This is a genomic window from Streptococcus parasanguinis, assembly GCF_000963275.1.
GTDB lineage: Bacteria > Bacillota > Bacilli > Lactobacillales > Streptococcaceae > Streptococcus > Streptococcus parasanguinis_B.
Genome location: NZ_JYOW01000001.1, coordinates 921,911 through 979,581, shown reverse-complemented (window position 1 = coordinate 979,581; position 57,671 = coordinate 921,911). Strand labels below are relative to the sequence as shown.

Here is a 57,671-nt window from a genome sequence, read left to right as displayed (position 1 = left end):
GAACTAGCTTTAGAAAGAAAACAATGTTTTTTCTTAGAAAATAACATAAGAAGTTTTTTTATAAAATATCTAGTCCTTATAGTTTTTCAAATCAAAACTGAGACTTTCCGCTGTGAGAAAAGTGCTTGAAATAGAATCATTTCAAGCACTCGGGAGTTTTGAAACTTTAGGTTCAAAACTAAGTCATGGAACTTCGTAGAAGTTCGCTGACGTCCGTACTCACCTAAGGAAAGTCTCAAATAAGTCTTAAAGTTAAATTGATAACTACTCTCCGGAGTAGTTTTTTTATAAACTAAAATTTTCTGAAAATTCCTTTTCTTCTGAAAATCTTTGTGGTATAATCTTAAAATAAACTTAAAATTTCTTAAGGAGTTTTACATGAAAAAAAGAAATGTCATTGCACTTGCGGGAGTTGCCCTCCTTTCAGCAGGTATCCTAGCAGCTTGTTCGGGTGGTTCTAAATCATCTAGCTCAAGCAACGGTCAAAAATTCTCATATGTCTATGAGACTGAGCCAGAAAACCTAAACTATATCACATCTGGTAAAGCAGCAACCCACGATATCACTGGAAACTTGATTGATGGTTTGTTTGAAAATGATAAATACGGGAACTTGATTCCATCTCTTGCAAAAGATTGGACAGTTTCGCAAGATGGCTTGACTTATACTTATAAACTTCGTGACGATGCTAAATGGTATGATTCAGAAGGCGAAGAGTATGCGGATGTAACAGCTAAAGATTTCGTCACAGGAATTAAATATGCGGCTGATAACAAATCAGAAATGCTCTACATCATCCAAGATTCTATCAAAGGCTTGAATGACTACGTCAGTGGTAAAAATAAAGATTTCTCAGCTGTAGGAGTAAAAGCAGTTGATGATCATACCCTTCAAATCACTTTGAACCAACCAGAATCTTACTGGAACTCTAAATTGACTCTTGGGATCACTTTCCCTGTCAACGAAAAATTCGTGAAATCAAAAGGGGATAAATTCGCTCAAGCAAGTGACACAAGCTCCCTTCTTTACAATGGTCCTTACATCTTGAAGAGCTTTACTTCAAAATCTTCTATCGAAATGACCAAGAATGAAAACTACTGGGATAAAGACAAGGTCTACATCTCAGATGTGAAATTGGAATTCTACGATGGACAAGACCAAAGTAAATTGGCCAAATCATTCGGAGAAAATGCTCTTAGCTTGGCAAAACTCTTCCCAACTGGATCTGGTTACTCAGAGCAAGCCAAAGAATTTAAAGACGAAATCACCTACACTCCTCAAGATGCTGCTTCTTATGTCATTGGTACCAACATCGACCGTCAATCTTACAAACACACAGCTAAGAAGACCGACGAAGAAAAACAATCTACTAAGAAAGCCCTCTTGAACAAGGACTTCCGTCAAGCGATCAGCTTTGCATTCAACCGTGAAGCTTATGCTGCTCAATTGAACGGAAAAGACGGAGCAAGCAAGATCATCCGTAACCTCTACATTCCACCAACATTTGTCCAAGCTGATGGCAAGACCTTCGGTGAAATGGTGAAAACACAATTGGATACCTACGGAGATGAGTGGAAATCTACTAAACTAGATGATGGTCAAAACGGTCTCTTCGATGCTAAGAAAGCGAAGGAAGAGTTTGCAAAAGCGAAAACTGCTTTGGAAGCAGAAGGTGTGAAATTCCCAATTCACATCGATATGCCTGTGGACCAAACCACTCCATCAAGAGTTCAACGGGTGCAATCTTTCAAACAATCAGTTGAAGAAGCGCTTGGTAAAGAAAATGTCGTTATCGATATCCAAATGCTTTCGAAAGAAGACCTTCAAAATGTGACCCTCTTTGCGCCAAATGCGGCTGGAGAAGACTGGGATCTCTCTGATAATGTTGGATGGAGCCCTGACTACCAAGACCCATCAACTTACATGGATATCTTGAAAGCTTCATCTGGTGAAAATACTAAAACTTTCCTTGGATTTGACCCAAGTGAAAACAATGAAGCAGCTAAAAAAGTTGGTCTGTACGACTTTGAAAAGATGATCAAAGATGCTGGTGCAGAAACACAAGACGTCAACAAACGATATGAAAAATATGCGGCTGCGCAAGCTTGGTTGACTGATAGCGCCCTTGTTATGCCAACTTCTTCATCAACTGGACGTCCATTCTTGACACGTATCGAACCATTCTCAGCTCCATTTGCATGGACTGGTGGTAAAGGAAAAGACCACGTGATCTACAAAGGAATGAAACTCCAAGACAAAGCTGTGACAAGTGCTGACTACAACAAAGCCCTTGAAAAATGGCAAAAAGAACAAGCAGAGTCAAACAAAAAAGCACAAGAAGATCTTAAGAAACACGTTAAATAAGAATCGATAACCGAGGCTGATGCCTCGGTTTTTTTTGGATCAGATGAACATCTGTTTGATATAAAAACGCTTACATAGTATAATAGTAGTGTTGATTACAAAAAGTGAGGAGATTGACATGAAAAAGAAAACAATGGTTTCCATTGTCGCATCGAGCTTACTGATCGCGCCGATGGTCTTGCATCAAGTAGTAGCAGCAGACGAGCAAACGGAAGAGTTAGCCCCATCGACAGAAGTGGTCCATGCTCCATCTACTGAAGCAAGACCGACAACAAGTGACGCAAGTACTGTCACTAGTGAAGAAGCAGCAAACTTGAATGAGGCATCGCTGGATCGGACAGCAGTTGCCAATCAAGCAAACCCTGCTACAGAAGAACACACAAGACAAAGTGAGCCTACAGTCCCAGTAGCAAGTCCAGCAGCAACAAACAGGGAAGTTGCGCCTCAAGCTGCTTCTACTTCAGAAGCTTCGGTAACAGCCCAGGATTTGGCAAAGGTCACAGGTAGCACCCTTGCAGAGGATCAGACCTCTAAAGAGTTGACGGTCCAAGATGCTGTTAATGGCTTGCTTCAATGGGCAGCAACAGATCCTAGCCAATTGGGCCAAAGCCAAGCAGATCGCGAACGCTTTGCCAAGAGTTTAGGCTTGATTGAAAAATCAGAAGATTTGACTCGTAAGGTTAGTCAGCCAGAATTGGCCAAGATGTATGAAACAGCTAAGAAACTCTACGATGCCTACCGGGCTGAAAAGAAAAGCCCGCTCTTTTTAAATGGTCGTGCCCAGCCGATTTTCCCTTATACGACGGGAGAAAAAGCAGACCAAGACTACAAATATGAAGACAGCCAAATTGTACGCTTCCCTGTCTATGTCGAAACGGACTACGACACCGACGCAGATGGCAAGCCTGACTTAGTCAAAGCCATTGTTCAACTACCAAAAGCAGTAGCGCAAGGTGATTTTAAGGCAGCCACTATTCTGGAAGCGCGCCCTTACGTAGCGGGGACGCTTGATGAAAACTACGTGACCCTCGAAAGTTTGGGGCTTCCAACGGACGGTAGCTATGACATGAAGAAACTGCACAGCCAACCTGCAAAGAGACAGCCAGTAAGCAGTGAAACAACAGTAGAAGCAGCCAAAAAAGCCAAGGCATCGGATTGGTATTACTACAGTCCCTACGAGTATATCTATGACTACGAAGATCTGAACTGGTACGACTATTTCTTGGTCAGAGGCTATGCCTTTATCTCGAGTGCGGGACTTGGTACCAAGGAATCAGAAGGATTTAACACCACAGGATCCGATCTCGAAATCAATGCCTTCAAGAATATCATCGAGTGGGTCAATGGCAAACGCAAGGCCTACACCGATAAGACTAGCAATGTTGAAATCAAGGCAGACTGGGCAACAGGCAATGTCGCTATGACCGGTCTCTCCTGGGCTGGAACCACGACCTTTGGTGTGGCAGCGACAGGCGTAGAAGGCCTAAAGACCATCGTTCCAGCAGCAGGGATTGCCTCTTGGTATGATTATTTCAATAGCCAAGGAACCCAGTTTGGTAACGCCCCTTATAGTGATCTTTCATGGCTATCCCTCTACGTTAGCACGCGGATGCTGGACCAAGACGACTGGGCAGGGATTTGGCAAAACTATTCCAACTACATCAACCAATTGAACAAGGACCAGTACGCCCATGATCGTAACTACAGCGATGTCTGGAAGGAGCGGGATTATACCCTTCATCCAGAAAATCTCAAGACCAGCGCCCTGATCGTCCATGGCTTGAATGATGACAATGTCAAGACCAAACACTTTGAACTCATGTACGATGCCCTCAAGAAAGCAGGACAAGATGTCAAGCTCTATCTCCACCAAGGAGATCACGTCTATCCAGCGGCTATGTCACGAGGATACGGCATCACCTCCAATGGTCAGGACTTTTATGACCTGCTCAATACCTGGCTGACCCATTACCTCTACGGTGTGGACAATCACGTCGAAAGTTTGCCAGCGGTTCTAGCTCAAAACAACTATGATCCAAGCAAGTGGACCAGCTATGATAACTGGAAGAGCAGTCAACGTCTCTTCTTGAATGCAAGCTCTAAACGGCTAGAAGAAACCATTTCTAGTGATTATGCGGCTGCAGGTGTTGAGATCGCTAACCGTAATGAAACAGTCAGCAAAGCCTCCTCTAAGGCCAATCTGACCTTTGTTTCTGATATTACTGAGGACACTACGATCAAGGGCCACATCCCCGTTCATTTCAAGGCAGCTCTTGCCAAGGGTCAAGGAAAGAATTTCCAAATCAACGCCCTCTTGGTAGATGTGGCAGATGAGGATTTTGACGTGGTAGGAAATGGTAGCGTCAAGCAAGATAAAACAGCAGACGGTTTCTGGATGGGAAGCAATTTAAGCAACCTATCTGTTGCCGAATACGAAACCATCAAGACCAAATACAAGGTGATCGCAAAAGGGTGGATCAATCTTGCGAACCCTGAGTCTGGCTACGATTCAGCAAGCTCACGCGCTAGCATCGAGCCTAAAGTGGGAGAATACCACGATTACACGGTTTATCTCCAACCAAATCTCTATACAGTTAAGAAAGGTCACAAGTTAGCCCTAGTCTTTAACACCTATGACCCATCTGATTTAACGGTGGAGCATCCATATGAAGTGACCTTCAAGACAGATTCTATCCAGGCGGCGATTCCAATTGTCGAGAAGACCCGCGCCCAAAAGGCAGCCTATGTGCCAAGTGCAACAGATACAGACTATGCAAACTTGCCAGAAGTTGAAGGAGCTGCTTTAGTCGCTCCAGAAGTGCACTACAAGGAAGAATATAGGCTTCCAAGCCCAGAATCCTTTGTCCAACCAAGCCAAACTCTTCCTGAAAAAGAAGAACAGATGCAAAGAGAATCAGCAAGACAAGAGAAACCTCATCATACACTAGCTGTATCCTATGGCCCTCAATTTGTTTCACTAGGATTGGCAGAAGATCCTCAAGTTGCGACTTCTGCAGTAGGAGGAGAACAGGCAGATCCTACGCTTCCTCAAACAGGGAGCAAAGATCATGCTCTGGGTCTCTTAGGGGTGATCAGCCTAACAGCTTCTAGTCTCATCTTTTGGCGCAAAAAGAGAGAAGATGCCTGAGGAGTCCCCGTAGCAAATATTTCTAAAATGGCATCTTTTAGTGTAAAATAAAAGTAGAAATGCAGAATCAGTAGTCACTACTGAAAAAGGAGGAAATATGGCACACGTAATCACAGATGCAACTTTTGAACAAGAAACCAGCCAAGGACTTGTCTTGATTGACTTTTGGGCAACTTGGTGTGGTCCATGCCGCATGCAGGCTCCAATCTTGGATCAGTTGGCAGAAGAAGTACATGAAGATGATTTGAAAATCTGTAAGATAGATGTCGATGAAAATCCAAATACAGCGCGTCAATTCGGTATCATGTCGATCCCAACTCTTCTCTTTAAAAAAGATGGACAAGTTGTCAAACAAGTGGCTGGAGTTCATACGAAAGCCCAATTGAAAGAAATCATTGCAGAATTGAGCTAAAAAGAAGGGAGTGGGAAAGAACTCCGACTAGTAAAAAAGAGTTCGACTTCCCACCCCCGCACAGTTGATTAGGTCATCTTTGGAGCTTAAAAAGCGAACAAAGATACCAATCAACCACTGCGTCATACAGTTATTTCTATCAAACATCGAAGGCTGGATAATTTTTTCCAGCTTTTTTTGATGCTCTTTATTTCTTTCAAATAGATGTGACACCCATTGACAGCGCTTTCTTATAGTGCTAAAATGAAGCTGTATTTCCTATAAAATTTTTACAGGAAAAAATTCTCCTAGGAACAGGTAGATCCTAGGAGAAAATCACATTTATTGGTTATTAGCCCTCTGTATCTTGGGCTACCCAGACGCTGACAGAGCGTTCTGCAACTGGGAATTCGGCAGTACCGTCTTCTTGAACTTGGACAGTTTCGCTACAATTTTCTAAGACATCATAGTAGGTGAGTCCTGCGTATGATGAGCCAATCTCCATGACTTTTGTAGCAGCTTGGTTATTCGAAATCAAGCAGGCGATTGGTTCTGATTCTTCTGTACCTGAGCATGTCCAACCGATGCAATTAGGATCATCGAAGTAGTCCGTCTGTTCCCCATAGGCCAGATCTTTACGAACCCATAAGAGACGATCGAGAACCTCTTGGAAACTTTCTTGCGCAAATTTGCCCTCGATACCGTAGTAGTCTCCAAAGAAAACACAAGGCAAACCAGCTTCACGAAGTAAGATCAAAGCATAGGCTGCAGGCTTAAACCATTCTTCAATGGTAGATTCCAAGGCTTGCCCTCGTTGGGTATCGTGGTTGTCCACAAAGGTCACGGCCTGTTCAGGATGATTGAGAGCTAGTGTTCCATCAAAAATGGTTCGAAGGTCGAAATTTTCACCTTCTTGACTAGCTCGGAAGAGATTTTGGTGGAGGGCCACATCGATCAAGTCATACAAGTAGTCAATGCTTTCCAAGTACTCATCGTTGGTTTCTGTGTCGCCATTCCAAAATTCACCAAAGACGTAGAAATCTTCTCCATATTTTTTGGTGATATTGTGGATGAAATTCTTCATAAAGAAGGAGTCAATGTGCTTGACTGCATCTAGACGGAAGCCCTCAACCCCTGTTGTTTCGATAAACCATTCAGCCCATTGGTCGAGATTTTCTACAACCTCTGGATGTTTGAAATCGATATCGGCATACATGAGGTAATCGTAGTTTCCGTTTTCCTTGTCAACCAGATCTCCATGAGCCCAACCTTTGTTGTCCCCTTGGATTTGGTAGATCCCATTCTTATTACGTGAAGCATCGTAGTCAGTGCCGGTGAAGTGGTACCAATGCCAGTGGAAGTCATTATAGGCGCCATTTCGGCCATCAAAGATGAATTTGGTCCATCCTTGAATGGTGAAGGGCTCAGTGAGAACCTTGTTTCGATCCATCGGATCGACCTCAACGACCTCGAATTCCTCTAAGCCATCAGCAGCAGCTTTATGGTTGAGAACGACATCGGCCATTGGTTGAATCCCAGCATCTTTGAGGGCTTGAATAGCTTGAAGATAATCGTCTTTGAAACCATATTTGGTACGAACTGTTCCTTTTTGGTCGAACTCGCCCAAATCAAAGAGGTCATAGACTCCGTACCCAACGTCATTGTTAGAAGTAGCTTTAAAAGCAGGCGGCATCCAGACTTTACGAATACCCAAGTCTGCTAAGTGTTGCGCATCTTCAGCAAGACGCATCCAGTGGTTCCCATCAGAGGGCAAATACCACTCAAAATATTGCATTAAGGTTTGATTTTCCATTTTTATTTCTTCTTTCATGTGAATGTCCCTATTTTACCAAAAATAGTTGGATGCCACAAACGTTTGCGCTGGAAGCAAGCCCTTTCTAGAAAAGAAATCGCATACATGAAAGAAATGAAGTGAGAATATAAAAAAATAGAGTCGGGTTCCGCTAGGACTGACTTTGAAAATGGTGAAAGGAGACCATTTTATGAAAAAAACAACTCTTGTTTCTCTACTCGTTGCAGGTTTACTGATTAGTCCTGCTGTACTCGCCCAGCATGTGCAAGCAGCCCAAGTAAGTAGCACAACTACTGAAGAGACGGTGACTCCTTCAGCGACAAGCTCTGAAGTTACTGAAACAGTGACCTCAACCCAAGGAGACACTAAAGAAACCGTACAGCCTGAAAAAGTAGAAGAGGTTTCAGAAACTAACCGACCAACCACTTCACCAACCGCTCCGACAACTACTCCGACAACTGAGCTACATGAAGAACCTGCTTCAAGTCCAACGGTAGTGAGCGCTCCAACTGTTGAGTCCAATCTAACCAATCAGCCAAGCCCTGCATCTGCGACTCCTACCGTTGGCAGTCAAGAGGTGAGCGCGACTCCAAAAGTAACCCAAGGAGATTTGGCTGAAATTACTGGTGCAACTGTAACCGACCAGGATCGTGAAAAAGAAGTCACTGTGACGGAGGCAGTCAATCAACTATTGAACTGGGCTTCAACCAAGGAAAATCAAGTCGGATCTACTGATAAAGACCGATTAGCTTTTGCCAAGAGCCTAGGGATGGTCAAGGAAGGAGTGGAGGGATCCGCTCCAGTTACTAATCTCACTTCAATGGTTGATGTAGCCAAACAGCTTCGAGCAGCTTACCGCGCGGATAAGAAGACCCCTCTCTTTTTGAATGGCAAAGCACAACCTATTTTCCCATTTACGCCAGGAGACGATCCGGAGCATTACTCCTATGACAAGAGTGACATCGTTCGCTATATTGTCTATGTGGAAACCGATTATGATACCGATGGAGACGGCAAGCCTGACTTGGTCAAGACCTTTGTGCAGGTGCCAAAAGCTGCTGTCAATGGGGACTATAAAGCTGCGACCATCTTTGAAGCCAGCCCTTATGTAACAGGAACGACAGAAGAGCGTACCTTAGAGGGAATTGGTCTCAAAGAAGGTGGAAACTTCGATATGGCCAAGCTCTATGAAAAACCTGCCAAACGCCAAGCAACCAAGACTGTTACGACAGAAGAAGTAGCCAAAGCGACTGATCCAAAGGATTGGTACTACGTCAATCCGCGTGAAAGCTCTGAAGATTATACGCATTATGATTACGAAAATCTCAACTGGTACAATTATTTCTTAGTTCGTGGTTATGCAGTGGTGACCAGCAGTGGTTTGGGCTCAAAAGGATCAGACGGGATCAATACGACCGGCTCTGACCTTGAAGTCGCAGCTTATAAAAATATTGTTGAGTGGCTCAATGGCAAACGCAAAGCTTACTCAGATAAGACTAGCAACCAGGAAGTCAAGGCGGACTGGTCCAACGGAAACGTCGCTATGACTGGTTTATCTTGGGCAGGTACGACAACATTTGGTGTAGCATCTACTGGAGTGGAAGGTCTCAAGACCATTGTGCCAGCTGCAGGGATTGCTAGTTGGTACGACCATTTCAACAGCCAAGGATCTCCTCTTGATACCGGAGCTTCCAATGACCTATCTTGGCTATCTGTCTATACTTCAGGCCGAATCCTTGATAAGGAAGATTGGGACAAGGTCAAGGATTACTATGCAGCCTATATCACCAAGCTCAATGAGCTCCAACACAAGGATGGTCATAATTATAACGAAGAATATGCCAAACGCGACTACACGCTTAACGCAGCTAACTTGAAAGCAGCCCCTCTCATTATTCAAGGGCTCAATGATGACAATGTAAAACCCAAACATTTTGAACTCATGTTAGAAGCCTATAAGAAGGCGGGAATCGATGCCAAGGTCTTGCTCCACCAGGGCAATCACATCTATCCATCTACGCGTTGGTCAGGGACAGAAGTCGCAGGCCAAGCCTTTAATGACCTGATGAATCTCTGGTATAGCCATTACCTCTACGGTATTGAAAATGGGATTGAAAACCTTCCACAGGTAACGGCTCAGGACAATCTAGATCCAAGTAAATGGCGTCGTTTTGATAAATGGGATACCAACAATGCCATCTCTGCTCGAATCTACTCCAAACGGGAGGATGTGACAGTAACCGGTGATTACTATGGTACGGGAAATAACTGGACTACACGTAACCAAGATGCGGCCTTCCATTCCTCAGAAGTAGCGGCTTCCTATGCAGCACCAGTCGACCAAGATGTCACCATCAAAGGCCATATTCCTGTGCATTTTAGCGCTGCTTTTGTCAAGGGAGACAAAAACCATGCCCATGTCAGTGCGACCTTGATGGATGTCTCAGACGAAGACTTTGATGTGGTCAAAGAAGAAATCACCTATGACAAAGACGGTTACAGCACACGCACATTGGACAAGGAAACGATCGATGAGACAGGCTACTGGAATGGTAGCAACCTTGAAACCTTGCCTCTCAAACGTTACAAGACCCACAAGGTTAAGAGTGTGGTGATTGCGCGTGGTTGGATGAATTTGGCTAATCCAGCATCTCGCTATGACTCAGCAAGTTCTAGTCATTCTATTGATCTGAAAGAAAACGAATATCATGATTACACCATGTATCTGCAACCAAATCTCTATACAGTGAAAAAAGGCCATCGACTGGTTTTGAGTTTGCACACCTATGATCCGGATTACATCTATTTTGCAGATCCTTATGAAGTGACCTTCAAGACAGATTCTATTTCTGCAACGATTCCAATCGTTGAAGACAGTCGGTCTCTCTTGTTCCGTTATCAACCAAGTGAAAAAGATACAGAGTATGCGTCATTGGCAGATCGGATCTTACCAATTGCAACCATTCAACCAAAAGTAGATCCTGAACAAGACCCAAGTCCAGTAGATCAAGCAGAAAAACCAATTGTTCCAAGTAATCCAATGACGCCAACTAATCCAGCTATTTCTGAAATTTCTCAAAAACCAAGCCATGGTCGGGATCTGATGGACTTCCGTAAGGAACAAAAAGAAGAAACTGCACAGGAATTGGCTCAAAGAGCTAATAAAGATAAGATAGAAGTGACAAGCCAACCAAGCCTTCCAAAAACAGGTCAAGCAACAAGCCCTTGGACCCTCTTTGGTTTCCTAGGACTCGTGCTCACCAGCCTTTTGTCACTTGGCAAAGCTCACAAAGATGAATAATAGAAAAGAAGGATGGAGAGAAAGTGAAAACCACCAATAGAGAGAGCATCGAAACAATTTTTACCGAAGCCTTGGCGATTCCAAGCTTCACCAACACGGAGACCGAGCAAGGAATCGAAGCTTACCTGGATCAACGGATTGGCCAGATCCCCTATTTCAAGGAACATCCGGACCACTTTGGGCGCTATCAGGTGCCTCAGGATCACTTGCATCGGTCGGTCAATTGGGCCTTGGTCGATAAGGGCAAGAAAAAAACAGTTATCCTTTTCCACCACCATGATACGGTCGATCTAGAAGACTATGGAAATTTGTCGGAGATCGCGCTCGATTCTGATCAAGTAGCAGAAGCCTTGAAAACATTGGATAGGCGACCCGATATGCAGGCAGATTTAGCTTCTGGGGAGTGGAAATTTGGCAGAGGTTCTTGCGATATGAAAGCAGCCCTAGCCCTTCAATTGGGGGTTCTGGAAGCCTATGCAGCAGCCCCCTCAGAAGGTCAGGTCAATCTGCTCTATCTCTCTGTTGGAGATGAGGAATCCTATTCACGTGGGATGCGAGGAGCTTTGGGTCTCCTCACAGATTTGCAGGAAAAGTTTGATCTGAATTATGTATTAGCAGTGGATTCAGAACCCTTTGAATCGGAAGTAGGAAAAGAAAAGGTCCTTCACATTGGCACAGTCGGCAAACTCATGCCAGTCGTTGTGGCGCAAGGCGTCTTGTCCCATATGAAGGAGCCCCTTAAAGGGATCAATGCCTTGTCCCTCTTAGTAGCCATCGCAAGCCAGCTAGATCTTCATCCCGATCTGGCAGATCAGGCCTTGGGAGAAACGTCTCCCCTTCCTTCTTGGTCCTATCTCAGAGATTTGAAGGAGCAGTATGATGTATCGACTGTGCTCTATGCGGCTGGTTATTTCAGTGTGTTGCATTTGAAGAAAACACCCCAAGAGCTCTTGCAACGTATCTATGAGCTTAGTCAGGAGGCCTTGGACGCCTTTTACAAGAAGTATGAGCACTTGCAGGATCAGGCTGGCCAAGAACATATTATTGCAAGGCCAAGAGTCATCACCTATCAAGAACTAGAGGAACGTTGCCAAGACTTAGAGGGTTACCAAGCCTTTAGGGAAGCTTCTAACCAAAAAGCGGAATACGATTTTCGTAATGGTACCAGCTACCAGAGCCTTGCAATCCAGCAAATCCAGCGACTCCTAGAGTTTCTCGGAGATAAGGATCCCATGGTGGTCATTGGTTTTGCGCCCCCATATTATCCTTCTATGAATTGTCGCTTTTTGGACAATACAGAACTCAAAATCGAATCCTTGATCGAGGATTACCGCCAGTATCTGGACAAAAGAGGCTATAGCTTGAAGGTCGAAGAATACTTTATGGGGATTAACGACACCAGCTATTGTGCCTTGGAAAAGGATGTGGCTTCTTATCAAGTCGTCCTTGATAGCCTAGCCACTCCGGCTCAAATTTATGATCTGGATCTGGATAAAATTGCTCGAATTCAGGTTCCAGCGATCAATCTCGGGCCCTGGGGTAAAGAATTGCATAAGCGAGGAGAGCGGGTTTACCAAGAAGATTTCTTGGAGACCATTCCAACCTATCTGCTAGATTTGCTCTACCATTTCGATGATCGCTTATCAACAGAATAAGAAAAACGATCCCTGTGAGGATCGTAAAGGGAGTTAGTATGATTACATTCCACGGAGTTACCAAAGATTACGATGGGCACATTGCCCTCAACCACTTGGATCTGACCATCGAAGATGGGCAAATTGTCGGACTGATTGGCCACAACGGAGCCGGTAAGTCCACAACCATCAAGAGCCTGGTCAGTGTCATCACCCCAAGCACTGGGACGATTGAAGTGGACGGTCAGGACCTCTATAGCCATCGGCTTGCGATCAAAAAGAAGATCGGTTATGTGGCGGATTCGCCGGATCTTTTCTTGCGTCTCACAGCCAATGAATTCTGGGAGTTGGTTGCGACCTCTTATGATATGAGTCAGAAGGACTGTGATCAACGCTTGGAGGAGCTTCTTCGGATCTTTGATTTTCAGAGCCACCGCTATGAAGTGATTGAATCCTTTTCACATGGGATGCGCCAGAAGGTCTTTGTTATTGCAGCGCTCTTATCCGATCCAGATATCTGGGTCTTGGATGAACCGATGACCGGGTTGGACCCGCAGGCTTCTTACGATTTAAAACAAATGATGCGCCAACATGCGGATCGCGGAAAGACCGTTATTTTCTCTACCCACGTCTTAGAAGTAGCCGAACAACTCTGTGATAAAATTGCTATTCTGAAAAAGGGAAATCTCATTTTCTATGGGACGATCGAGGAATTGAAGGGACAACATCCAGAACAAAGCCTGGAAAGTATCTATCTCAGTCTAGCGGGGCGGAAGGAAGAAGGTGGCGATCATGCGTCCTAAGATCATCCAACAGCTGGTCAATGTCAATATCATCTATGCCAGTCAGCCCGCTCAGATCGCAAAATTACGTGCCAAACAGGCCAAAAAACCGGACGTCAAACTCAATGTTGCCCGTAAATCGGTGCTCAACTACCTCTTTTTAGGATTGGTCTATTTCGTCATATTTGGCTTGCTCTTTAGTATCAATGATTTTGTAAACCAACCAGCCTTCTTTGTCAATATGGTCGCCCTCTTTTCCTTGATGACCATTTCCCAAGGCTTTATGAGTTTTTACAATGTCTTTTATGAAAGTAAGGACCTGCAGTTTTACCGCCCCTATGCCTTCTCAGATGCAGAAGTCATAGCAGGAAAGAGCATCTCGGTCATCCTGACTCTTCTCATGGCTATTCTCCCGTTGATTAGTTATTTTCTGATCCTCCCTGTGCAGGCAGGTGGTTTCAATCCGTTAGGGATCCTGCTAGGCCTCTTTTGTGCCTTAATTCTCTTAGGCGTTCTCTTTTTAGCGACGATCATCCTATCCCATCTGATCACTAAGACCCTCTTTTTCAAAAAACACACGACCCTGGTCTCCAACATCATGGTTGGAATTGGTTCTCTTCTGAGTCTAGGAGCTTATCTCTATCTGAATCTAGTCCAGACCCATCGGGTAGAAGTGACGGGGGGTGCAGATATTCCCATTCTTTTTCCGCCTTTTATTGCCTTTCATCAGTTCATTCTCCATCCTTTTGATGGAGGAGCGATCTTTGGCATTCTGGGCTGGATCGCGGTGCTTTTAGTTCTGATCGGCCTGGTTCGCAAAATCGTGATCCCGCAGTTTTATGATGCGGCCCTTGCAGTTGCAACCAACCAAACCGTCAAAGAGCGCGTGAAAGCGATCCATGTGGGTCAGAAAGACTCCTTTAGACGATTTGTCATTCAGTATCATCGCAGACTCTTAGCCGATGGAACCCTTATGGTGCAAGTTCTCTTGATGATGAGCATTCTGCCTTATATTTTCCTACTCAGTGGAGCAGCAGGAGCATCGAAAAATATAGGAGGCCTCAATCCTTACTTGACACCCCAGTATCTGGTGCCACTGGCCCTTGTTGCCTTCTTGATCGGTGTTTTTAATAGTTTTGGAGGCTTGACCAGTATCGGTATTTCGCTGGAGCGTGAAAACTTTGAATACTTGAGATCGCTCCCTATTGATTTTAAACGCTATCTCTTTATGAAATTTTGGTTGCTCTATCTGGTGCAATCCATTCTTCCTGTCATTCTTCTAGTTGGCGTTTGTCTCTATTTTGGCGTCCATCCCTTGGCTATCCTAGCCATGTTGCTGATCTGGGTTGTAACAACCATTCCGATCTGCATTCGAGACTATGTCAAGGATTTTCAGAACTTTAGCACCAATTGGACCAATATCACGGAGTTGATGACCCGCCATCGTGGGAATGCAGTTCTTCAGTCTATTCTCTTGATTGTCTTTCTCTTTGTGATGTTTCTCTTGATCATTGTCAGCTTTATTTGGACCTATCATTCCGTCAGCACCCTGCTGGCTGTGATCCTTTATAGTATCATCCTGTTAATTGGAGTAGGGATCAGCTATAGCATCTACCGCAAAAAAATCCGTACCCTCTACCAAGAGATCGGACAATAAAAAGAGAGAGTGGGACAGAAATCAGTCATTCGTTAGAATTCGATTTCGTCGTCCCACCCTCCGCACAGTTGAGTAGGGCTGTAAAGCTGATGAAATCAGCGTAGTAGAGCCCACTCAACCACTGCGTCTTGCTCGACAATTCAAAAACAATTGAGAGGCTAGGACTTTTGTCCTAGCCTCTTTTTAGTGGTGATTAAATTTCATAGCCCATGAGGAGGCCGCCTTCTTCGGCGTAGAAACTACAAAGTCCAGAAGTAGGAAGGACTTCAATCATTGCATGGGCAAATTTTTCTCGAATCAATGCAGAGAATTGCTCGATAAATTTTTCATTGTTGCGGTGGGCGATGGTGATATGACCGCCAGCATACCCCGCCTTGATCAGTTCATCAAAAGCCGCCTTGATCGCTTTCTTTTGGCCCCGTGCTTTTTGAAGCAACTCGAGGGTACCCGTCTTACTAGCTTCCCCGACCATACGGATATTGAGGAGTCCGACAACAGTCCCGATCAATTTGCTGAGACGCCCATTTTTGACTAGATTATCAACCTTGGCCAAAACAAAGAGCAACTTCGTCTTAGACTGGTAGGTCGTGATCACATCGACCACTTGATCAAAATCGAGACCTTCAGCGACCAACTGATTGAGCTTGCGAACGATTAGGTCCACCTCACCCCCAGCTGATAAGCTGTTAATGACGTGGATATTGGTATTTGGATACTCTTCCAGATAAATCTTCTTGGCAATCTCAGCACTATTGTAGCTACCTGAAAGGGTTCCAGTGATGGTCACAACGACAATATTATCTGCCCCTTCAAAAGACTTCATGTAGTCATCAGGACTCGGACAGGCAGACTTAGAAGCTGTCGTGGTCGCATACATCTTTTCCATCATCTGATCAATATTGAGTTGGGCATTATCTGTGTAGATAGTCTCTCCCACTTGGATGGTCAAGGGGACACTGACAAACTCCGTATCCGGTGCCAGATTGTCCAAAGAGCGGTAGTCACAGCCTGAATCCGCAATAATTTTCCATTTCATCAGTTCATACCTCATAATTGTATAAAAATGTACATTGACAAGTGGTTTGTCTTCTTTTACAATTATATCATGAAGTACAATGCTATCCAAGCAGATATCATCAGGTGAGACAGATAGAAAGTAAATGTTATGGCAGAAAGAAAAATATCCGAGAAATCCTTGGAAAATCTCAAACGATTTAACCAAGAAAATAATGCGATTACACGAGAATCCATCGAAATCTCTCTCCTGCAACTATTGGAGAAAAAAGATCTGAAAAAGATCACCATCTCTGAGCTGGTTCAGCGTGCTGGGGTCTCTCGCGCGGCCTTTTACCGCAATTATGGATCAAAAGAAGAGATTCTAGAGTCTATCTTTCAATCTAGTATCGCAAAGATTACCAAGTCTTTAGATGGCTACAACCTAAAGACAGACCTCTACCAAGTCTGGGTCTATCTTTTTAAGGAAGTTAAGAAAGAAGCCAAGATTATCAGTCTGGCCATTGATTACAATTTGGAACGGCTCTTGACCAAGGCAGTCTATGACTTTTTAGAAAAGCGAAATGGCAGCTCTTCGAATGGCGCTGGTAGCTACCTCAATTCTTTCTGGAGCTCAGCCATTGTCTCTGTCATCTCCAAGTGGATCAAGGATGGCATGAAGATCCCAGCTGAAAAAATCGCTACGTTAGGCCTCCCTCTCTTTCCACAAAAGAAGAAGTAAGAACCACCGAGAGGTGGTTTTTTCTTGCAACTATTTCCAACTAGTGAGGAAGTTGCCCCAGTCGCAAAATTTCGGTATCATGGTAGAAGTTAACTTTTAGAATTAAACCATTAAGTTGGGATTTTTAAGTGATTTTTTAAAAGACAGAGCAAACAAACGTCAATTCACAACAATCTAACAATTAAGGAGATTTATGGTTAAAGATTATAAAGAGCTAAGAAAACGCTACACTATTCCAGTGATAGCCCTATTGGTCATTCTAGCCTTACCATTTTTATATATCGTGCAAGTGACCCAAAGTAAAAGGATCGCGACTATTTGTTTTTTGATTTACTTACTGATTGAGCTGATTCTGGTTATCATTAAAGATACTCTTTTAATCAAAAAGTTGAATAGTCTTATCTATAAGGACATAAATCTTGACTTGATGGCAAGCTATATTCTGAACCAAAAAAGAAAGAGTATCAAAACTATTAAAGCGCGTGTACAGGTTGCCACTATTTTCTATTTCTATAGGATTGGTGACTTTGGATCCATTGAAGCAGTTGTAGACGAACTCAAAAAGAATCAAAAGTTTACAGATGCTGAACAAGTAAAATTAAACGAAATTCTATTGAATGCAAACTTATTTTCTAGACCAGATTTGAAGGAAGATGAGTTTGAGGAATTGCTCTCTGACTATTTAGCAGATGTTGAACCACTCAAGATGGCATACAGAGCTCGCTATGATATACTGGTCAAAAAAGAGCCCAATGATGCCGTTCTAAAGGAAGTGACAAACAACAAATTCTCACAATTGGAATCTATGTATCTGAAGGCAGTCAATGAGTCCCTCAAGGGGAATAGAAATAAGGCAATGGAGCTATTTCGTACCATTGCGAAAGAAGATGAGGGATTGTATCTGGTCCGAATGGCTCAGACCTATCTAGGTAGTGAAAACTCAGGAGAAAAGAGTGTTTCATTTGATGCAAGACAAGAAGAAGTCACCTTGAAACTATTGCGAATGAAGCTGATAGAAGTAAAACAAGCTAAATCTGGTAAATCCACAAAAGGGCTTGCTTTTTTCAAAGGCTGGAAATTCGCACTTCTTTTAATTCCGCCGTTTTTATTGTATGCGATGGTTTTAGTCGTAATAGCCGTCATCAAAAAAATAGGGTCATTCGTTCCCCCTAAGTATAGATTATGGCTGCTTTTACTAATTCCTGTAGCAATGATAATGGTCTATATCAAACAAGAACAAGAATTGAATGCTATTACAGATGGACGGTTTTATCTAGTGGTTAAGAATAAATCATCACATAAAGCTTCTCTAGATAAGTCGACTTGGGTAGAGTTTTCTGGGGATCATATTATTTTAAAAGAAGGAAATGTAACGTCTACTATTCTGTATAATAGTGAGGATCGAAGTTTTGAAAAAGAAGGAATAATTTATAGGTTTATTGATGACCATGGAGACTTATCAATCAGTGACATGGTTTCACACGAGTCCGTGTCATATGTCAGTCCAAAGAGTTCAATGTTTTCTGCATATGAAGAAGGTAGAGTCAGAGTGTATGATTGACTTGGCTCATCCATTTTTCAGAGTAGATGCATTTTTAGGTTGTTAGTAGAGGCAGAGGTGCAAAGTGAAGATCAGTAGAAAAACGTTCTTACGAAGTTTAGGATTAGTTATAATTGTCATTCTAGTTATATTTTTTGTTAAACATTCATTTTATAAAAATAAATTATTTCAATATAAGTATTGGATTGCTGATACAGAAATAACAGATTATGAATTTCTTGAAAATGGAGAAGCAATCAGTGTTTCATGGGCTGCGAAAAAGAAAGTAACAGATGAATTAAGAATTCTAGGAGATAAGGTTAAAACAGGCGGTCCGGGTTATGCTGTAGGACAAAAGTTTATTATTTCTCAAGGTGCGAAATTGAAATCCGAACCATCAAGAGATATAACGCATAATAACTTTCCTTATTTAAATCGAAATATACCTAAGGATGGTGAATATTGGCATATTAACGTTTATGATACCTCAAATTCCAAATTGAAAAAGAAAGAATTGGATGTGTTTAAAATAACTAGAGAATATAACAAAAATTATTTTCCAATGTTTATATCGAACTCTCAGAAAATAATCGTTGATGGAGAAAATGAATATATAACTTTAATAGTTGGTAAAATTGGAGATAAATCTTTTCAGGAACAAAAATTAATTAATTTGAAAACAGGTAAAATAGTAGATAATCTAAATAATATTAAAAACCAATCTCTAAGTGTTGGTATTGAATGGCTTGAATCTTTTTCTAAATTATTTAAAAGTAATGGGTTTGATTTTGAGGATAATAAATTCCATTTTTGGAATGTAGGAAATAACTGTCTCCTAGATACAAAGTATCCAAAAACAAGAAAGCTATTATTGAATAATATAGACAACAATTTTATCTATGTTCTCAATCCCAAAAATAGATTAGAAACCACTCTTAATGTTATTAAATTGGCATTTCCAGATGGCACAAATATATTTAAAGATATCACGATACCGGCAGAAAACTCTACAGATAACAAAGAACACCTTATTCAAAGTGAAGAAGAATTTTTACAGTATTATCAACCAAGGTTGGATAACGAATAATCGGACAAAAACGAGTATTACTAGAGCATATAAAAAGTATTCAAACTAGTTTTGATGATTTGAATGGTTATCTATCTTTAATAAGGAATGCAACAAATTAATGATTGTTGCAATAGTATTCCACTGGAATATGCATATCGTAAAGAATACATTGAATTTGATAGACTGGAAGCAGTGGATGTGGATAAATCTATTTACAAAGAAAATTAGAAGGAACTATGCATGCTAAAAAAAGCAAAAATAGAACAATTATCAAAAATTAATCTTCGTTACCGGATCTTACAAATGGATGGTGAGTCTTATTTAGTCGATGCCGATCGTCCGTTTCTCATAAGCTATTTCTTTCCATGGATTTTAAGCTTCATCCCTCATCTAGCCTATCCTTTAACTAAGGAAGAAGTACAGAATCTAGCTCCCTCGGATCTTTCTAAAGTTCTCAATAAAAAGGATACTCGGAAGAAAGGTTTTGCTTCAGCTTTCGGTATGGGTACAACTGCCGTGCTGTTATCGAAGGCCTTTCCTGTTGAAAAATATCTTTATTTTACTTCACATGTGCTAAATTTTGGAATGTTGGCTCTAGTTTTTAGCCTTGTAATAGGAATTCGGATATGGACAAGCATTCGGAAACCAATGCCCAACATTGTAAATAGCAACCACCCTATAAAGGTATACCTCGTCACAAATGATAGAAAGCATCGATTATTATCAATGATGGCTCCAACTATTTTTGCTGGATTGGTTGTATTTTCATCTTGTGCAATATTTAGTAATATTGCTCCAAATTTTATCCTTCATGTAGCTTTATTGATATTTTTATCGCTCTTCATGTTTTTTGGTAATATACTATTTTTTTCACCAGTGGTGGATTACAAAGTGAAAATAAAACCTTCAAGAAAGGATCTGTTTAAATCGTGAAAATTACAAAGAAAAAAGTCATATATTCTTTGCTGGTTCTCCTCACATCTATTGGAGTCATCTGGTTTTCTTATCATACATATGAGAAGCAGTATTATCGTCAATTTAGTCAATATAGTGGAAAAGCAAAAATTGATGACTATGAGATGATTGCAGATGGTGCAGGTGTCATCGCTCACTGGAAATCAGTAACGCCTGAGGAAGATCAAAAGAAGAAGGAGTATGGAGGTTCTTTAAATCTCAGACGCATTCAGGTTGGAGCCCACCATATTTTGCGTTCCAATATAAAATTGAAAGACAGTCCCTATTATTACGAGGAGCATCCATCAAAAGATGAATATTGGACACTGAGCCTTTATAAGATCGAAGGAAAGAAACTAAAAGAAGAGCAAGAAATTGATCTATATAAAATTGTAGAGGATTTTGATTCCAATTATATTCCAACAGAATTAGGGGCTATATATAGTTCGAACGGAAGAGAACTAGCTGCGCTACAGATCCGAAGTCTAAAGGATCCTACCATTCGGAAGATGATGTTTCTAGATTTGGAAACTCATAAACTGGAACAAAATGATCGTTTAACAGAACAGGTATATGGAAAGAAACCTATAGTTCAGTTATACGTCGCTTTAGATAAAGATCAGGGTAGTTTGGAATACTTACCTCTAGATGATGGTAGTTTTTCTATTGATCCGAAGGAGCTTTCAAAAACGCAATTCAAAAAATTTTCAAAAGCATATCAATTGCTTGAACAGAAGGATACCAAAGTGATGGTTTTAAATCCTAAGAACAGCGCCGATCAATATTCAAGAAGTATTTCTGTATTTGAACTCTTTATGAAGAAGGGTATGAATCTTTACCATGACGTCACCATTCCAGCTGAGCTATCAAGAGATGGGCAGACCCATACTACGCAGACAAAAGAAGAATTTGATAACTATTACGATCTAGAAAAGGCTCATAAGGTGTATAATGAGATTGATTGAAGTAAGAAAGACAAAGGACAAGAACGATGATCGAAGAACGAATCCAAGCTGCTAAGCAGTATGTTAAAACCTTATTTGCTGATCGAGCGGATGGCCATGATGTGGAGCATACTCTCCGCGTCTTTAGCAATGCTATGAGAATCGCACAAGCAGAAGGTCCATGTGATCTGGAGATAGTGGGCTTGTCAGCTCTTCTTCACGATGCTGATGATGATAAATTGTTTCATACAGAGAATAATGCGAATGCTCGCATGTTTCTAGAAGAGATCGGTATTCCTCAAGACCAAATCGACCAGATTTGTCGAGTTATCAATGCTGTTTCTTTCAGCAAAAATCGTGGGAAACATCCAGAAACCTTAGAAGGCAAGGTTGTCCAGGATGCAGATCGCCTGGATGCGATAGGAGCTGTAGGAATTGCGCGAACTTTTTCCTATGGTGGCCACAAAGGGAGGTCCCTCACTGATACCGTCCAATATTTCCATGACAAGTTGCTTCTCTTAAAAGATGAAATGAACACGGAGACTGCCAAACAAATGGCAGAAAATCGCCATCAGTTTTTAATCACCTTTCTAAAAGAACTAGAGAAGGAACTCTAACAAAAGAGGCTGGGACAAAAGTCCTAGCCTCTCAATTATTTTTGGATTGTCGAGCAAAACGCAGTGGTTGAGTGGGCTCTACTACACTGATTTCATCAGCTTTTACAGCCCTACTCAACTGTGCGGAAGTGGGACGACGAAATCGAATTCTAACGAATTACCGATTTCTGTCCCACTCTCTTTCTTTATTCTTGGATCATGGCTAGGAGGTCCTCTCCTGTAGTGGTTGGAAGGATCCGAACTCGTTTGAGGGAATAGAGGCCATCAGCGGAGCTGGCGAGTCCATTTTTAGTGGTGAGGCCTAGTTTGTAGTCGGCTTTCTTGGCCTGGTCGATTGTGACCTGGCTGTAGCGACCGGATGGGTAGACGATAACGCTAGTATTTTGATCCAGCACCTTATCTAGCAGGCGTTTAGAAGCAACCAGCTCATTCTTTTGGGTCTCAAGACTGGAATTGGCTAGGTCTGGATGATTGACCGTATGGCTTTCAAAGGTCAAGCCAGCTTTTTTCATCTCTTTGATTTGGTCAAAGGTCAGGACATTTTCTTTTTCCTTTTGGGTAAAGTCCGTGATGATATTGTTAGTGGCGGTCATCTTGTATTTCTTAAGAAGCGGATAGACGATAGTATAGAAATCCTCTACGCCATCATCAAAGGTCAGCCAGACAAATTTCTTTCCTTTTGGTACTTCGTTCTTGACGAGGATGCGATAGGCTTCCTCAGGTGTCAGGGTGTAGTAACCCGCATTTTTCAGGGCCTTTAGTTGGCTTTCAAAGGTTTCTGGATCGACAATCAGATTGGCATTGGCAGCTTCAGACTCGGCCATATTGTGCACGGAGTGGTACATGAGGATGGGCAGTTTGACCGGTTTTTTCACTCGGGTCCACTCGATAGAGGAACTGTGTTCATCTAGCGAGCGCGTCATGGCAGTGCCGCTGGTATTTCCATCACTCGGCTGAGTGATCCGCTTGATTAGAAGAAAGCTACAAATAAAGATACAGACCAAGAGGAGTGCATTGATTCCAAGTAGGACTTTGATTTTTTTAGGTACTCTTCGTTTACTCATAGTGTCACCGTTTTCATTATTTTCTTTATTGTACCACAAATTCTATGTTCTTTTCCAGAACTTGCTACAGGCAGATCCTGTCATGAAAATTCAGAATTTTTAAGGCAATTGGCTGTCAAATGCTCAAGTTTTTGTTATAATGGAGCTACTATAGAAAATTCAAGGAGTCAATAGGATGTCTGTTAAGATTGCCTTACTAGGATTTGGTACTGTTGCAAGTGGCGTACCATTTTTATTAAAAGAAAACCATGAAAAAATCACCCAGGCAGCTCAAGATGAAATCGAGATCGCCAAGGTCTTGGTTCGAGATGATGCGGAAAAGGAAAAATTACAAGCTGCTGGTCATGACTACAACTTTGTGACCAATGTCGATGAGATCATTGAAGATAAGGACATTGCCATCATTGTGGAATTGATGGGTCGTATTGAGCCAGCTAAGACCTTTATCACCCGTGCGCTGGAAGCAGGCAAGCACGTGGTTTCTGCTAACAAAGACCTTCTTGCCGTTCATGGAAGCGAGTTGCTAGAGATTGCTCAAAAACACCAAGTGGCCTTTTATTATGAAGCTGCCGTAGCTGGTGGGATCCCAATCCTTCGGACCTTGGTGAATTCCCTTGCTTCCGACAAGGTGACCAAAGTGCTCGGTGTGGTCAATGGAACCTCTAACTTCATGATGACCAAAATGGTCGAAGAAGGCTGGACTTATGAGGATGCTCTAGCAGAAGCGCAACGCCTTGGCTACGCTGAAAGTGATCCAACCAACGACGTTGAAGGAATTGATGCTGCTTACAAGATGGTGATCTTAAGCCAGTTTGCTTTTGGAATGAATATCCAATTTGACCAAGTAGGTCACAAAGGAATCAGCCAAATCACTCCTCAAGATGTCTCAGTTGCTCAAAGCCTTGGCTATGTCATCAAGCTTGTCGGCTCTATCGTTGAAACAGAGTCAGGGATCGCAGCAGAAGTGACACCAACCTTCCTTCCAAAACAGCATCCACTCGCAGGGGTGAACGACGTTATGAATGCGGTCTATGTGGAATCCATCGGTATTGGTGAGTCTATGTACTACGGCCCAGGTGCTGGTCAAAAACCAACTGCGACAAGTGTCGTAGCCGACCTCGTTCGCATTGTCCGTAGACTAAAAGAAGGAACGATTGGTAAAGCCTTCAATGAATACAGCCGCCCTCTTCAATTGGCTAAACCAGAAGATGTGAAGAACAATTATTACTTCTCAATCAAGGCACCAGATGCGACTGGTCAAATCTTGCGTCTTGCGGAGATCTTTAATGCAGAAGGAGCTTCCTTCAAGCAAATCCTCCAAGAAGACTCAGATGGTCAATTTGCAAGTGTCGTCATCATTACCCACCAAGTCAACCAAACACAATTCAAGAACTTGGTTGAAAAATTGGATTCAGAGGCGAATTTCGAACTCTTGAATACCTTTAAAGTCTTGGGAGAATAAGCATGAAAATTATTGTTCCAGCAACCAGTGCCAATGTAGGGCCAGGATTTTATTCTGTTGGGATTGCCGTGACTCGCTATTTGACCATTGAAGTCCTTGAACCAGCAGATGCTTGGTTCATTGAGCATGATCTTGGAGCAGGGATTCCGACAGATGAGAAAAACCTCTTGCTCTCAACAGCCCTTTCTATCTCAACCGATATGCAGCCCCATCGGATCAAGATGGCCAGTCAAGTGCCCTTGGCGCGTGGTCTTGGATCTTCTAGCTCGGTCATTGTCGCAGGGATTGAATTGGCCAACCAATTAGCCAAGCTCCAGCTATCAGACGCTGAGAAATTACGCATCGCGACCGAGATCGAAGGTCATCCGGATAATGTAGCTCCGGCTATCTTTGGGAATATGGTCATTGCGAGCTACATCGGTGAAGATGTCCAATATGTCACGGCTGACTTCCCAAGCTGTGACCTTGTGGCCTTTGTACCGAGCTACCAATTGAAGACCAGTGATAGTCGGAATGTCCTACCGAAAGAATGGTCTTATAAGGAAGCTGTCGCAGCTAGTAGCGTTGCCAATGTTGCCATCGCAGCTCTCCTCAAGGGAGATTTGCTGACGGCTGGTCGCTCCATCGAGTCAGATCATTTCCACGAACGCTACCGTCAATCTCTTGTCAAAGAGTTCCCTCAGGTCAAAGAAGTAGCACATGCTCATGGGGCCTACGCTACCTATCTGTCAGGAGCAGGCCCAACAATCATGAACCTCTTAGCGCCAGAGCATACAGCAGCCTTTGTCGCAGCTCTTGAAAAACTCGGACTAGAAGGTCAGATTTTCCAACTTAAAATCGACACATTTGGCGTTCGTGTTGAGAAATAAACCTCAATGTAACACAAATGAAAGAAGGATGTATACGAATGTATATGTCCTTTTTGCTTCTTCTATGGTAGAATGGGAATTGTATGGGGAAAAGCTCAAGCTTTCCCGAAAATCTAGGGGGAAACATGAAACCAGAATATTTATATAGTATTGCTACCGATCTTGGTCTGCAATTTGATGGCGAAGCTCGTGTGATGTACGGGGAGCGTGAAGGCTTCTTGTTAGTCATTGAAGGCGCTCAAACCAAGAATGTATTTACCATTTCACTCAGTGTGAAACAAGGTTCCGAAGGAGACTTGATCGAAGAAAGTGAAATTCTTTGGAATGAATTGAAAGAACAATCAAAAGCCATTAATGCCATCTCTTCTGATGGTTACTTGACCTCGATCGTAGTCAAAGGTGGAATGACCAAAGGGAAGGCTGTCGAAACCTTATGGACAGCTATCCAAGATATTGTTGATTTCTTGCTCAACCACCAATTTGTGCAAGTGAATGCGGAAACTGGTGAGGAAGGGCCAATCGGTCTGTATCAAATTGGAGATGCGATCTTTTTAATCGACGATGAAACCTTTAGAGCCTACCAAGCCGAAGTGCAAGATACAGTTGAGGCTTATGAAGCGCGGGAAGAAAACTTCCTTTTAGGGATTGTAGGGGCTGTGATCGGTGTAATCATCGGTGGAGCAGTTGCCCTCTTGGTAGCGCGTCTTGGCTATGTATCTGTTTTAGCAGGGGCTGCCCTCGGTTATTGTACTATCAAAGGTTATGAGATTCTTGGTAAGAAATTGACTAAAAAAGGTGTGGTAGTTTCAGCTATTTTGATGGTCTTGACCGTCTTTTTGGTCAACCAATTAGATTATACTTTGGCGCTTATGAGTGAACTGGATTTGCCATTTGATATGTCCTGGACGCTTCTCAATGAAGCGACATTTTCAGGGGACGTCCCAGATAAATTTTACTTGAATCTAGGCTTGCTAGCTGTCTTTACTCTTGGTGGTGCTTGGATTTCGGTCAAATCAGCTCTGGATGGACAAAAGAATCGTGCTATCGCACGTAAAATTGCATAATAAATGGTAAAAGGAAGGCCTGAATATTATAGGTCTTCTTTTGTTTTTTAGGGTCGAAAAATAGTCAAAAATTTGGTATAATAGTTTGTATTTTTATAGAGAGAGAACAGACAGAAAGATGAATGAAAAAATGAATCAAATTCTTGAAGGGATTGATATCCGTTTTCAAGAACCATTAAAACATTATACCTATACAAAGGTCGGTGGGAATGCTGAATTTTTAGCCTTCCCTCGCAACCAATACGAATTAAAACGCATCGTCCAATTTGCCAACCAAGAGCAAATTCCATGGATGGTCCTGGGCAATGCGTCCAATATCATTGTCCGCGATGGGGGCATTCCGGGATTTGTCATTATGTTTGATCGCTTGCGAGATATCAGTGTGGATGGTTATGTGATCGAAGCAGAGGCAGGAGCTAAACTCATCGACACCACCCATGTGGCCTTGCACCATAGTTTGAAAGGCTTCGAGTTTGCTAGTGGCATTCCAGGCAGTGTCGGTGGGGCTGTCTTTATGAATGCGGGAGCCTATGGGGGAGAAATCGCTCATGTCCTAGTATCCTGTAAGGTCTTGACCAAAGACGGGGAGATCGAAACTCTGTCAGCGAGTGAACTAGCTTTCGGTTACCGTCATTCTAAGATTCAAGAGACAGGTGCTGTCGTCATCTCTGCCAAATTTGCTTTGTCACCAGGCAATCACGAGCAAATCAAACAGGAGATGGATCGGTTGACCCATCTTCGTCAGTTGAAACAACCCCTTGAATACCCTTCTTGTGGATCTGTCTTTAAGCGTCCTGTCGGTCATTTTGCAGGTCAATTGATCAGCGAAGCAGGTCTGAAAGGCTATCGAATTGGTGGTGTGGAAGTTTCTGAAAAGCATGCTGGCTTTATGGTCAATGTCGACAATGGAACAGCTAAGGACTACGAAGACCTGATCGCCCATGTTATTGAGGCAGTAGAAGCTCACTCAGGCGTCCGTTTAGAACCAGAAGTTCGTATTATCGGTCAAGCCTAAGAACGTTAGTATTGAAGAACAATTGATAGTGTAAACATCGATAGCATCAGTCGGAAAGGGGGTGAGTGCCTATCGATACCGTAAATAGGTGGGGCAGTCTAATAAGTCCCCGAGAGGTATTGGTGGTCTGACAGGTCTTCCTGTCAGCCGCTGCGTTTTCGTTTGAAAAGCAGTTTGGTAATCGTAGTAAAGAAGGAATTTATGTGAATTGAAAAAACCAATTATTGAGTTTAAAAATGTAACAAAGGTCTTTGAAGATAGCGGAACCGTTGTCCTAAAGGATATCAATTTTGAATTGGAAGAAGGGAAGTTCTATACCCTGCTCGGTGCATCTGGATCAGGAAAATCAACTATCCTTAATATTATTGCTGGTCTTTTGGATGCTAGCTCTGGAGATGTCTACCTTGATGGGGAACGGATCAATGATGTCCCTACCAACAAGCGGGATGTCCACACCGTCTTTCAGTCCTATGCCCTGTTTCCGCATATGACGGTCTTTGAAAATGTGGCTTTCCCCCTTCGTTTGAAAAAGCTGGACAAGGCTGAGATTGAACGCCGTGTTTCAGAAGTCTTGAAAATGGTCCAGTTAGCAGGATTTGAAAAACGTTCAATCCAAAAATTATCGGGTGGTCAACGTCAGCGGGTAGCTATTGCACGGGCTATTATCAATGAACCACGAGTGGTCCTTTTAGATGAGCCTTTGTCTGCACTTGACTTGAAACTTCGGACAGACATGCAGTATGAGTTGCGGGAATTGCAACAACGTTTGGGGATTACCTTTGTCTTTGTTACCCATGATCAAGAAGAAGCCCTTGCCATGAGTGACTGGATCTTTGTCATGAATGAAGGAGAGATCGTCCAATCTGGTACTCCCGTGGATATCTATGATGAACCGATCAACCACTTTGTAGCGACTTTTATTGGTGAATCTAACATTTTAGATGGTCGCATGATAGAGGACTACTTGGTTGAGTTCAATGGCAAACGCTTTGAAGCCGTCGATGGGGGAATGCGTCCAAACGAACCAGTTGAAGTCGTCATTCGTCCTGAAGACTTGCAAATCACCCTTCCTGAAGAAGGCAAGCTCCAAGTAAAGGTGGACACCCAGCTCTTCCGTGGTGTGCATTACGAGATCATCGCCTATGATGATTTGGGAAATGAGTGGATGATTCACTCCACTCGTAAGGCCATCGTGGGAGAAGTCATCGGGCTAGACTTTGAACCAGAAGATATCCACGTTATGCGTCTCAATGAAACCGAAGAAGAATTCGATGCGCGGATCGAAGAGTACGTTGAAGTAGAAGAGCAAGAAGCTGGTTTGATTAATGCCATTGAGGAGGAAAGAGATGAAGAAAACAACCTCTAATCTATTTATCCTCCCCTATTTCTTGTGGATTTTTCTCTTTGTCTTGGCTCCTGTAGTCATGATCATCTTTCAATCGTTTTTTAACGTTGAAGGGCAGTTTTCACTTGAAAACTACAATGAGTTCTTCACTTCGCAAAATCTGACCTATTTAAAGATGAGCTTTAATTCGGTCCTTTATGCCGGAATCGTCACCCTGGTGACGCTCTTGATCTCCTACCCGACTGCTTACTTTTTGACGCTGCTCAAACACCGGCAGTTGTGGTTAATGTTGATCGTCTTGCCAACCTGGGTCAATCTCTTGCTCAAGGCCTATGCCTTTATCGGAATCTTTGGGCAAAACGGCTCCATCAATAGCTTTTTAAGCTTTCTCGGAGTCGCTCCCCAGCAGATCCTCTTTACCGATTTCTCCTTTATCTTTGTAGCTAGCTACATCGAGTTGCCTTTTATGATTTTGCCGATCTTTAATGTCTTAGATGACTTAGATCCAAATTTGATCAATGCCAGCTATGATTTGGGAGCCAATCGTTGGGATACCTTCCGTCATGTGGTCTTCCCCTTGTCCATGAATGGAGTCCGCTCAGGTGTACAATCTGTCTTTATTCCTAGTCTGAGTCTCTTCATGTTGACACGGATGATCGGTGGAAACCGGGTCATTACTTTGGGGACTGCGATTGAACAGCACTTCCTAACAACACAAAACTGGGGAATGGGTTCTACCATCGGAGTTGTTCTGATCCTTGCCATGCTCTTTACCATGTGGGCAACTAGAGAAAGGAGAGAACGATGAAAAAAGTATCTCATTTCTATCTAGGCTTCGTCTTTCTGATCCTCTATCTTCCCATCTTCTATTTGATCTTTTATGCCTTCAATAAAGGGGGAGATATGAATGCCTTCACAGGCTTCACACTTGAGCATTTCAATGAATTGTTCGCAGATAGTCGCCTGATGCTGATCTTATCAGAGACTTTTCTGTTGGCCTTCTTGTCAGCCTTGATTGCGACGGTGATCGGAACCTTTGGAGCCATTTATATCTACCAATCGAAGAAGAAGTTAGAAGGTCCTTTGCTTTCCATCAACAACATTCTCATGGTAGCGCCAGACGTTATGATCGGGGCCAGCTTCTTGATTCTCTTTACGACGGTGAAGTACCAGCTAGGTTTCCTATCTGTTCTGGCTAGCCACGTGGCCTTCTCGATTCCCATTGTGGTCTTGATGGTCTTGCCACGACTCAAGGAAATGAACCGGGATATGGTCAATGCTGCCTATGACCTGGGAGCTACTCAAGTGCAAATGCTCAAAGAGATCATGTTGCCGTATCTGACACCAGCCATTATCGCCGGTTACTTTATGGCCTTTACCTATTCTCTTGATGACTTTGCCGTGACCTTCTTTGTAACCGGAAATGGCTTTACAACCTTGTCTGTAGAGATCTACTCACGTGCGCGTCAAGGAATTTCCCTCAGTATCAATGCCTTGTCCGCCCTTGTCTTTCTCTTTAGTGTGCTTTTGGTCATCGGTTATTACTTTATTACCCGTGAAAAGGAGGAAGCAGCATGAAAAAACTTTATTCATTCCTAACTGGGATTGTCCTTGTCATTCTGGTCCTCTGGGGAATTAGCCACCAGATCGAAGCCAGCATGAATACCAAGAATAGTGACAAGCTGGTCATCTACAACTGGGGAGATTATATCGATCCGGAATTGCTCAAGGAATTTACAAAAGAGACAGGGATTCAGGTGCAATATGATACCTTTGATTCCAACGAGGCCATGTACACTAAGATCAAGCAAGGTGGAACCACTTACGATATTGCGATTCCTAGTGAATACATGATTGCTAAGATGATGGATGAACATCTGGTTGAAAAGTTGGACCAATCCAAGATCAAAGGGATGGAAAATATTGATCCAAAACTCTTGAACCAATCGTTTGATCCGGGTAACCAATATTCAGTACCTTATTTCTGGGGGACCTTGGGGATCGTCTACAATACCAAGATGGTCAAAAATGCTCCGGAACATTGGTCAGATCTCTGGCGTGAAGAGTACAGAAATGACATCATGATGTACGATGGTGCGCGTGAGGTCATGGGAATTGGTCTCAATACCTTGGGCTATAGCCTCAATGAAAAGGATCCAAAGAAATTGCAAGAGGCAGTAGATAAACTCTACACCTTGACACCAAACATCAAAGCTTTGGTGGCCGATGAGATGAAAGGCTATATGATCCAAAACAATGCGGCTATTGGGGTTACTTTCTCAGGAGAGGCTAGCCAAATGCTCGAAGCCAATAAGGATCTTCGCTATGTCGTTCCAACTGAAGCCAGCAACCTTTGGTTTGATAACATTGTCATTCCAAAAACCGTGAAAAATAAAGAAGCAGCATATGCCTTTATTAACTTCATGCTTCGTCCTAAAAATGCTTTAAAAAATGCTCTTTATGTCGGCTACTCAACGCCAAATAAAAAAGCCAAAGCCATGTTGCCAAAAGAAATCCAAGATGACCAATCCTTCTATCCAAGCGATGAAACACTGGACCATTTGGAAGTCTATCAACAATTAGGCAAGAAATTGCTTGGAGTCTATAACGATCTTTACCTTCAGGTCAAGATGTATCGGAAATAACACAAAAGGAACCTTCGGGTTCCTTTTTGATTGAAGATAAACTTCTCTTAGAAACTTTCCTTAGGTGAGTACGGACGTTAGGTGAAATTATCCAGTGGATGATTTCAGCAATCCAGGAAGTTCCATGACTTAGTTTTGAACCTAAGGTTTCAAAACTACCGAGTGCTAGAAACCATAGTGTTTCTAGCACTTTTCTCACGGCGGAAAGTTTCATTATATATTTAGATACTCTACAAAAATGCAACATTTGAATTTTTAGCATCACTTAGGTTGTTATTTGTACAAAAGGATTACCTATATTCTAGCAGAACCCCGCAAGTTCTTTTATGATTGTTGCATAAAGTCTCTAACTAGTGAGTTAGATTGAGATTCAAATGAAAGATGCTATAATAGTAAGGAAAGTGACTGGCCCATTCAGTCATGAAAGGAAGGATTGGAGTAGAAGAGATGAAGAGACAACTGGAATTATTTTTGATTATTCTGTTACCGATCCTAGGACTTGTTTTTCTTGGCGGAAAAATCATGAATCTGACTAAAAGACCCGAACAGAAGATAACGGCTTCATCTTCAAAGAAAGTCGTACAGAAATCAGAAGAAGAATTAAAAAAAGAACAAGTAGCATATCTCAAAGAACACGAGCAGGAAATCGTTGATTATGTGAAGGCTCAAAATCCGAAAGTCGAATCTGTTCAGATTGATTGGGATGAAACTCAGATGAGTGATGGTGGGCTTACAACTCCTGAATATTATATGAATGTTTATGGAGGTATAAATCATATTGAAGAATCGAGTTGGGGAGTAGATATTCCCATGAATGAAGATGGGACTGTAAATCTTAAAAATATGACAATGGGTGATTACATCAGTATTGATGGTGAGCCTATTGACTAATGGAAATATAAAGCGTATTGAAAAAGAACTGTTTTAGAGAAAGTTACCACATGGAAAAACGAACGATATTTAAATTAATCACTACGATAGCTGTTTTTGTAAGTATGGGTGGTTGCGTAAAACCAAAAGGGCAAACGAAACAAGCGCAAACTGTCGTTTCTTCATCAACAAAAGAAGACAAAGAAGCCATAAAACAAAAACAAATCGCTTATCTCAAAGAGCATGAGCAAGAAATGACGGCCTATGTGAAAGCACATAATGACAATATTCATCAGGTGTCTTATGACTGGGACAGTATTAAAACAGTTGTAGGAGGTAATGGAACACCTCAGGGAGGTGACGAAATACTATTAGTTTATGGTTATGCCAATGGAAGTGATCTAACAAATTTTAGCCTGAATTTTACGTTAGACGAAAATAAAATGCCTAAAATAGATTCAATTGGTTCTGATAGTTTATATCGGGTAGAAAAGAAATGATCCGTCCGTTAGACAATGAGAGATGCAATAGAGGAATCATTATTAAACGAAATAAAATTATGAGAAAACAAATAAACAATCTGATGATCGCACTTGCTTTCATTTCAACACTTGGATGTCTAGTAGGATGTGTGAAGCAAGAACGTGAAAAGAGCAGACAAGCGCAGACTGTCACCTCTTCAACCACAAAGAAAGACAAAGGAGTCATTAAACAAAAACAGCTCTCTTTTCTCAAGGAACATGAGCAAGAAATCGTCGATTTTGTGAAATCAAAGAGTTCAAAGGTTGAATCTGTTCAGATTTATTGGGATGAAACGCAATGGATTGATGGTGGAAATGGGACCCCACAAGGTGGAGATGAGGTCATAGAAATTTTTGGAACCGTCAATCAATTTGAAGATTCAGGATGGAGGGTGGATGTCGTATTTGATTCTGATCAAAAGATGACATTCAGTATGGGCCATCATATTAGTATTAAGGGTGATTATATTGAGTAAGAACCGGAAGATTCAAAGCCTGTAAGGAGGATTTATGAAGAGACAAGAAAAAATGATTTTCAATTTACTTGCTTTATGTGTCACATTGCTCATCATCACAGGTTGCACTGTAAAATCTAAAGAAGAGATGAAGCAAGAAAAAACGAATGTTTCTTCCTCCACCAAAGAAGATACAGAAGTGCTCAAACAAAGGCAAGTCGACTTTTTAAAAAAATACGAGTCCGAAATTACGAACTACATAAAGTCGAATGATCCGGAAGTTGTTCGAGTCAAGTATGACTGGGATAGTGTGAAAGTAGGAGATAGCGGTTCTTTTACAGAATCAGGGTTTGACATTCGTTTAAAGGTCTATGGGGCTAATGATAAGGAACTCAATGGCTATTCATTTTTTATTGTACCAAAACCAAATGTTGAGAATCCAACTTCAATTGATTCAATTTCTGGTTCGAATTTTCCTTGATAAAATCAACAGATCATTCTACCTATTAAGAGGAAAGGATTCCAAAAATATTTGAGCTATGAGTCCATAATAGCTCAGGAAATGATAGGTGAAATTTTAAAGAAAAATCTGTACAGAATGATATGAGGACTTATGAAAAGTCGAAAAATCACGACGATAGGTGTAACAATTGCAGTGTTGCTATGTATAGGTGGATGTATCGTGAAACATAAAGATGATACAAAACAAGGAAAAACGATTGCTGCTTCATCAACGAAAGGCCTAAAGGAAGATGAAGAAACTATAATGAAAAAACAACTTGCTTATCTCAAAGAGCACGAGCAAGAAATCGTCGCTTTTTTGAAAGCCCAAAGTTCGAAAGTTGAATCCGTTCAAATATATTGGGATGAAACTGAGTGGGGAGTAGCCGGAAATGGGACGCCACAAGGTGGTGACGAGATGATTCTCATTTTTGGGGGATTTAATCAAAATCCTGAATCCAGTTGGCGAGTTGATGTGGTCGTGAAAGATGGACAAATTAATTTAAAGACGATATCTTTGGGCCAATACTTAAGGATAGGTGGAAGAATTTTTGAATAAATAAGTTGATAGATGTGTAGATTGGAGAGAATTGAATGAAGAGACAAATGGAACTATTTTTGATCATTTTGTTACCGATACTAGGACTGGTTTTTCTTGGAGGAAAAATCATGACCCTGACCAAAAGACCCGAACAGAAGATAACGGCCTCATCTTCAAAGAAAGTTGTACAAAAAACAGAAGGAGACATAAAAAAAGAACAACTGGACTACCTAAAAGAACACGAACAGAAGGTTATTGATTTAGTCAAAGCACAAAATTCAAAAGTTGAATCCGTTCAGATTGATTGGGATCAGACACAATGGGGTGATGGTGGACTGACAACTCCTGAATATTATATGAGTGTTTATGGACGTATAAATAATATTGAAGAATCGGGTTGGGGAGTAGATATCCCAATTAATGATGACAATACATTGAATCTAGATGAGATGTATATAGGATCCGACATTAGAATAGGGGGGAGATTATTTGAGTAATTGAACTTAAAATGATAGGAGAAAAACGTGCTATGAGTTCGCAATAGACCAATAGTCTAGATCGTAACCAACGTCATAACTCTTTAATTTAAAACTTTGATAATCAAAAGTAAAGAATTCATTTAATCATGTTTTAAAAAGCTCCATGTAGTGAGATGACTTGATTTTCAAACTATAAATGCTATAATAATTGAGATAACATTTATCCAGTTTCCAGTCTTAGGATAGAAATTAGCAGATGAATAGTATGAGTTGGACAAATGACTATTACAATGAGTTTGTTAAGAGAAATGACAGGTGGAAATTTTAGAGAATAATCTGTGCATAATGATAGGAGGACTCATGAAAAGTCGAAAAATCATGATAACAGTTGCATCAATTGTAGTACTACTAAGTATAGGAGGGTGTACCGTGAAACATAAAGATGATACAAAACAAGGAAAAACGATTGCTACTTCATCTACGAAAGAACTAAAGGAAGATGAAGAAACTATAAAGAAAAAACAACTGGACTACCTAAAAAAACACGAACAGAAGATCATTGATTTAGTCAAAGCACAAAATTCAAAAGTTGAATCCGTTCAGATTGATTGGGATCAGACACAATGGGGTGATGGTGGACTGACAACTCCTGAATATTATATGAGTGTTTATGGACGTATAAATAATATTGAAGAATCGGGTTGGGGAGTAGATATCCCAATTAATGATGACAATACATTGAATCTAGATGAGATGTATATAGGATCCGACATTGATATAGGGGGAAGATTATTTGAGTAATTGGAATTTAAAAAGTTTTGATAATCTACATGCTTCATTAGCAGAATCAGCTTACAGATATAGACCCAAAAAATTTCCATATGAACAATTAAATGAGTCCAAGAAAAATAGACTAAATTCTGGTAAATCAGTAGAATTTAATTTTTCTACAGATGGTAAAGATTCGGAAGGTCAAGTAACTCATGGCGGGGGTACGGATCTACCGAATGGTGGCAAGGTTTATCTTCAACCGGATAATAAAAAGTTGTTAGAGGATGAAGAAACTGGATACCACGCTTATTATGTCACAGATACTGATACGATCAACGCGAATACGCACCAGACTTATTTTGCTATTCGTGGAAGTGATGGTTTTGGCTTTAATTTATCACAAATTAAGAAAGGTAATTTTAAGGAATTTAACTATCAAGATTGGATCAATAATGATGCAGCTTTTGCACTTACGGATGCGATTGTTCCCCAAGCACAATATGCTACAAAAGGGATGAAAGAAAAGATCACTGAATTAGAAGAAAAAGCTGCCCCGGATGCTAAAATAGATGTAACGGCTCATTCGCTTGGAACAATGGTCTCCGTACAAGGTTTGGCAGGATTATCTGAATCAGAATTGAATCACGTTGGAAAAGCTGTTCTTTTTGATGGTCCAGATACAACGTTGAGCTTGATAAAGGCAGGATATAGCCCGGAAAAACTGAAATTATTAGATGAAAAAATTGTTTATTATGTCAACCCTTTTGATCCAGTTAGCATGCTCAATCGGGATAGACCTTGGGATTAACAACTTGGTAAAGTTAATGTAGTTGTCCCAATTAAGTATACTAGTATGATGAACAAGTATTCCTCTCATGATTTCGGTGCCTATCAAATAGACAGTTATGGCAATATCCTAACGGCATCGGAATCCTATCATCCAGAGTTGTTAGTTGCAGGTCAGAGACTTGCTAAGCTGAACAGAAGAACTATAGATAACCTGAAGAATTATATTCCTGAGGAAGCAATTGAACGCATTGTGACAATGAAACCAGAAGTATTTCAAAAACTTACTTCATTGTTACATGAAGCATTAAAAGATCCTTTGAATCATAAGACAGAAATTTATCTAATATTCCGTGACGGATTTGGTATTGGTATCACTGATGCCACGAAAATAATTTCTAATATACCTTCAATTGCTTCAGGACTTTCAGAATATTTACAAGAATATGATAAAATTATAAAAGATGCTCAGAAAGCTTCTTTGGAATGGGATAGAAAAAATTTAGACCTCAAGAATCCTAATAATTTGCACAACAAAATCAAAAGTGTTGGGAGCTATGCGGAGCGAATCTTACTTCGAACAGAATTGTTATATGCAGCAGTTCAATTGGCAGATGCAGATATTGAGCAGAAGGTGTCAGAAACAGAGAAAATGATCACGACTGCGGAAAAAAATGTAAAAGCTTCGGTTGAATCATCTAGAAATACTGTTTATGCATTAGGATGGGCATTATCGGCAAGTGAAAGAGAAAGTTTAATGACTGACTTGACTTTTGAACATTTGTGGGATAGCGGAATTGCGGAGACCGATAAAAGTAATTTAAAGAACTACAAAGAAAAAATAAGTGGCTTCTCAAAGAGTATGATTCAATGTGCGCAGAAACTTGTAGAGGTTGATGAACAAGGCGCTGCTGATATTTTTGGATCCTTATCATAAAAGAAGGAGGAAACGATGCCAATAAGTTTACCGTTTATGAATGAAAAACTGATGGAAGTACTGAAAGCACAGCAGAGATTAGCAGTAAAAGCGGCTGTTGCAGTGGCAGTTAATACTATAAAATTTACAAATGCTCCTCTTCAACGAAACTTGAAAACAAAAGCAGAGGAATTAGAAAACTATGCTAAAAAGACTTACAGTGAAAATATCACGGATGGTCTTGAAGGACAAGCCGCAACTGCGGCAAAAAACTATTTGTCTAAAGTGAGCAAACCAGAACTTACTAGTCCGCTAAGAAATTGAGAATTGACAGAAGATGAAGGAAGATCTTTATAAATTAGAACTTGAATTTGATAGCAAAATGAAACAGTTAAAGAAAAAAGAGGAATCTCTTGAAGAAGATCTCTCTTATTTTCTACAGCAAACGGACCAGTTGAAAGAAGAAGTCTATCGCATGGCAGAAGGTGAGTTACCTGCAGAAGTTCATACTTATTTTTTCCAAATGGATGAAAATAGTGAACGATTTCGACGTGACGTCTTTGAACAATTGGATCAAATCCAGGAAGAGCGCTCAAAGCTCAAATGGGAGTATGACAATGAAATAGATGCATTCTATAAAAATCAGAAAAAACTGGAATCGAAATCCAAAAAAAATCAGTAAGGTTGCCCTTACTGATTTTTTAGTTGGATCCAGATGATGCTGTATCTGCGCCACTGTCTGTTGCTGTGGAGCCTTGGTCTTGTGCAGCAGATGAACTGGTGTCTGTAGCAGATGAGCTATCGGTTTCTTTTTGTGAACTAGCATCTGTATTGCTTGAATCGGTTTGCGTATTGGTATTAGCATCTGTATTGGTAGCGCTTGAGTCAGATCCCTTATCGTGGACCACGACTACGCTGGTGCTACTAGATGGTTTATCTTCTGTCTTTTGATTGTCTTTATTGAGCAGGCTCATAATGGTAAAGGAAGTGACGATAATCCCTAAGAGACTGGCAATCGTAGCTACAACCGTTTGAAATACGGATAGGCCTTGTTTGACTTTTTCACCACGTGAAGGTCTTGAATCTGTAGTATCTTCTGGTTTTTGGTTTTTATTGCTTCTTGAATATTGTGACATGTTCTTTCTCTTTCTATCAAAAATTGTTTTTTAACACTTTCCTATTATAAGTCATTTTCTGAAAAATGTCTAAAAAGAACTGAATTTTAGGGAGTGATTTTGCACCAGGTCTAGTGATCAAATCCTTGTCCCAAGCGGTTAGAAATGATAAAATAGAAGTTACGTAAAAAGAAAGTGATGGATGTGTAGGACATGATTTATTTTGACAATTCAGCAACGACCAAACCTTATCCAGAAGCCCTTGCGACCTATACAGAAGTGGCCACTCGGATTTGGGGGAACCCTTCTAGTTTGCACAATCTAGGTAGTCAAGCGACTCGTATTTTAGAAGCTTCTCGGAAACAGATTGCAGAGTTAATTGGCAAGAAAGCTGAGGAAATTTACTTCACGTCTGGTGGGACCGAAGGGGACAACTGGATCCTCAAGGGTGTCGCTTTTGAGAAAGCTCCTTATGGCAAGCATATCATTGTCTCTGACATCGAGCATCCCGCTATCAAGGAGTCCGCTGCTTGGTTAAAGACGCAAGGATTCGAAGTGGATTATGCTCCAGTGGATGCGCGTGGCTTTGTCAAAGTAGATGCCTTGGCTAGCCTTCTCCGTCCAGATACGACCTTGGTCTCTGTCATGGCTGTCAACAATGAGATTGGCTCCATCCAGCCCATCCATGAAATTGCGGCTCTTTTGGAAGATCGCCCAACGGTTAGTTTCCATGTCGATGCTGTTCAAGCTTTGGCAAAGGTAGCAACAGAAGTTTATCTACCAGAGCGCGTGGACTTTGCGACCTTCTCTAGTCACAAATTCCATGGACTTCGCGGAGTCGGCTTTGTCTACATCAAAGAAGGCAAAAAGATCACCCCTCTCTTAACCGGAGGTGGTCAAGAAAAAGAAATGCGCTCGACAACTGAGAATGTGGCAGGCATTGCAGCAACAGCAAAAGCCCTACGCTTAGCCATGGAAAACCAAGAAGCTTTTGCCAGCAAGACCCAGCAGATGAAAGAAGTCATCCGCAAAGAATTGTCCAACTATCCAGATGTCACTATCTTTTCTGGTGAGGATCACTTTGCGCCTCACATCTTGACTTTCGGGATCAAGGGAGTTCGTGGAGAAGTAGTGGTCCATGCCTTTGAAGAGTTTGATATTTACATCTCGACCACTAGTGCCTGTTCGTCCAAAGCAGGTAAGCCAGCTGGAACCTTGATTGCCATGGGAGTGGACAAGAGTATCGCACAGACAGCTGTTCGCTTAAGCCTCGATCTTGAAAATGACATGAGCCAAGTCGAGCAATTCTTGACCAAGTTCAAACTGATTTACGAGCAAACACGAAAAGTACGTTAATTTTAGAAGGAAATCAACATGACCTTAACCTATTCAGAAATTATGATTCGCTATGGAGAGCTTTCTACTAAAGGAAAGAACCGTATGCGTTTTATCAATAAACTTCGCAATAATATCCAAGATGTTTTATCTATCTATCCAGCTGTCAAAGTGACAGCCGACCGTGATCGAGCGCATGCTTATCTGCACGGGACGGATTATGAGCCAGTAGCAGAATCCCTCAAGCAGGTTTTTGGAATCCAAAATTTTTCACCCGTATACAAGATTGAAAAATCTGTTCCGGCCTTAAAAGCGGCTGTGCAAGAGATTATGAAGGAGATTTACAAGGACGGCTTGACCTTTAAAATCTCAAGTAAACGCAGTGACCATACCTTTGAACTCGATAGTCGCGAGCTCAACCAAACCTTGGGAGGTGCGGTCTTTGAAGCGATCCCAACCATCCAAGCTCAGATGAAAAAACCAGATATCAACTTGCAAGTTGAAATTCGAGAAGAAGCAGCCTATATTTCTTATGAAACCATTAAGGGAGCTGGTGGCCTTCCTGTTGGTACATCTGGCAAGGGCATGCTCATGCTTTCTGGTGGGATCGACTCTCCAGTAGCTGGTTACCTAGCCTTGAAGCGTGGAGTGGATATCGAGGCGGTCCACTTTGCTAGCCCACCTTATACCAGCCCAGGAGCTCTTAAAAAAGCCCATGATTTAACACGGAAGTTGACTAAGTTTGGCGGCAATATCCAATTTATCGAGGTGCCCTTCACAGAGATCCAAGAGGAAATCAAGGCTAAAGCGCCAGAAGCTTACCTAATGACCCTGACTCGTCGCTTTATGATGCGCATTACAGACCGCATTCGCGAGGTTCGCGGTGGTTTGGTGATTATCAATGGTGAAAGCTTGGGACAAGTGGCTAGCCAAACCTTAGAGAGTATGCAGGCCATCAATGCAGTGACTAATACGCCGGTTATTCGTCCGGTAGTGACCATGGACAAATTGGAAATCATCGATATTGCCCAAGCCATTGATACCTTTGAAATTTCTATCCAGCCATTCGAAGACTGTTGTACCATCTTTGCGCCAGACCGTCCAAAGACGAATCCAAAACTCAAAAATGCGGAGCAGTATGAGCAACGGATGGATGTGGAAGATTTGGTTGAGCGTGCGGTAGCAGGCATCATCGTAACAGAGATCACACCAAAAGCAGAAAAAGATGAGGTCGATGACCTGATCGAGGATTTGCTATAGGAGAGACTGGGAGTATCCAGCCTCTTTTTCTAACCAACTTAAAGGAGACAAGATGAAAAAAATTATCGTTTTAATGACAAGTTTGCTTCTGTTGACAGGCTGCGTCAAAGTATCATTTACTGGTCCGAAAAAAGAAGAGAAGACCAGCCAGTCAACCAGCAGTAAAAAAGAACCGCTCACATTTGTCAGAGCCGACCAGTATAAAGACCAGGACAACGAAGTCCTGGAAGCGTCTGAGAAATTTATCAAGGAACATCCAACGCTTGGAGAACCTGGAAAATTATTTGTCTTTTTCCCAGGCTATACCTTTGGAAATGAGGAAAATCGCTTCGCCTTGTTCTTTATCGTGAATCGTACCACCACAACCATCGATCGTGATGGATCCTTTGTTCTGAATTTAGAATATGATGGGGAGCCACTATTCAAAGATGTCGCAGTTGACTATGAAGTGAGCGAATCTGGTGTATTGAAACCCAATACGGCTGCAGCCATTCCTATCAAAATCACCAAGGAACAAGAAGAAAAAATGAAGAGCATGAACGATTCTTCAAAAGCAAAAATGAGCTTCAATGACTTTAAATTTAAAGATAAGTAGAAGAAGTCGGTCTTACAAGCAATCTTAAAATAAAAGATATAAAATCATCCATTTTATAAAAGAAATTCGTTTTCAAAGCGCAAAAATACTTGTCATTGTCTGATAGAAGTGATATACTAAGAGAGTTGACTATGCACATGCCTGTGCAACCGCTCGAACATCGTTGCTCATTTTCATGAGAGTAAGTGGTTCGTCCCACGATGCTAGGCGAGTCTTCACAAAAATACGGGGAAACCCAAAAATACATAGGAGGTGCATAATGAGCACATACGCAATCATTAAAACTGGCGGAAAACAAGTTAAAGTTGAAGTTGGTCAAGCAGTCTACGTTGAAAAATTGAACGTTGAAGCTGGTCAAGAAGTTACATTTAACGAAGTTGTTCTTGTTGGTGGTGAAAACACTGTTGTCGGAACTCCACTTGTTTCAGGAGCTACTGTTGTTGGAACTGTTGAAAAACAAGGAAAACAAAAGAAAGTTGTTACTTACAAGTACAAACCTAAAAAAGGTAGCCACCGTAAACAAGGTCACCGTCAACCTTACACTAAAGTTGTCATCAACGCTATCAACGCTTAATTTTTAGGAGAACACATGATACAAGCAGTCTTTGAACGAGCCGAAGATGGCGAGCTGAGGAGTGCAGAAATCACTGGGCACGCTGGAAGCGGTGAATACGGCTTTGATGTCGTGTGTGCATCGGTTTCGACTCTAGCCATTAACTTTGTCAACTCTGTTGAGAAGTTTGCAGGCTACGAACCGGATCTAGAATTAAACGAAGAAGAAGGTGGCTTCCTTCGGGTCACAATCCCGACAGATATTCCACCACATCAAAGAGAAATGACCCAACTATTCTTTGAATCATTTTTCTTAGGGATGGCAAACTTATCGGAGAACTCTTCAGAGTTCGTCCAAACAAGAGTTATCACAGAAAACTAACATGGAGGAAAACAATTATGTTGAAATTGAATCTTGCTAACTTGCAACTTTTCGCCCACAAAAAAGGTGGAGGTTCTACATCAAACGGACGTGATTCACAAGCAAAACGTCTTGGAGCTAAAGCAGCTGATGGACAAACTGTAACAGGTGGATCTATCCTTTACCGTCAACGCGGTACACACATCTACCCAGGTGTGAACGTTGGACGTGGTGGAGACGATACTTTGTTCGCAAAAGTTGAAGGCGTAGTACGCTTCGAACGTAAAGGTCGCGATAAAAAACAAGTTTCTGTTTACCCAATCGCAAAATAAAAAGGTTTTCTAAACCTTTTTGTCCCGAGCCTGATCTAAAGGTGAGGAAGCTAGAAATAGCAAAATGAAAGCTTTCTGATTTATCAGAAGGCTTTTTTCTTTTATTTATTTAAAAATATCATGTTTACTCCTGTTAATATAATGTTTGAATTTGTGTTTTTTGAAAAATGTAGTATAATAGAGACAAATATAGTAGGAATGGAAGTAGTACCATGAAAGATAGCAGACATGTTGAAATTCTTCAGGAGCTGGATCGAAAAAGTGTGGTATCGGTCAAAGAGCTCAAGGAACTTTTTGGGGTGACAGACATGACCATTCGTCGCGATCTGATCGATCTTGAAAAACAAGGTCTTTTAGTTCGCGTACATGGTGGGGCCCACAAAAAAGTCAAAGATAGTTTATTAGAAGCTTCTCACAGTGAAAAAAATCTGATCAATATTGATGAGAAACGAACCATTGCCAAAAAATGTGCAGACTTGATCGAAAATGGGGATACCGTCTTTATTGGCTCTGGTACAACAACAGACTTTATCGGAGATTATTTGGAAGGAAAAGAAATTAGCATCGTCACCAACTCCCTCCCTATTTTTGAAAAGCTCAAGGATTTTCCTAATTATGACTTGATCTTAGTTGGTGGTCGCTACCGGGTAAAGACACAAACCTTTGTCGGTCAATTTGCCAATAAACTCTTGAAAGAAATCAAGGTTTCTAAGGCCTTCATCGGGGTGAATGGAATCGATGGCCATAGTGTCTCCACAGCTAATGAAGAAGAAGGAAATGGCAATGCCATTATTCTGAACAATGCGATAGAGAAATATGTGGTAGCTGATAACAGCAAGTTTGATAGTTATTCCTTCTACAGTTTCTATCGCGTGGAAGATCTAAATGCCATTATTACCGATAATAGCATTCCAAAGAAAATCAAAGACAAATACGCCTTGTATACGAAAATCATTTAAGATCAAGAGGCTGGGACAAAAGTCCTAGCCTCTCGATTATTTTTGGATTGTCAAGCAAGACGCAGTGGTTGAGTGGGCTCTACTACGCTGATTTCATCAGCTTTTACAGCCCTACTCAACTGTGCGGAGGTGGGACGACGAAATCGAATTCTAACGAATTACCGATTTCTGTCCCACTCTCTTTTTACTTTTTTAATAATGTTAGAAAATGACGGTTAGGAAGCGCTTTAGAATGTTATATAAACAAAAATGAACAAATTTAGACAAAAAAAGATTGACAATCAATCAATATAGTGATATACTGAGGCTATAAATAAATAGTTAGATAAGGAGGTGGCAACAATGGGATTAAATCAACTCTTTAACAAAGATCTTGTGTTTTGCCTACATGCCAAGGATCAAACAGATCTCTTTGAGCAGGTAGCAAGCTTATTGGAAGAGCGACAGATTGTGACACCAACCTATCGTTCCGCTTTGATTGAGCGTGAAAAGTCTTTCCCGACTGGATTAGACATGGAATTTCTTGGTAAAGACTTACCAAATGTGGCGATCCCGCATACAGATATTGTCCATAATCTCACTGAGAATGTGGTCGTTGTTCGTTTGGATCAACCCGTAACCTTCCATAATATGATTGCTCCAGATAAGGAAGTTCAAGTTTCACTCTTATTCTTTATTATCAATAATACGAGCTCAAGCCAAACCAATATTTTGGCCCAGCTGATGGATTTCTTTACATCCAATGGAAATCTCGAAGCTCTATCAAAATTAGATAGTGAAGATAAGCTTTATCAATACATTACGGAAACTATTTCCTAAAACATTCGTAAATATTTATAATGGAGGACATCCAAATGATTAAAATTTTAGCTGCCTGTGGTGCAGGTGTTAACTCTAGCCACCAAATTAAGAATGCGTTGGAAGAAGAGTTGTCAAACCGTGGTTATGATGTGCGTTGTGACGCAGTCATGGTCAAAGACGTGAACGAAGACTTGATTTCAGGTTATGACATCTTTACTCCAATTGCTGCGACAGATTTGGGATTCGATCCTGGTATTCCAGTGGTAGAAGCAGGACCAATCTTGTTCCGTATTCCAGCGATGAGTGCACCAGTCTTTGATAACATCGAAGCTGCCATTAAAGAACATGGATTAAGTTAATATTTTTTTAAACATGATTGTAAGCGTTATCCAATTATAAAATTGGAAACACTTTCTGCTGTAAATTACAAAAAATTCATAAATCGGGAGGATTTATTATGAATGGCATTATTGATTTTGCCAATAAATTTTTCAAACCCATCCTAGACATGGGTGCTCCGATCATCATGTTGATCGTCTTAACTTTATTGGCTCTCTTATTTGGAGTGAAATTCTCTAAAGCCCTTGAAGGTGGTATTAAACTTGCCATAGCCCTTACTGGTATCGGTGCTATCATCGGTATGTTGAATGGAGCTTTCTCAGCGTCTCTTGCAAAATTCGTTGAGAATACTGGTATTCAATTGAATATCACAGACGTTGGTTGGGCGCCTCTTGCGACCATCACTTGGGGGTCTGCCTGGACACTTTACTTCTTGTTGATTATGTTGATCGTCAACGTTATCATGCTTGCTATCAAGAAAACAGATACACTTGACGTCGATATCTTCGATATCTGGCACTTGTCTATCACTGGTCTTTTGATCAAATGGTATGCTGACAACAACGGTGTGAGCCAAGGTTTATCACTCTTCTTGGCAACTCTTGCAGTTGTCCTTGTAGGGATTATGAAAATCATCAACTCAGACTTGATGAAACCAACATTTGATGATCTTTTGAATGCTCCAAGTTCATCACCTATGACTTCAACTCACATGAACTACATGATGAACCCAATCATCATGGTCTTGGATAAAATCTTTGACAAATTCTTCCCTGGTCTTGATAAATACGACTTCGACGCTGCTAAATTGAACAAGAAGATCGGTTTCTGGGGATCTAAATTCTTTATCGGTTTCCTTCTTGGTATCGTCATCGGTATCATGGGTACTCCACATCCAGTTGCTGGTGTGCAAGATGCTGACAAATGGGAATTGGTTATTAAAGGTTGGTTGAGCCTTGGTTTGACTGCCGGTGTCTGCTTGGAATTGTTCTCATTGATCGGTTCTTGGTTCATCGCAGCAGTAGAACCATTGTCACAAGGTATTACAAACGTTGCTACTAAACGTCTTCAAGGACGTAAATTCAACATCGGTTTGGACTGGCCATTTATCGCTGGTCGTGCTGAAATCTGGGCTTGTGCCAACGTACTTGCACCAATCATGTTGATCGAAGCAGTGCTTCTTTCTAAAGTCGGAAATGGTATCTTGCCACTTGCAGGGATCATCGCTATGGGTGTAACTCCAGCCTTGTTGGTTGTAACACGCGGTAAATTGATCCGTATGATCATCTTCGGAAGCCTTCTCTTGCCACTCTTCCTTCTTTCAGGTACATTGATTGCACCATTTGCAACTCAATTGGCTAAGAGTGTTGATGCCTTCCCTAAAGGGGTAGCTTCTACTCAATTGATCACTCACTCAACTCTTGAAGGACCAGTTGAAAAATTGCTCGGTTGGACAATCGGTAACGCTACAACTGGTGATATCAAAGCTATCCTTGGTGTAGTTGTCTTCTTGGCATTCTATATCGGAATCTTCGCTTGGTACAGAAAACAAATGATCAAACGTAACGAAGAATATGCTGCAAATGCAAAATAATCGTTCCATGTAGTTTGAAAACTGACACCATATCTTTTCTAGATATGGTGTTTTTATTTTTAAAAAATGTTCGAAAATAAACAATTTAATGTTGACTTTCGTTCGAAATAGGTGTAATATAATATCAAAAGTAAGAAAATGTTTCTTTGTGAAAAATTAACAACAGGAATATTTGCTGAAACAAACAAAAGGAGGACAGGACATGTCTATTGTAATTGGTGCAGATGCTGCAGGATTAAGATTAAAAGATCTCGTGAAAGAGTTTCTTGTAAAAGAAAACTTCGATGTTGTAGATGTAACCGCTGAAGGTCAAGATTTTGTAGATGTGACACTTGCAGTTGCGAGCGAAGTGAACAAAAACGATCAAAATCTTGGAATCGTGATTGATGCTTATGGAGCTGGTCCATTTATGGTTGCGACTAAAATCAAAGGAATGGTGGCAGCAGAAGTTTCAGATGAACGTTCTGCTTATATGACACGTGGACACAACAATTCTCGAATGATTACCATGGGAGCTGAAATTGTTGGAGATGAATTGGCGAAAAACATTGCCAAAGGCTTCGTCAATGGTAAATACGACGGCGGCCGTCACCAAATCCGTGTCGATATGTTGAATAAGATGTGCTAATGAGAGGAGAATTCAAATGAGAATTGCAATTGGTTGTGATCACATTGTGACAAATGAGAAAATGGCTGTTTCTGATTTTTTGAAATCAAAAGGATATGAAGTGCTCGACTTTGGGACTTATGACCATACACGTACCCACTATCCAATCTTTGGTAAAAAAGTCGGTGAAGCTGTAGCAAGTGGCCAAGCTGATCTTGGTGTTTGTATCTGTGGTACTGGTGTTGGGATCAACAATGCTGTTAACAAAGTACCTGGTATCCGTTCTGCTTTGGTACGCGATATGACAACTGCTCTTTATGCTAAAGAAGAACTGAACGCGAATGTGATCGGTTTTGGTGGTAAGATCACTGGTGAATTGCTCATGTGCGATATTATTGAAGCATTTATCAACGCAGAATACAAACCAACTGAAGAAAATAAAAAATTGATCGCTAAGATCCAACATGTGGAAACCCATAATGCCCATCAAGCGGATGCTGATTTCTTCACAGAATTCCTTGAAAAATGGGACCGTGGTGAATACCACGACTAAGAGGTGACGTATGATATTAACGATCACGATGAACCCTTCGATTGATATCTCTTATCCTTTGGATGTACTCCAGTTGGATACAGTCAATCGTGTGGCTGAGGTGAGTAAGACAGCCGGTGGGAAAGGTCTCAATGTCACCCGTGTACTTTCTGAGATCAAGGATCCAGTGGCAGCGACCGGTCTACTTGGTGGTCGAACAGGTCAATTCATTCTCGATCATTTAGGAGAAGGAATAGAGGAACATTTCTTTGAGATTGAAGGAGATACACGAAATTGTATCGCCATCCTTCACGAAGGCAAGCAAACAGAAATCTTAGAAAAAGGTCCAACCATTTCTGATAAAGAGGGGCAAGGTTTCCTCGACCATTACCGTCACTTGATCGATCAAGTGGAAGTGGTTGCCATCTCGGGTAGTCTCCCAGCTGGTTTACCAGTGGACTATTATGCTAGCCTTGTCAAGATTGCAAGGGAAGCTGGAAAACCAGTCGTGCTCGATTGCTCGGGGGCTTCTTTAGAAGCTGCCATTCAAGCAGATGTCAAGCCAACGGTCATTAAGCCTAACAATGAAGAGTTATCTCAATTGTTAGGAAAAGAAGTGAGTAAGGATGTGGCAGACTTAAAAGAAGTTCTTCAGGATGCTCTCTTTGATGGCATCGAATGGGTGATTGTCTCCCTTGGAGCAAATGGCGCTTTTGCGAAGCACGGAGATGTCTTCTATAAGGTAGATATTCCTAAGATTGATGTCGTCAATCCAGTCGGATCAGGTGATTCGACTGTTGCAGGGATTGCATCTGGTCTCTATCATCATGAGAGTGACGCAGACTTGCTCAAGAAAGCAAATGTTCTTGGAATGTTAAATGCGCAAGAAGCACAAACAGGACATGTCAACATGGGGCACTATGATGCCTTGTATCAACAATTAATCGTAAAAGAGGTATAAAATGGTATTAACAGAACAAAAACGCAACTATTTGGAACGTCTTAGTACAAAAGACGGTGTTATTTCAGCTTTGGCCTTCGACCAACGTGGGGCTTTGAAACGCTTGATGGCCAAATACCAAGACACTGAGCCAACTGTAGCACAAATGGAAGAATTGAAAGTTCTCGTAGCAGATGAATTGACAAAATATGCTTCATCAATGTTGTTGGACCCAGAATATGGTTTGCCTGCTACGAAAGCCTTGGACAAAGATGCTGGTCTCTTGCTTGCATACGAAAAGACAGGCTACGATACATCCAGCACCAAACGCTTGCCTGACTGCTTGAACCTTTGGTCAGCAAAACGCATCAAAGAACAAGGTGCAGATGCTGTGAAATTCTTGCTCTACTATGATGTAGATAGTGCAGAAGAACTTAACCAAGAAAAACAAGCTTACATCGAACGTATTGGTTCAGAATGTGTGGCAGAAGACATTCCATTCTTCCTTGAAATCTTGGCTTATGACGAAGGAATTGCAGATGCTGCGTCAGCTGAATACGCGAAAGTGAAACCTCGTAAGGTGATTGAGGCGATGAAAGTCTTCTCAGATCCTCGTTTCAATATCGATGTATTGAAAGTAGAAGTTCCTGTCAATGTCAACTTCGTGGAAGGATTTGGAGAAGGTGAAGTTGTCTATAGTCGTGAAGAAGCAGCTGCCTTCTTTAAAGAACAAGAAGAAGCAACCAACCTTCCATACATCTACCTCAGTGCTGGTGTATCAGCAAAACTTTTCCAAGAAACTTTGGAGTTTGCTCATGCATCAGGTGCTAACTTCAATGGTGTTCTTTGTGGACGTGCGACATGGGCAGGTTCAGTAGAAGCTTACATCAAAGATGGAGAAGCAGCTGCTCGTGAATGGCTTCGTACAGAAGGTCGTCAAAATATTGAAGAATTGAATGCGGTCTTGGCTAAAGTGGCAACACCTTGGACAGAACGCGTGTAAGAAACAAATCGTTATTGCCTCCTAAAGCAACATTTAGAACATTGGAAGGAAGAAATTCCTTCCAATGTTCTTCATTATTTTTAGGCTTTGTTTATTTTTTATAAAAAATGTTTAAAAATATTCGCTGTAAGGGTTTACAAAATAAAAAACATATGATAGAATAAGTTCATAAGTTAAATAGCAGTGAGCGTTACTAAGTTAGATTAGGCGTGACCACAAGTAGATTGAATGATTAGCATAGGCTAGTTTTTTCAGTTGCTTCGTGGTCATTTTTATTTGCTTTTAACAAATTTTACAAAGGAGAGCCTCATGTATCGTATTATCCATCCAATGAACAATAATGTTGCTTTGGTTCAAAATGAGCTTCAACAAGAGTTAATTGTTGTTGGGAGTGGGATTGCTTTTGGGAAAAAGAAAAATGATCTGGTAGCTGATGATAAGGTCGAAAAAGTATTTCGTTTAAACACGGATGAATCAAGAGAAAACTTTATGGCCCTTCTAAAGGATGTTCCTCTTGATTTCATCACAACCACTTATGAAGTGATTGATACCTTGTCTAAGAAATATGCCTATCCTGTTCAAGAATATATCTATGTGACACTAACAGATCACATCTTTTGTTCTTACCAGGCGGTTCAACAGGGAAGATACAAACACAGTGATCTACCTGATGCGTCTGCTATGCATCCGATCCCCTATAAAATCGCAAAGGAAGCGATTGAAATCTTTCGAGAGCGGCTCTTGGATCAATTTCCTGATGACGAAGTGAATCGTATCGCCTATCACTTCATCAATGCACAAGGGGAAGTCATTCATGAGCAGGATCCTGATGTCCAAGATCGCCAAGCGATTTTGAAAGCTGTAGAAGAAAAACTAGCTCAAAATGGATTGAAACGAAAAGAAGAGAACAGTCATTTCTATGATCGCTTTATGATCCATCTTAATTATTTCCTTGACTCCCTAGATAAGGGAAGAGAGGATCCTGAAGGATTGAGCGAGATGGAACAACTGATCCAGCTAAGTTATCCAAAGGCTTATGAGATTAGTCATCAGATCTACCAAACCATCGCTGAACAGACTGGAGCTAAGATATCTCCTAATGAAAAAGTCTATTTGGCCTTGCATATTCAACGTCTATTATAAAATTTTTAAAAAGGTTATCATAAGGAGGAACCAACATGAATAAAGAAGAAGTCCAATTACTTGGGTTTGAAATTGTCGCTTATGCCGGTGACGCTCGATCAAAATTGATAGAAGCATTAAAAGCTGCTGAAAACGGTGATTTTACGAAAGCAGAATCCTTGGTAGAAGAAGCAGGGGCCTGTATCGCTGAGGCTCACAAATCTCAAACGACCATGCTAGCTCAAGAAGCTGCAGGAGAAGAAATCCCTTATAGCATCACTATGATGCATGGTCAAGACCATCTCATGACAACGATCTTATTAAAAGACGTGATTCACCATCTGATAGAACTATATAAAAGAGGAGCAAAATAATGAATAAACTGATTGAACTGATTGAAAAAGGGAAACCTTTCTTTGAAAAGATTTCTCGTAATAAATATTTGCGAGCGATTCGGGATGGTTTCATTGCAGGGATGCCTGTAATCTTATTCTCATCTATCTTCATCCTAATTGCGTATGTACCAAACGCTTGGGGATTCCACTGGTCTAAAGATATTGAAACATTCTTGATGACTCCATATAACTACTCAATGGGGATCTTAGCCTTCTTTGTTGGTGGTACAACGGCTAAAGCATTGACCGATTCTATGAACCGGGATCTGCCAGCAACCAATCAAATTAACTACCTTTCTACCATGCTCGCTTCTATGGTTGGTTTCCTACTCATGGCAGCAGAACCTGGTAAAGATGGTGGCATTCTTACAGCCTTCATGGGTACAAAAGGTCTGTTGACAGCCTTCATTGCAGCCTTTGTTACAGTTAATGTTTATAAGGTCTGTGTGAAAAATAATGTGACGATTCGCATGCCAGACGAGGTTCCACCGAATATTTCACAAGTTTTCAAAGACTTGATTCCATTCACAGTTTCAATTGTTCTCTTGTATGCATTTGAATTGATTGTTAAAGGTGCTATCGGTGTAACCGTTGCGGAATCAATCGGAACACTTCTAGCTCCATTGTTTTCTGCGGCAGATGGTTATCTTGGAATTACCCTTATCTTTGGTGCTTATGCCTTCTTCTGGTTTGTTGGTATCCACGGTCCTTCTATCGTAGAACCAGCGATTGCGGCGATCACTTATGCAAATATTGATAACAACTTACACTTGCTTCAAGCAGGCCAACACGCAGATAAAGTCATCACTTCTGGGACTCAAATGTTTATCGTTACCATGGGTGGTACTGGTGCAACCTTGATTGTTCCATTCCTCTTCATGTGGTTGTGTAAGTCTGAACGAAACCGTGCGATTGGACGTGCTTCCGTCGTTCCTACCTTCTTTGGGGTCAATGAACCAATTCTCTTCGGGGCTCCAATCGTATTGAATCCAACCTTCTTCATTCCATTTATCTTTGCGCCAATCGCAAACGTCTGGATCTTCAAATTCTTTGTTGATACCTTAGGAATGAACTCCTTCTCAGCCAACCTTCCATGGGTAACACCTGGTCCTCTCGGAATTGTCCTTGGTACAAACTTCCAAGTTCTTTCCTTCATCCTTGCTGCACTTCTTGTTGTAGTAGACGTGATCATTTACTACCCATTCGTAAAAGTTTACGATGAACAAATTCTTGAAGAAGAACGTTCTGGTAAAGCTAACGACAGCTTGAAAGAAAAAGTAGCTGCAAACTTCAATACAGCTAAAGCTGATGCGATTCTTGAAAAAGCTGGTGTTGAAGACGAACCAGTTCAAAATAATATCACAAAAGAAACAAACGTCTTGGTTCTCTGTGCCGGTGGTGGTACCAGTGGACTCCTTGCCAATGCCTTAAATAAGGCAGCAGCAGAATACAATGTTCCTGTCAAAGCGGCAGCAGGTGGCTATGGTGCTCACCGTGAAATGTTGCCAGAATTTGACCTGGTTATACTAGCCCCTCAAGTAGCTTCTAACTATGAAGACATGAAGGCAGAAACAGATAAACTAGGTATCAAACTGGCTAAGACAGAAGGTGCTCAATACATTAAATTGACCCGCGATGGACAAGGTGCCCTTGCATTTGTTCAAGCGCAGTTTGAAGAATAAGAACGAATAAGTGAGATGGAGATGGATGGCTCACTAACTCCTCTCCACTCACTTTTCCTTTGATCCAATCAAGAAAAAGGTGAAAAAATGACAAAAACACTTCCTAAAGATTTTATTTTTGGTGGCGCTACAGCCGCCTATCAAGCAGAGGGGGCTACTCATACAGATGGGAAAGGCCCTGTTGCATGGGACAAATACCTGGCTGACAACTATTGGTATACAGCAGAACCTGCTAGTGATTTCTACCACAAATATCCAGTAGACCTTCAATTAGCTGAAGAATACGGTGTCAATGGTATTCGGATTTCCATTGCCTGGTCGCGTATTTTCCCAACTGGTTATGGTGAAGTCAATCCAAAAGGGGTAGAATTCTATCATAAGTTATTTGCAGAATGTCATAAACGTCATGTAGAACCATTTGTAACTCTTCACCACTTTGATACACCTGAAGCTCTTCACTCAAACGGAGACTTCTTGAATCGTGAAAATATCGAACACTTTGTAGATTATGCGGCCTTCTGTTTTGAAGAATTCCCAGAAGTCAACTACTGGACAACCTTCAATGAAATCGGCCCAATCGGAGATGGTCAGTATTTAGTCGGTAAATTCCCACCAGGTATTCAATATGACCTTGCTAAAGTCTTCCAATCTCACCACAATATGATGGTTTCTCATGCACGTGCTGTGAAATTGTACAAAGACAAAGGTTATGCAGGTGAAATTGGAGTGGTCCATGCCCTTCCTACGAAGTATCCTTTGGATCCAGAAAATCCAGCAGACGTTCGGGCGGCTGAATTGGAAGATATCATCCACAACAAATTTATCTTGGATGCTACTTACCTTGGACACTATTCAGATGCAACCATGGAAGGGGTCAATCACATCTTATCTGTCAATGGTGGTAGCTTGGATCTTCGTGACGAAGACTTTGCAGCGCTTGAAGCAGCAAAAGATTTGAACGACTTCCTTGGAATTAACTACTACATGAGTGATTGGATGGAAGCATTTGATGGTGAAACTGAAATCATCCACAACGGTAAAGGGGAAAAAGGAAGCTCTAAGTACCAAATCAAAGGTGTTGGACGTCGTGTAGCTCCTGACTATGTCCCTCGTACAGACTGGGACTGGATCATCTACCCTCAAGGTTTGTATGATCAAATCATGCGTGTCAAGAAAGATTATCCAAACTACAAGAAGATCTACATCACTGAAAACGGACTGGGCTACAAAGATGAGTTTGTGGACAATACGGTTTATGACGATGGACGGATTGATTATGTGAAACAACACTTGGAAGTCTTGTCTGATGCGATTGCCGATGGTGCAAACGTCAAAGGTTACTTCATCTGGTCTCTCATGGACGTCTTCTCTTGGTCTAATGGTTACGAAAAACGCTATGGTCTCTTCTATGTAGACTTTGAAACCCAAGAGCGCTATCCGAAGAAATCGGCTCATTGGTACAAGAAAGTAGCAGAAAGTCAAGTGATTGAATAAGTAAAAGAGGCTGGGACAAAAGTTCTAGCCTCTCAATTATTTTTGGATTGTCGAGCAAGACGCAGTTGTTGAGTGGGCTCTATTGCGCTGATTTCATCAGCTTTTACAACACTACTCAACTGTGCGGAGGTGGGACGACGAAATCGAATTCTAATGAATTACCGATTTCTGTCCCACTCTCTTTTTTATTTTCACTTGATGAAGGTCTCTTAAACGGATCTCTTCTTTCAGCCCCTAATTTATGGTATAATAGATCGATACTGTAATAAGGAAAATAGAATGAATATACAACAATTACGATATGTAGTGGCGATTGCCAATAGTGGTACTTTTCGTGAGGCTGCTGAAAAAATGTATGTGAGTCAGCCTAGCTTGTCCATTTCCGTCAGAGATCTGGAAAAAGAACTAGGGTTTAAGATTTTTCGTCGGACCAGTTCTGGGACTTTTTTGACCCGTCGGGGAATGGAATTTTATGAAAAAGCGCAGGACGTTGTCAAAGAGTTTGATATTTTTCAAAATCAATACGCCAGTCCTGAAGAAGAGAAGAAAGAATTCTCTATTTCTAGTCAACACTATGACTTCTTGCCACCTTTGATGACGGAATTCTCGATCCGCTATCCGGAAAATAAAAACTTCCGCATCTTTGAATCAACAACGGTCCAAATTTTGGACGAAGTGGCTCAAGGGCATAGTGAGTTGGGAATTATTTATCTCAACCGTCAAAATACCAAGGGAATTATGCAACGGGTCGATAAATTGGGGCTTGAAGTGGTGGATTTGATTCCATTTCAGACTCATATTTACCTTCGCAAAGGACATCCTTTGGCTAAGAAGAAAAAACTGGTCATGGAAGATCTAGCTCAGTTGCCAACTGTTCGCTTTACCCAAGAAAAAGATGAGTACCTCTATTATTCAGAGAACTTTGTCGATACCAGTTCGAGCTCCCAAATGTTCAATGTAACCGACCGGGCTACCTTGAATGGGATCTTGGAGCGGACAGATGCTTATGCGACAGGGTCTGGCTTTTTGGACAGCCAGTCGGTTAATGGGATCACTGTCATTCCACTTGAGGACAACTTGGACAATAAGATGGTCTATGTCAAACGTGAAGAGGTGGACCTCTCGCCTGTAGCAGAGAAGTTTGTCGAAGTCATGGTAGAGTATTTTGATCAAAAGAGGTAAGTCATGAAGAGAAAAACAATGGTTCCAGTAGCAATCGTGCTATTGGTCCTACTGGATCAGTTGGTCAAATGGTATGTCGTCAAGAACATTCCACTGGGTGTGGTCAAGTCCTTTGTCCCCCATGTGGTTAGTCTGACCTATCTTCAAAATACAGGTGCAGCTTTTTCGCTTCTTGAAAATCAGCAATGGTTCTTTACCCTCATCACCCTCGTAGTGATGGCGGGTGCCTTTTACTATCTCTATAAGCACCTCAAAGGATCGCTATGGATGGTAATTGGCTTGACCTTGATCATTGCAGGTGGGTTGGGGAATTTTATTGACCGCCTGCGTCAAGGATTTGTAGTCGATATGTTCCACTTGGATTTTATGAATTTTGCCATTTTTAATGTAGCAGATAGTTATTTGACAGTTGGAGTTTTCTTGCTCCTGATCCTGATGTTGAAAGAGGAAACGCATGGAAATTAAAATCGAAGTAGCCGGTGCGCGACTGGATAAGGCTTTGGCGGATTTGACTCCCTTGTCACGAGCTGTGGCCAATGAGCAGATCAAAGAAGGGAAAGTTCTGGTCAATGGGACTGTGAAAAAAGCCAAGTACACGGTCAAAGAAGGGGATATCATCCAGTATGAAGTCCCAGAAGTGGAAGAGGTCAGCTATGAAGCAGAAGATTTGCCCTTAGACATCGTCTATGAGGACCAAGATGTTGTGGTGGTCAATAAACCTCAAGGCATGGTTGTTCACCCAAGTGCGGGTCATACCAGTGGGACATTGGTCAATGCGCTCTTATACCATGTCAAAGACCTTTCAGGGATCAATGGGGAATTGCGTCCAGGGATCGTTCATCGGATTGATAAAGACACGTCAGGCCTCTTGATGGTCGCAAAAAATGACCAAGCTCACGTCGCCTTAGCAGAGGAACTAAAAGACAAAAAATCTCTCCGGAAGTATTGGGCCATTGTCCATGGCAATCTTCCGAACGATCGAGGGATGATTGAAGCACCAATTGGTCGCAGTGAAAAGGACCGGAAAAAACAAGCGGTGACGGCTAAAGGAAAACCTGCAGTGACCCGTTTTCAGGTCTTGGAACGCTTTGGAAATTACACCTTGGTAGAGTTGCAACTGGAGACTGGTCGGACCCACCAAATTCGGGTGCACATGGCCTATATTGGCCATCCAGTAGCTGGAGATCCTGCTTATGGTCCTAAGAAGACACTTAAAGGACAAGGACAGTTTCTTCATGCGCGAACACTCGGTTTTACCCACCCTAGCACAGGCGAGACCTTGGAATTTACAGCAGAAGTGCCAGCGATCTTTGAGAAAACGCTGGAAGACCTTCGAAAAGGATAGTGAAGATGGCTGAATGGAGATTCAGTCACTTTCATTACATACGAAATAAATAGTATTAGAAAGAATCATAGCGATGAAAGCAAAACGAATCGTCTTTAAAGTAGGGACCTCGTCTTTGACCAATCCCGATGGGACACTCTCCAGACAGAAGGTCAAGGTCATTACGCAGCAGTTGGCTCTCTTACATGAATCAGGTCATGAGTTGATCTTGGTCTCATCAGGGGCAGTTGCTGCTGGGTTTGGTGCCCTTGGTTTTAAAAAACGGCCGACCAAGGTGGCAGACAAGCAAGCTTCTGCGGCAGTTGGGCAAGGCTTACTGATGGAAGAATATACAGCTAACCTGCTCTTACGCAACATTGTTTCTGCGCAGATTTTGTTGACCCAGGATGACTTTGCGGATCAGCGTCGCTATAAGAATGCCCACCAGGCCCTTTCTGTCTTGCTTAATCGTGGGGCCATCCCGATTATCAATGAAAACGATACGGTCTCGATTGCTGAGTTAAAAGTAGGAGACAATGATACCTTGAGTGCGCAGGTTGCAGCCATGGTTCAAGCTGATCTTTTGGTGCTGTTGACAGATGTCGATGGTCTCTATACAGCCAATCCTTCTCAGGATCCAACAGCTAAGCGCTTGGATCGAATCGAACACATTTCTCGCGAGATGATCGAGATGGCGGGTGGTGCTGGCAGTAGCAATGGGACTGGCGGTATGCTGACCAAACTCAAGGCAGCGACCCTTGCGACCGAGTCAGGGGTTCCTGTCTATATTTGCTCGTCTCTCAAGTCTGATGCCTTGATCGAAGCAGCGGAAGAGCAAGCAGATGGCAGTTACTTCCTTGCAGAGGACAAGGGCTTAAAAACCCAGAAGCAATG

General features: G+C 41.6%; 58 protein-coding genes and 1 other annotated feature (1 of these 59 cut by a window edge). Of the genes, 54 read left to right on the top strand and 4 right to left on the bottom strand.

The window, feature by feature from the left end; translation table 11 throughout:
• The first annotated feature begins 378 nt into the window (after positions 1 to 378).
• From TZ97_RS04880 to trxA, 3 genes are all read left to right on the top strand, one after another.
• A complete protein-coding gene (locus tag TZ97_RS04880) occupies positions 379 to 2,364 on the top strand; it encodes a peptide ABC transporter substrate-binding protein (protein WP_045759588.1) in 1,986 nt (661 codons plus the stop codon).
• Positions 2,365 to 2,482: 118 nt separating this feature from the next.
• On the top strand, positions 2,483 to 5,512 hold the full coding sequence (locus TZ97_RS04875) for a CocE/NonD family hydrolase (RefSeq protein ID WP_045759587.1): 3,030 nt from the start codon (positions 2,483 to 2,485) through the stop codon (positions 5,510 to 5,512).
• 97 nt (positions 5,513 to 5,609) lie between these two features.
• Positions 5,610 to 5,924 (top strand): thioredoxin, encoded by a 315-nt coding sequence (gene trxA, locus TZ97_RS04870; protein WP_045759586.1) that lies wholly within the window; start codon positions 5,610 to 5,612, stop codon positions 5,922 to 5,924.
• 331 nt (positions 5,925 to 6,255) lie between these two features.
• Here the strand turns inward: trxA and TZ97_RS04865 are convergent, their stop codons facing one another.
• Positions 6,256 to 7,734, bottom strand: coding sequence for an alpha-amylase (locus TZ97_RS04865; RefSeq protein WP_045759585.1), 1,479 nt, complete (start codon positions 7,732 to 7,734; stop codon positions 6,256 to 6,258).
• A gap of 172 nt (positions 7,735 to 7,906) precedes the next feature.
• Between TZ97_RS04865 and TZ97_RS04860 the strand changes: the two genes are divergently transcribed.
• The 4 genes from TZ97_RS04860 to TZ97_RS04845 are packed head-to-tail and all read left to right on the top strand — an operon-like array spanning position 7,907 to position 15,090.
• Positions 7,907 to 11,017, top strand: a complete 3,111-nt coding sequence (locus tag TZ97_RS04860) for a CocE/NonD family hydrolase (protein WP_045759584.1) — start codon at positions 7,907 to 7,909, stop codon at positions 11,015 to 11,017.
• 23 nt (positions 11,018 to 11,040) lie between these two features.
• Positions 11,041 to 12,672: a M20/M25/M40 family metallo-hydrolase gene (locus tag TZ97_RS04855; RefSeq protein ID WP_045759583.1), complete on the top strand. Its 1,632-nt coding sequence runs from the start codon at positions 11,041 to 11,043 to the stop codon at positions 12,670 to 12,672.
• A 38-nt stretch (positions 12,673 to 12,710) separates the two neighbouring features.
• Positions 12,711 to 13,454, top strand: a complete 744-nt coding sequence (locus tag TZ97_RS04850; RefSeq protein WP_045759582.1) for an ABC transporter ATP-binding protein — start codon at positions 12,711 to 12,713, stop codon at positions 13,452 to 13,454.
• Positions 13,444 to 15,090, top strand: a complete 1,647-nt coding sequence (locus TZ97_RS04845; RefSeq protein ID WP_045759581.1) for a hypothetical protein — start codon at positions 13,444 to 13,446, stop codon at positions 15,088 to 15,090. Before TZ97_RS04850 ends, TZ97_RS04845 begins: the two co-directional genes overlap by 11 nt.
• A gap of 193 nt (positions 15,091 to 15,283) precedes the next feature.
• On the opposite strand, the gene TZ97_RS04840 is transcribed toward TZ97_RS04845, so the two are convergent.
• Complete coding sequence (locus TZ97_RS04840; protein ID WP_045759580.1) at positions 15,284 to 16,126, bottom strand: DegV family protein; 843 nt, start codon at positions 16,124 to 16,126, stop codon at positions 15,284 to 15,286.
• A gap of 129 nt (positions 16,127 to 16,255) precedes the next feature.
• Here TZ97_RS04840 and TZ97_RS04835 point away from each other — a divergent pair, with 129 nt between their 5' ends.
• The 6 genes from TZ97_RS04835 (at position 16,256) to TZ97_RS04810 (ending at position 21,949) form a co-directional block, all read left to right on the top strand.
• On the top strand, positions 16,256 to 16,825 hold the full coding sequence (locus TZ97_RS04835; RefSeq protein WP_045759579.1) for a TetR/AcrR family transcriptional regulator: 570 nt from the start codon (positions 16,256 to 16,258) through the stop codon (positions 16,823 to 16,825).
• 193 nt (positions 16,826 to 17,018) lie between these two features.
• Positions 17,019 to 18,386 (top strand): hypothetical protein, encoded by a 1,368-nt coding sequence (locus tag TZ97_RS04830; RefSeq protein ID WP_045759578.1) that lies wholly within the window; start codon positions 17,019 to 17,021, stop codon positions 18,384 to 18,386.
• Between the two features lie 64 nt (positions 18,387 to 18,450).
• Entirely contained in the window at positions 18,451 to 19,452 is a 1,002-nt protein-coding gene (locus TZ97_RS04825) for a hypothetical protein (RefSeq protein ID WP_049506773.1), read from the top strand.
• Between the two features lie 222 nt (positions 19,453 to 19,674).
• The gene (locus TZ97_RS04820) at positions 19,675 to 20,367 is read left to right on the top strand and encodes a DUF443 family protein (RefSeq protein ID WP_031573544.1); all 693 of its coding nucleotides are present in this window, start codon (positions 19,675 to 19,677) and stop codon (positions 20,365 to 20,367) included.
• Positions 20,364 to 21,353 (top strand): hypothetical protein, encoded by a 990-nt coding sequence (locus TZ97_RS04815; protein WP_045759577.1) that lies wholly within the window; start codon positions 20,364 to 20,366, stop codon positions 21,351 to 21,353. The genes TZ97_RS04820 and TZ97_RS04815 overlap by 4 nt, the downstream gene beginning before the upstream one ends.
• 26 nt (positions 21,354 to 21,379) lie before the next feature.
• Complete coding sequence (locus TZ97_RS04810) at positions 21,380 to 21,949, top strand: HD domain-containing protein (RefSeq protein WP_045759576.1); 570 nt, start codon at positions 21,380 to 21,382, stop codon at positions 21,947 to 21,949.
• Positions 21,950 to 22,134: 185 nt separating this feature from the next.
• Here TZ97_RS04810 and TZ97_RS04805 read toward each other — a convergent pair whose 3' ends face one another.
• Entirely contained in the window at positions 22,135 to 23,013 is an 879-nt protein-coding gene (locus TZ97_RS04805; RefSeq protein ID WP_045760191.1) for a polysaccharide deacetylase family protein, read from the bottom strand.
• 175 nt (positions 23,014 to 23,188) lie between these two features.
• On the opposite strand from TZ97_RS04805, the gene TZ97_RS04800 reads away from it, so the two are divergent.
• The 19 genes from TZ97_RS04800 to TZ97_RS04715 all read left to right on the top strand — a co-directional run bounded on the left by TZ97_RS04800 (position 23,189) and on the right by TZ97_RS04715 (position 37,935).
• A complete protein-coding gene (locus TZ97_RS04800) occupies positions 23,189 to 24,475 on the top strand; it encodes a homoserine dehydrogenase (protein WP_045759575.1) in 1,287 nt (428 codons plus the stop codon).
• Positions 24,476 to 24,477: 2 nt separating this feature from the next.
• On the top strand, positions 24,478 to 25,344 hold the full coding sequence (gene thrB / locus TZ97_RS04795) for a homoserine kinase (protein ID WP_045759574.1): 867 nt from the start codon (positions 24,478 to 24,480) through the stop codon (positions 25,342 to 25,344).
• A gap of 83 nt (positions 25,345 to 25,427) precedes the next feature.
• On the top strand, positions 25,428 to 26,408 hold the full coding sequence (locus TZ97_RS04790; RefSeq protein WP_045759573.1) for a hypothetical protein: 981 nt from the start codon (positions 25,428 to 25,430) through the stop codon (positions 26,406 to 26,408).
• 118 nt (positions 26,409 to 26,526) lie between these two features.
• The gene (gene murB / locus TZ97_RS04785; RefSeq protein ID WP_045759572.1) at positions 26,527 to 27,423 is read left to right on the top strand and encodes a UDP-N-acetylmuramate dehydrogenase; all 897 of its coding nucleotides are present in this window, start codon (positions 26,527 to 26,529) and stop codon (positions 27,421 to 27,423) included.
• A gap of 208 nt (positions 27,424 to 27,631) precedes the next feature.
• Positions 27,632 to 28,789, top strand: coding sequence for an ABC transporter ATP-binding protein (locus TZ97_RS04780; protein ID WP_045759571.1), 1,158 nt, complete (start codon positions 27,632 to 27,634; stop codon positions 28,787 to 28,789).
• On the top strand, positions 28,770 to 29,576 hold the full coding sequence (locus TZ97_RS04775) for an ABC transporter permease (RefSeq protein WP_045759570.1): 807 nt from the start codon (positions 28,770 to 28,772) through the stop codon (positions 29,574 to 29,576). The genes TZ97_RS04780 and TZ97_RS04775 overlap by 20 nt, the downstream gene beginning before the upstream one ends.
• The gene (locus TZ97_RS04770; protein ID WP_003002847.1) at positions 29,573 to 30,346 is read left to right on the top strand and encodes an ABC transporter permease; all 774 of its coding nucleotides are present in this window, start codon (positions 29,573 to 29,575) and stop codon (positions 30,344 to 30,346) included. The genes TZ97_RS04775 and TZ97_RS04770 overlap by 4 nt, the downstream gene beginning before the upstream one ends.
• Complete coding sequence (locus TZ97_RS04765; RefSeq protein ID WP_045759569.1) at positions 30,343 to 31,413, top strand: ABC transporter substrate-binding protein; 1,071 nt, start codon at positions 30,343 to 30,345, stop codon at positions 31,411 to 31,413. Before TZ97_RS04770 ends, TZ97_RS04765 begins: the two co-directional genes overlap by 4 nt.
• 420 nt (positions 31,414 to 31,833) lie before the next feature.
• On the top strand, positions 31,834 to 32,304 hold the full coding sequence (locus tag TZ97_RS04760) for a hypothetical protein (protein WP_045759568.1): 471 nt from the start codon (positions 31,834 to 31,836) through the stop codon (positions 32,302 to 32,304).
• 50 nt (positions 32,305 to 32,354) lie between these two features.
• A complete protein-coding gene (locus TZ97_RS04755; protein ID WP_045759567.1) occupies positions 32,355 to 32,783 on the top strand; it encodes a hypothetical protein in 429 nt (142 codons plus the stop codon).
• A 59-nt stretch (positions 32,784 to 32,842) separates the two neighbouring features.
• Positions 32,843 to 33,280 carry a hypothetical protein gene (locus tag TZ97_RS04750; RefSeq protein ID WP_045759566.1) on the top strand — a complete coding sequence of 146 codons (438 nt, stop codon included), beginning with the start codon at positions 32,843 to 32,845 and terminating at the stop codon, positions 33,278 to 33,280.
• 34 nt (positions 33,281 to 33,314) lie between these two features.
• Positions 33,315 to 33,740 (top strand): hypothetical protein, encoded by a 426-nt coding sequence (locus TZ97_RS04745; protein WP_045759565.1) that lies wholly within the window; start codon positions 33,315 to 33,317, stop codon positions 33,738 to 33,740.
• Between the two features lie 132 nt (positions 33,741 to 33,872).
• The gene (locus TZ97_RS04740; protein WP_031573584.1) at positions 33,873 to 34,319 is read left to right on the top strand and encodes a hypothetical protein; all 447 of its coding nucleotides are present in this window, start codon (positions 33,873 to 33,875) and stop codon (positions 34,317 to 34,319) included.
• A 35-nt stretch (positions 34,320 to 34,354) separates the two neighbouring features.
• Complete coding sequence (locus TZ97_RS04735; RefSeq protein ID WP_031573586.1) at positions 34,355 to 34,798, top strand: hypothetical protein; 444 nt, start codon at positions 34,355 to 34,357, stop codon at positions 34,796 to 34,798.
• A gap of 342 nt (positions 34,799 to 35,140) precedes the next feature.
• The gene (locus TZ97_RS04730) at positions 35,141 to 35,581 is read left to right on the top strand and encodes a hypothetical protein (RefSeq protein ID WP_031573589.1); all 441 of its coding nucleotides are present in this window, start codon (positions 35,141 to 35,143) and stop codon (positions 35,579 to 35,581) included.
• Entirely contained in the window at positions 35,574 to 36,359 is a 786-nt protein-coding gene (locus tag TZ97_RS10905) for a cutinase family protein (protein WP_235287894.1), read from the top strand. The genes TZ97_RS04730 and TZ97_RS10905 overlap by 8 nt, the downstream gene beginning before the upstream one ends.
• A 45-nt stretch (positions 36,360 to 36,404) precedes the next feature.
• Complete coding sequence (locus TZ97_RS10900) at positions 36,405 to 37,274, top strand: hypothetical protein (protein ID WP_235287892.1); 870 nt, start codon at positions 36,405 to 36,407, stop codon at positions 37,272 to 37,274.
• Between the two features lie 15 nt (positions 37,275 to 37,289).
• Complete coding sequence (locus TZ97_RS04720) at positions 37,290 to 37,577, top strand: hypothetical protein (RefSeq protein ID WP_080934842.1); 288 nt, start codon at positions 37,290 to 37,292, stop codon at positions 37,575 to 37,577.
• A gap of 58 nt (positions 37,578 to 37,635) precedes the next feature.
• Positions 37,636 to 37,935, top strand: a complete 300-nt coding sequence (locus tag TZ97_RS04715) for a hypothetical protein (protein ID WP_235287890.1) — start codon at positions 37,636 to 37,638, stop codon at positions 37,933 to 37,935.
• A gap of 19 nt (positions 37,936 to 37,954) precedes the next feature.
• Here the strand turns inward: TZ97_RS04715 and TZ97_RS04710 are convergent, their stop codons facing one another.
• Entirely contained in the window at positions 37,955 to 38,389 is a 435-nt protein-coding gene (locus TZ97_RS04710) for a DUF6556 family protein (RefSeq protein ID WP_045759564.1), read from the bottom strand.
• Between the two features lie 192 nt (positions 38,390 to 38,581).
• On the opposite strand from TZ97_RS04710, the gene TZ97_RS04705 reads away from it, so the two are divergent.
• From TZ97_RS04705 to proB, 22 genes are all read left to right on the top strand, one after another.
• On the top strand, positions 38,582 to 39,724 hold the full coding sequence (locus tag TZ97_RS04705; RefSeq protein WP_045759563.1) for a cysteine desulfurase family protein: 1,143 nt from the start codon (positions 38,582 to 38,584) through the stop codon (positions 39,722 to 39,724).
• 18 nt (positions 39,725 to 39,742) lie between these two features.
• Positions 39,743 to 40,963, top strand: a complete 1,221-nt coding sequence (gene thiI / locus TZ97_RS04700) for a tRNA uracil 4-sulfurtransferase ThiI (RefSeq protein WP_045759562.1) — start codon at positions 39,743 to 39,745, stop codon at positions 40,961 to 40,963.
• 52 nt (positions 40,964 to 41,015) lie between these two features.
• Positions 41,016 to 41,558, top strand: coding sequence for a membrane lipoprotein lipid attachment site-containing protein (locus TZ97_RS04695; RefSeq protein ID WP_045759561.1), 543 nt, complete (start codon positions 41,016 to 41,018; stop codon positions 41,556 to 41,558).
• A gap of 137 nt (positions 41,559 to 41,695) precedes the next feature.
• Positions 41,696 to 41,783 (top strand) — a sequence feature (ribosomal protein L21 leader region).
• Positions 41,784 to 41,817: 34 nt separating this feature from the next.
• Positions 41,818 to 42,132 (top strand): 50S ribosomal protein L21, encoded by a 315-nt coding sequence (rplU, locus tag TZ97_RS04690; protein ID WP_003007734.1) that lies wholly within the window; start codon positions 41,818 to 41,820, stop codon positions 42,130 to 42,132.
• 15 nt (positions 42,133 to 42,147) lie between these two features.
• Entirely contained in the window at positions 42,148 to 42,492 is a 345-nt protein-coding gene (locus TZ97_RS04685) for a ribosomal-processing cysteine protease Prp (RefSeq protein WP_003002581.1), read from the top strand.
• A 17-nt stretch (positions 42,493 to 42,509) separates the two neighbouring features.
• Positions 42,510 to 42,803 (top strand): 50S ribosomal protein L27, encoded by a 294-nt coding sequence (rpmA, locus tag TZ97_RS04680; protein ID WP_003002805.1) that lies wholly within the window; start codon positions 42,510 to 42,512, stop codon positions 42,801 to 42,803.
• Between the two features lie 212 nt (positions 42,804 to 43,015).
• Entirely contained in the window at positions 43,016 to 43,762 is a 747-nt protein-coding gene (locus TZ97_RS04675; protein ID WP_045759560.1) for a DeoR/GlpR family DNA-binding transcription regulator, read from the top strand.
• 342 nt (positions 43,763 to 44,104) lie between these two features.
• Positions 44,105 to 44,581 (top strand): PTS sugar transporter subunit IIA, encoded by a 477-nt coding sequence (locus TZ97_RS04670; RefSeq protein ID WP_023918370.1) that lies wholly within the window; start codon positions 44,105 to 44,107, stop codon positions 44,579 to 44,581.
• Positions 44,582 to 44,616: 35 nt separating this feature from the next.
• Complete coding sequence (locus TZ97_RS04665; RefSeq protein WP_003002828.1) at positions 44,617 to 44,922, top strand: PTS sugar transporter subunit IIB; 306 nt, start codon at positions 44,617 to 44,619, stop codon at positions 44,920 to 44,922.
• A 98-nt stretch (positions 44,923 to 45,020) separates the two neighbouring features.
• Positions 45,021 to 46,496: a PTS transporter subunit IIC gene (locus TZ97_RS04660; RefSeq protein ID WP_045759559.1), complete on the top strand. Its 1,476-nt coding sequence runs from the start codon at positions 45,021 to 45,023 to the stop codon at positions 46,494 to 46,496.
• A gap of 202 nt (positions 46,497 to 46,698) precedes the next feature.
• The gene (gene lacA, locus TZ97_RS04655) at positions 46,699 to 47,124 is read left to right on the top strand and encodes a galactose-6-phosphate isomerase subunit LacA (protein WP_003007724.1); all 426 of its coding nucleotides are present in this window, start codon (positions 46,699 to 46,701) and stop codon (positions 47,122 to 47,124) included.
• 16 nt (positions 47,125 to 47,140) lie between these two features.
• Positions 47,141 to 47,656: a galactose-6-phosphate isomerase subunit LacB gene (gene lacB / locus TZ97_RS04650; RefSeq protein ID WP_045759558.1), complete on the top strand. Its 516-nt coding sequence runs from the start codon at positions 47,141 to 47,143 to the stop codon at positions 47,654 to 47,656.
• Between the two features lie 10 nt (positions 47,657 to 47,666).
• The gene (locus TZ97_RS04645) at positions 47,667 to 48,596 is read left to right on the top strand and encodes a tagatose-6-phosphate kinase (RefSeq protein WP_045759557.1); all 930 of its coding nucleotides are present in this window, start codon (positions 47,667 to 47,669) and stop codon (positions 48,594 to 48,596) included.
• Between the two features lies 1 nt (position 48,597).
• Entirely contained in the window at positions 48,598 to 49,578 is a 981-nt protein-coding gene (lacD, locus tag TZ97_RS04640; protein ID WP_045759556.1) for a tagatose-bisphosphate aldolase, read from the top strand.
• 309 nt (positions 49,579 to 49,887) lie between these two features.
• The gene (locus TZ97_RS04635; protein ID WP_045759555.1) at positions 49,888 to 50,721 is read left to right on the top strand and encodes a PRD domain-containing protein; all 834 of its coding nucleotides are present in this window, start codon (positions 49,888 to 49,890) and stop codon (positions 50,719 to 50,721) included.
• Between the two features lie 35 nt (positions 50,722 to 50,756).
• Positions 50,757 to 51,074, top strand: coding sequence for a PTS lactose/cellobiose transporter subunit IIA (locus TZ97_RS04630; RefSeq protein WP_045759554.1), 318 nt, complete (start codon positions 50,757 to 50,759; stop codon positions 51,072 to 51,074).
• Complete coding sequence (locus TZ97_RS04625; RefSeq protein WP_045759553.1) at positions 51,074 to 52,777, top strand: lactose-specific PTS transporter subunit EIIC; 1,704 nt, start codon at positions 51,074 to 51,076, stop codon at positions 52,775 to 52,777. Before TZ97_RS04630 ends, TZ97_RS04625 begins: the two co-directional genes overlap by 1 nt.
• Positions 52,778 to 52,864: 87 nt before the next feature.
• Positions 52,865 to 54,271, top strand: a complete 1,407-nt coding sequence (gene lacG, locus TZ97_RS04620) for a 6-phospho-beta-galactosidase (RefSeq protein ID WP_045759552.1) — start codon at positions 52,865 to 52,867, stop codon at positions 54,269 to 54,271.
• A gap of 279 nt (positions 54,272 to 54,550) precedes the next feature.
• Complete coding sequence (locus TZ97_RS04615; RefSeq protein ID WP_045759551.1) at positions 54,551 to 55,453, top strand: LysR family transcriptional regulator; 903 nt, start codon at positions 54,551 to 54,553, stop codon at positions 55,451 to 55,453.
• A gap of 3 nt (positions 55,454 to 55,456) precedes the next feature.
• Entirely contained in the window at positions 55,457 to 55,918 is a 462-nt protein-coding gene (gene lspA, locus TZ97_RS04610) for a signal peptidase II (protein ID WP_021153386.1), read from the top strand.
• Complete coding sequence (locus tag TZ97_RS04605; RefSeq protein WP_031573637.1) at positions 55,908 to 56,798, top strand: RluA family pseudouridine synthase; 891 nt, start codon at positions 55,908 to 55,910, stop codon at positions 56,796 to 56,798. Before lspA ends, TZ97_RS04605 begins: the two co-directional genes overlap by 11 nt.
• Before the next feature lie 73 nt (positions 56,799 to 56,871).
• A protein-coding gene (gene proB, locus TZ97_RS04600) for a glutamate 5-kinase (RefSeq protein WP_031573640.1) crosses the window boundary here: on the top strand, positions 56,872 to 57,671 show its 5' portion. Its footprint extends 310 nt past the window's final position; the window shows 800 of its 1,110 coding nt (coding positions 1–800); it begins with the start codon at positions 56,872 to 56,874; its stop codon lies beyond the right edge, outside the window.

Bases quoted from the DNA above. Each gene is read 5' to 3' on its own strand.
- TZ97_RS04880 (WP_045759588.1), top strand. From the start codon at position 379: ATGAAAAAAAGAAATGTCATTGCACTTGCGGGAGTTGCCCTCCTTTCA.
- TZ97_RS04875 (WP_045759587.1), top strand. From the start codon at position 2,483: ATGAAAAAGAAAACAATGGTTTCCATTGTCGCATCGAGCTTACTGATC.
- trxA (WP_045759586.1), top strand. From the start codon at position 5,610: ATGGCACACGTAATCACAGATGCAACTTTTGAACAAGAAACCAGCCAA.
- TZ97_RS04865 (WP_045759585.1), bottom strand. From the start codon at position 7,734: ATGAAAGAAGAAATAAAAATGGAAAATCAAACCTTAATGCAATATTTT.
- TZ97_RS04860 (WP_045759584.1), top strand. From the start codon at position 7,907: ATGAAAAAAACAACTCTTGTTTCTCTACTCGTTGCAGGTTTACTGATT.
- TZ97_RS04850 (WP_045759582.1), top strand. From the start codon at position 12,711: ATGATTACATTCCACGGAGTTACCAAAGATTACGATGGGCACATTGCC.
- TZ97_RS04845 (WP_045759581.1), top strand. From the start codon at position 13,444: ATGCGTCCTAAGATCATCCAACAGCTGGTCAATGTCAATATCATCTAT.
- TZ97_RS04840 (WP_045759580.1), bottom strand. From the start codon at position 16,126: ATGAAATGGAAAATTATTGCGGATTCAGGCTGTGACTACCGCTCTTTG.
- TZ97_RS04835 (WP_045759579.1), top strand. From the start codon at position 16,256: ATGGCAGAAAGAAAAATATCCGAGAAATCCTTGGAAAATCTCAAACGA.
- TZ97_RS04830 (WP_045759578.1), top strand. From the start codon at position 17,019: ATGGTTAAAGATTATAAAGAGCTAAGAAAACGCTACACTATTCCAGTG.
- TZ97_RS04820 (WP_031573544.1), top strand. From the start codon at position 19,675: ATGCTAAAAAAAGCAAAAATAGAACAATTATCAAAAATTAATCTTCGT.
- TZ97_RS04810 (WP_045759576.1), top strand. From the start codon at position 21,380: ATGATCGAAGAACGAATCCAAGCTGCTAAGCAGTATGTTAAAACCTTA.
- TZ97_RS04805 (WP_045760191.1), bottom strand. From the start codon at position 23,013: ATGAGTAAACGAAGAGTACCTAAAAAAATCAAAGTCCTACTTGGAATC.
- TZ97_RS04800 (WP_045759575.1), top strand. From the start codon at position 23,189: ATGTCTGTTAAGATTGCCTTACTAGGATTTGGTACTGTTGCAAGTGGC.
- thrB (WP_045759574.1), top strand. From the start codon at position 24,478: ATGAAAATTATTGTTCCAGCAACCAGTGCCAATGTAGGGCCAGGATTT.
- TZ97_RS04790 (WP_045759573.1), top strand. From the start codon at position 25,428: ATGGGGAAAAGCTCAAGCTTTCCCGAAAATCTAGGGGGAAACATGAAA.
- murB (WP_045759572.1), top strand. From the start codon at position 26,527: ATGAATGAAAAAATGAATCAAATTCTTGAAGGGATTGATATCCGTTTT.
- TZ97_RS04775 (WP_045759570.1), top strand. From the start codon at position 28,770: ATGAAGAAAACAACCTCTAATCTATTTATCCTCCCCTATTTCTTGTGG.
- TZ97_RS04770 (WP_003002847.1), top strand. From the start codon at position 29,573: ATGAAAAAAGTATCTCATTTCTATCTAGGCTTCGTCTTTCTGATCCTC.
- TZ97_RS04765 (WP_045759569.1), top strand. From the start codon at position 30,343: ATGAAAAAACTTTATTCATTCCTAACTGGGATTGTCCTTGTCATTCTG.
- TZ97_RS04760 (WP_045759568.1), top strand. From the start codon at position 31,834: ATGAAAGGAAGGATTGGAGTAGAAGAGATGAAGAGACAACTGGAATTA.
- TZ97_RS04755 (WP_045759567.1), top strand. From the start codon at position 32,355: ATGGAAAAACGAACGATATTTAAATTAATCACTACGATAGCTGTTTTT.
- TZ97_RS04750 (WP_045759566.1), top strand. From the start codon at position 32,843: ATGAGAAAACAAATAAACAATCTGATGATCGCACTTGCTTTCATTTCA.
- TZ97_RS04745 (WP_045759565.1), top strand. From the start codon at position 33,315: ATGAAGAGACAAGAAAAAATGATTTTCAATTTACTTGCTTTATGTGTC.
- TZ97_RS04740 (WP_031573584.1), top strand. From the start codon at position 33,873: ATGAAAAGTCGAAAAATCACGACGATAGGTGTAACAATTGCAGTGTTG.
- TZ97_RS04735 (WP_031573586.1), top strand. From the start codon at position 34,355: ATGAAGAGACAAATGGAACTATTTTTGATCATTTTGTTACCGATACTA.
- TZ97_RS04730 (WP_031573589.1), top strand. From the start codon at position 35,141: ATGAAAAGTCGAAAAATCATGATAACAGTTGCATCAATTGTAGTACTA.
- TZ97_RS10900 (WP_235287892.1), top strand. From the start codon at position 36,405: ATGATGAACAAGTATTCCTCTCATGATTTCGGTGCCTATCAAATAGAC.
- TZ97_RS04720 (WP_080934842.1), top strand. From the start codon at position 37,290: ATGCCAATAAGTTTACCGTTTATGAATGAAAAACTGATGGAAGTACTG.
- TZ97_RS04715 (WP_235287890.1), top strand. From the start codon at position 37,636: ATGAAACAGTTAAAGAAAAAAGAGGAATCTCTTGAAGAAGATCTCTCT.
- TZ97_RS04710 (WP_045759564.1), bottom strand. From the start codon at position 38,389: ATGTCACAATATTCAAGAAGCAATAAAAACCAAAAACCAGAAGATACT.
- TZ97_RS04705 (WP_045759563.1), top strand. From the start codon at position 38,582: ATGATTTATTTTGACAATTCAGCAACGACCAAACCTTATCCAGAAGCC.
- thiI (WP_045759562.1), top strand. From the start codon at position 39,743: ATGACCTTAACCTATTCAGAAATTATGATTCGCTATGGAGAGCTTTCT.
- TZ97_RS04695 (WP_045759561.1), top strand. From the start codon at position 41,016: ATGAAAAAAATTATCGTTTTAATGACAAGTTTGCTTCTGTTGACAGGC.
- rplU (WP_003007734.1), top strand. From the start codon at position 41,818: ATGAGCACATACGCAATCATTAAAACTGGCGGAAAACAAGTTAAAGTT.
- TZ97_RS04685 (WP_003002581.1), top strand. From the start codon at position 42,148: ATGATACAAGCAGTCTTTGAACGAGCCGAAGATGGCGAGCTGAGGAGT.
- rpmA (WP_003002805.1), top strand. From the start codon at position 42,510: ATGTTGAAATTGAATCTTGCTAACTTGCAACTTTTCGCCCACAAAAAA.
- TZ97_RS04675 (WP_045759560.1), top strand. From the start codon at position 43,016: ATGAAAGATAGCAGACATGTTGAAATTCTTCAGGAGCTGGATCGAAAA.
- TZ97_RS04670 (WP_023918370.1), top strand. From the start codon at position 44,105: ATGGGATTAAATCAACTCTTTAACAAAGATCTTGTGTTTTGCCTACAT.
- TZ97_RS04665 (WP_003002828.1), top strand. From the start codon at position 44,617: ATGATTAAAATTTTAGCTGCCTGTGGTGCAGGTGTTAACTCTAGCCAC.
- TZ97_RS04660 (WP_045759559.1), top strand. From the start codon at position 45,021: ATGAATGGCATTATTGATTTTGCCAATAAATTTTTCAAACCCATCCTA.
- lacA (WP_003007724.1), top strand. From the start codon at position 46,699: ATGTCTATTGTAATTGGTGCAGATGCTGCAGGATTAAGATTAAAAGAT.
- lacB (WP_045759558.1), top strand. From the start codon at position 47,141: ATGAGAATTGCAATTGGTTGTGATCACATTGTGACAAATGAGAAAATG.
- TZ97_RS04645 (WP_045759557.1), top strand. From the start codon at position 47,667: ATGATATTAACGATCACGATGAACCCTTCGATTGATATCTCTTATCCT.
- lacD (WP_045759556.1), top strand. From the start codon at position 48,598: ATGGTATTAACAGAACAAAAACGCAACTATTTGGAACGTCTTAGTACA.
- TZ97_RS04635 (WP_045759555.1), top strand. From the start codon at position 49,888: ATGTATCGTATTATCCATCCAATGAACAATAATGTTGCTTTGGTTCAA.
- TZ97_RS04630 (WP_045759554.1), top strand. From the start codon at position 50,757: ATGAATAAAGAAGAAGTCCAATTACTTGGGTTTGAAATTGTCGCTTAT.
- TZ97_RS04625 (WP_045759553.1), top strand. From the start codon at position 51,074: ATGAATAAACTGATTGAACTGATTGAAAAAGGGAAACCTTTCTTTGAA.
- lacG (WP_045759552.1), top strand. From the start codon at position 52,865: ATGACAAAAACACTTCCTAAAGATTTTATTTTTGGTGGCGCTACAGCC.
- TZ97_RS04615 (WP_045759551.1), top strand. From the start codon at position 54,551: ATGAATATACAACAATTACGATATGTAGTGGCGATTGCCAATAGTGGT.
- lspA (WP_021153386.1), top strand. From the start codon at position 55,457: ATGAAGAGAAAAACAATGGTTCCAGTAGCAATCGTGCTATTGGTCCTA.
- TZ97_RS04605 (WP_031573637.1), top strand. From the start codon at position 55,908: ATGGAAATTAAAATCGAAGTAGCCGGTGCGCGACTGGATAAGGCTTTG.